Genomic DNA, 56513 nt, shown 5'->3' with positions numbered 1-56513 from the left:
GGATAAGCGCCAGAGCTGCTTTTCATGCGTCATCCAGGAACGAACGGCCTCGCTCAGCACGGCAGTCAGGTCCGATGGACAAGCTCTTAGAATCCCCCCACCACTGGGGATCTCCATGAAATACCTCCTGTGGCTGCTCAAGGCAGCCATTTTTTTTACACTGTTTGCGTTCGCACTCAACAACCAGCAAGACGCCACCGTGCATTTTTTCTTTGGCACGCAATGGCGCGCGCCCCTGGTGCTGGTGGTGCTGACCGCGTTTGCCGCAGGACTGGTGGTGGGTGTCCTGGGCATGGTGCCCCGCTGGTGGAAGCACCGCCGGGCCGCGCGCCGCGCCCATGTGCCGGCACCAGCCTCGCCGGCGCCAGCAGCTGTCGCGCCCACCCCACCACCGTCCGCCGAAATACTGCCCCCCCATGGAATTTGATATCAGCTGGATCCTGCTGGGCTTGCCCCTGGCCTTCGTGCTCGGCTGGCTGGCCTCGCGCTTTGATTTGCGCCAGTTGCGCGCGGAAAACCGGCGCGCCCCCAAGGCCTATTTCAAGGGATTGAACTTTCTGCTCAACGAGCAGCAGGACCAGGCCATTGATGCCTTCATCGAGGCGGTACAGAACGACCCCGACACCTCCGAACTGCACTTTGCCCTGGGCAACCTGTTTCGCCGCCGGGGTGAATACGACCGTGCGGTGCGGGTACACGAGCACCTGCTGTCGCGCGGTGACCTCTCGCGCGCCGACCGGGAGCGTGCCCAGCACGCGCTGGCGCTTGATTTCCTGAAGGCCGGCCTGCTCGACCGGGCCGAAGCGGCCCTGAACCAGCTGGAGGGCACGCCGTTCGAGGGCCAGGCGCGCCTGGCCTTGCTGGCCATCTACGAGCGTTCACGCGACTGGCCCCACGCCGCAAGCATTGCCCACAAGATGCACGGCGCCCGCCAGGGCGATTTCAGCACCCGCCAGGCGCACTACCTGTGCGAGCAGGCGCAAACCTGCATTGCACGCGACGACAGCGCCAGTGCCTTGGCCTTGCTGAACCAGGCCGTGGACACTGCGCCAGAAGCCGCACGCGCCCGCATCGACCTCGCCCGGCTGCAACAGCGCATGGGCGACAGTGGCGCGGCCCTGGGCACATTGCAGGCGCTGAGCCAGCACTCCCCCGCTGCAGTGCCTCTGGCCGCGCCCCTCATGGTGGAGACAGCCATCGCTGCGGGCAAGGTGCCTGAAATGCAGGCATTGCTGCAAGCGCATTACGCCCAGGCGCCATCGCTGGATGTTCTGGAAGGCCTGGTGGCCTTGCAGGCCCTCGATGCCACCGCTGCGGACACGGCACGGCAGTGGTATGTCCGGCATCTGGACCAAGAGCAATCGCTGGTGGCGGCCGCGAAGTGGCTGGCAGGAGAAAAACTGGAGCACGAAGCGTTTCATCCGCAGGTGCAGCGGGCGCTCGACCATGCCGCCCTGCCGCTCACCCGCTACCGCTGCGCTGCCTGCGGTTTCGAGGCCCGCCAGCATTTCTGGCAATGTCCCGGCTGCCAGACCTGGGACAGCTATCCCGCACGCCGGGTGGAAGAACTCTGAGCCAGCCGCGCCGGAGTGCCCCGCTATGATGGCGGGACGGCTTCATCGCGCCGCCTCATTCCACAGAGGAGTTCATCCATGCTGAAGAAACTGATGGTGATCGTTGCCATGCTGTATGCCGCTGCGTCGTTTGCAGCGGTCGATGTGAACCAAGCCACAGCCGCTGAGCTGGACGGTATCAAGGGCATCGGTCCCGGCCTCTCCGGAAAGATCCTCACAGAACGCAAACATGGTGCCTTCAAGGACTGGGAAGATTTCATCCAGCGTGTGCGCGGAGTGGGCGAGGTCACTGCCAGCAAGTTTTCCGCCGAAGGCCTGAGGGTGAACGGCCGGACTTTCAAGGCATCCGCGACAGCACCTGCAGCTGTCAGTGCTCCCCAAAAATAAGCACTCCACGCAAGTACAAGACCCGCGGCAGCGGGTTTTCTTTTGGAACGGGCACAGCAGAGGGCACAAGATGATCTATGCCCGAACCCGGATGGTCTTTGCCAAGACAGCAGCGAAGCGCCCCGTAAAATCATCGGCGCATGCCCTTGATCACCCTCATTCTTCTCCCCTTCATCGGCAGCTTCCTTGCGGCGGTATTGCCCGCGAATGCCCGCAATACCGAGTCCACCGTCGCGGGGCTGATTGCACTGTTCTGCACGGTGCAGGCCGCGCTCTACTTTCCCCAGATCGCAGACGGTGGCGTGCTGCGCCAGGAGATCGAATGGCTGCCCGCACTGGGCCTGAACCTGGTCATTCGCATGGATGGCTTTGCCTGGATGTTCTGCATGCTGGTGCTGGGCATCGGCACGCTGGTGGTGCTGTATGCACGCTACTACATGTCGCCCGCCGACCCGGTGCCGCGCTTCTTCTCGTTTTTTCTGGCCTTCATGGGAGCGATGGCGGGCGTGGTGCTGGCGGGCAATATCATCCAGCTGGCGTTCTTCTGGGAGCTGACCAGCCTGTTTTCGTTCCTGCTGATCGGCTACTGGCACCACCGGCGCGACGCACGGCGCGGGGCGCGCATGGCACTCACCGTGACCGGCACGGGCGGCCTGTGCATGCTGGGCGGCATGCTGGTCATCGGCCACATCGTGGGCAGCTACGACCTCGATCATGTGCTCGCCGCCGGCGAGCAGGTGCGCAACCATCCGCTGTACCTCACGGCCCTCGTGCTGGTGCTGCTGGGCGCATTCACCAAAAGCGCGCAGTTTCCGTTCCACTTCTGGCTGCCCAATGCCATGGCCGCGCCCACGCCCGTGTCGGCCTACCTGCACTCGGCCACCATGGTCAAGGCCGGCGTGTTTCTGCTGGCCCGCATGTGGCCCGTGATGGGCGGCACCGAGCCCTGGTTCTGGCTGGTGGGTGGCGCCGGCCTGGCCACGTTGCTGGTGGGCGGCTATGCCGCGATGTTCCAGAACGACCTCAAGGGCCTGCTCGCCTATTCGACCATTTCGCACCTGGGCCTCATCACCCTGCTGCTGGGCCTGAACAGCCCGCTGGCCGCCGTGGCCGCCGTCTTTCACATCATGAACCACGCCACCTTCAAGGCCTCGCTGTTCATGGCCGCCGGCATCGTGGACCATGAGAGCGGCACGCGCGACATCCGGCGCCTGTCGGGCCTGCGCTCGATGATGCCTGTCACCGCCACGCTGGCCATGGTGGCCAGCGCTGCGATGGCGGGTGTGCCACTGCTCAATGGCTTTCTGTCCAAGGAGATGTTCTTCGCCGAAACGGTGTTCCTGGACACGACACCGGTGGTTGGTGTCGTTCTGCCCATTGCCGCCACCCTGGCAGGCATGTTCAGCGTAGCCTATTCGCTGCGCTTCACGGTGGATGTGTTCTGTGGCCCGCCAGCCACCGATCTGCCCCACACACCGCACGAGCCACCGCACTGGATGCGCGTCCCGGTCGAGCTGCTGGTGCTGATGTGCCTCGTGGTGGGCATGCTGCCCGCATGGTCCATTGGCCGCTTTCTGGATGCGGCGGCCCGGCCGGTGGTGGGTGGAGAGCTTCCCGCCTTCAGCCTGGCGGTGTGGCATGGCTTCAATACCCCGTTCATCATGAGCCTGCTGGCCCTGGTGGGCGGAATGGTGCTGTACCTGGCGCTGCGGGCACTGCGCGCCGCTGGCCAGGTCGATGCACCTCCCCTCATCCACCACATCCCGGGGCGCCGCCTGTTTGACGGTGCACTGGCCCTCATCACACAGATGGGCCGCAGCGGTCGGCGCCTTTTGTCCACCCAGCGCCTGCAATGGCAAATGCTGTGGCTGGTCTGCGCGGCGCTGGCCGCGGGCACCATGCCGCTGTGGAGCCAGGGCATGCAACTGGGCCAGCGCAGCATGCTGCCGCTGTCGCCCGCGTTCGTGCTGCTCTGGGCCGTGGGCATGGTCTGCGCCGTGGCAGCCGCCTGGCAGGCCAAATACCACCGCCTGGCAGCGCTGACCCTGGCGGGTGGAGCTGGCCTTTGCACCTGCATCACGTTCCTGTGGTTCTCGGCACCCGACCTGGCACTGACACAGATCGTGGTCGAGATCGTGACCACGGTACTGATCCTGCTGGGCCTGCGCTGGCTGCCCAGGCGCGACGAGACCCTGCGCGTCACCCCCCTTGCCGAGCAGGCGACCACCCGATGGCGCCGCCTGCGCGACTTGGTGCTGGCACTGGCCGCCGGCGGCGGCATGGCCTGGCTGGCCTTTGCCATGATCAGCCGGCCATTTCCCGACAGCACCTCCACCTTCTTCCTGGAAAACGCCCTGACGCAGGGGGGTGGCACCAACGTGGTCAACGTGATGCTGGTGGATTTCCGCGGCTTCGACACCTTTGGCGAAATCGTGGTGCTGGGGGTGGTGGCCCTCACGGTGTATGCCCTGCTGCGGCGCTTTCGCCCCGCGCGCGAAACCATGGACCTGCCGGAACAGCAGCGCAACCTGACAGCCGACCTGCAGACCGACCTGCTCAACCCGCGCCACGCCACCGACACCGCCGTGGGCTACCTGCTGGTGCCCGCCGTGCTGGTGCGCCTCCTGCTGCCCTTTGCCACCGTGGTGGCGTTCTACCTGTTCATGCGCGGGCACAACGAGCCCGGCGGCGGATTCGTGGCAGGGCTGGTATTCTCGGTCGCCCTGCTGCTGCAGTACATCGTCTCGGGCACCGCGTGGGTCGAAGCCCACCTGCCCCTGTACCCGCGCCGCTGGATCGGCAACGGACTGCTGTTCGCCCTGGGTACGGGGCTCGGAGCGATCGTGGTGGGCTATCCATTTCTCACCAGCCACACCTTCCACCTGAACCTGCCACTGCTGGGCGACATCCATGTGGCCAGCGCCATGTTCTTTGACATGGGCGTGTTCACGCTCGTGGTGGGGTCCTCCCTGCTGATCCTCACGGCCATTGCCCACCAGTCGGTGCGTGGCCACCGCTACCACGCGCGCCTGGCCGAAGAAGCGGCGCTGCAGGAGGCCGGCCGGGAAACACCACAGGAGACCACCCGCTGATGGAAATCGTTCTGGTCATCGCCATCGGCGTGCTCACGGGCTCGGGCGTCTGGCTGCTGCTGCGCCCGCGCACCTTCCAGGTCATCATGGGGCTGTCGCTGCTGTCCTATGCCGTCAACCTGTTCATCTTCAGCATGGGCCGACTGGGCCTGGCGATCGACAAGGAGCCCGTGCTGCGCGCTGGCGTACCGCAGGATCTGGCCCACTACGCCGACCCCATGCCGCAGGCGCTGGTGCTGACGGCCATCGTGATCGGCTTTGCCATGACGGCCCTGTTCCTGGTGGTGCTGCTGGCATCGCGCGGCATGTCGGGCACCGACCATGTGGACGGCAGCAAGGCGCGCGACGTGCAGGAGATGCCATGAGCGCGCTGCACACCGGGGAGACCCAATGACCGAGGGGCTGATCACGCTGGTGGAGCAAGCGACCTCGGCACTGATGCCGCACCTGATACTCGCCCCCATCGCCCTGCCCCTGCTCACGGCTGCGCTCATGCTGCTGCTGCGCGAGGAGCAGCAGCGTCTGAAACTGGTTCTCAACATGCTGTCCACCGCGCTGGGGCTGCTGGTGGCCCTGGCCCTGCTGCTGTGGTCCAACCAGCCCGGCGCCGCCAGCGGCATGGGTGTGTACCTGGCGGCCAATTGGCAGGCACCGTTTGGCATCGTGCTGGCCCTGGACCGCCTCTCGGCCATGATGCTGGTGCTGACCGGCCTGGTCGCGCTGGCCTCCATCGTGTTTGCGGGGGCCCGTTGGCACCGCGCGGGGGTGCATTTCCACCCCTTGTTCCAGTTCCAGCTCATGGGACTGGCGGGCGCCTTTCTCACGGCCGACCTGTTCAACCTGTTCGTGTTCTTCGAGATCATGCTGGCCGCGTCCTACGGCCTGCTGCTGCACGGCTCGGGCCGGCCGCGCGTGCAGGCGGGGCTGCACTACATCGCCATCAACCTGGCTGCGTCCTCCCTGTTCCTGGTGGGCGTGTCGATGCTGTATGGCATCACCGGCACGCTGAACATGGCCGACCTGGCGCAGACCATTCCGCTGGTGGCCGCCGCCGACCGCGGCCTGCTGCATGCGGCGGCGGCCATCCTGGCCACGGCCTTTCTCATCAAGGCGGCGGTGTGGCCGCTCAACTTCTGGCTGGTGCCGGCCTACAGCGCCGCCACGGCCCCCGTGGGCGCCCTGTTTGCGCTGATGACCAAGGTGGGCATCTACACCATCCTGCGGCTGTGGACCTTGCTGTTCAGCAGCGAGGCGGGTGCCTCGGCGCTGTTCGGCAGCCTGTGGCTGATCATCGGCGGCCTGCTGACCATGGCCTTCGGCGCGGTGGGCATGCTGGGTTCGCAGCGGTTGTCGCACCTGGCCGGATTTGCCGCCATCCTGTCTTCCGGCACCCTGCTGGCGGCGGCAGGCTTTGGCCAGAACCTGCTCACTGCCGGGCTGCTGTATTACCTGCCCAGTTCCACGCTGGCCGTCGCCGCCCTGTTCCTCACCGCCGACCTCATCGACCGCTGGCGCAACGACGGCGCCAGCTACGCGCCATTCGAGCAGGCCGACAACGCGCCCTTCCTCAACGCCGAGCTGGTGCCCACCGAAGGCCTGAACCTCGACGAGGACGAAGAAGTGCTGATCGGCCGCGTGATCCCTGCTGCCGCCGCCCTGCTGGGCCTGGCGTTTCTGGTCTGCACACTGGTCATTGCCGGCCTGCCGCCGCTGTCAGGGTTTGTCGGCAAGGTCGCCATGCTCAGCGCCCTGCTCAATCCGCTAGGCCTGGGCTCTTCGGCCGGCACCCAGCCAGGCGGGCCGGGGTGGGCGCTGTTTGCCCTGATGGTCGCCACCGGCCTGCTGGCGCTGATGGCCCTCACGCGGGCCGGTATCCGCCATTTCTGGGCCACCCATGACCGCGTTGCACCGCAACTGCGCGTGCTGGAGGGCCTGCCCATCGCCGCCCTGCTGGCGCTGTGCATTGCCCTGACCGTGCTGGCCGGCCCCGTGATGCGTTTCACCCAGGCCACGGCCGATGCCCTGCATTCGCCGGGCACCTACATCCGCGCCGTGATGCAGGCACAGCCCATTCCCGGGCCAACCACGCCGGGCAACGCCGCTGCCCCCCAGGAGGCCCCATGAAACGCCTGCTGCCCGCCCCCCTGCTGTCCACCGCGCTGTTCCTGCTGTGGCTGCTGCTCAACCAGTCGCTCAGCCCTGGCAACCTGCTGCTGGCACTGCTGGTGGCGTGGCTGATACCCCTGCTCACGCGCGGACTGCGGCCACTGCCAGTGCGCATTCGCCGCCCCGGCACCGTGCTGCGGCTGGGCCTGACGGTGGTGGCCGACACGGTCGCATCCAACCTGTCCGTGGCGCGGCTGCTGCTTTCTCCCGGGCGACCACGCCATGGTGCCGACTTCGTGCTCATTCCCCTGGAATTGCGCGACCCCAATGCGCTGGCCGTGCTGGCCATGATCGTCTGCATCACGCCGGGTACCGCCTGGGCCGAGCTCTCGCTGGACCGCTCCATGCTCATGCTGCATGCCCTGGAGGTGGATGATCCCCAGACCCTGATCGACCACGTCAAGCAGTACTACGAGCGGCCGTTGATGGAGATTTTTGAATGACCCACCCTGTTCTTTCGTGGGCCCTGCCCATTGCCCTGTGCATGCTGGTGCTGGCCATGGTGTTCGCCCTGGTGCGGCTGCTCCAGGGTCCGTCGGCGCAAGACCGCGTGCTGGCGCTCGACTGCATGTACCTCAACGGCATGCTGCTGGCGCTGGTGCTGGGCGTTCTCTATGGCAGCAGCACCTATTTCGAGGGGGCGCTGCTGATCGCGCTGTTCAGCTTCGTGGGCACGACGGCCATGGCCAAATTTCTGCTGCGCGGCGAGGTGATCGAGTGACCGAAGCCGCGCTGCCGCTGTGGGCAGAAATCATCATCGCGGTGCTGGTGCTGGCGGGCTCGGCAATTGCACTGCTGGGCTCCTGGGGCTTGCTGCGCCTCAAGACCTATTTCGAGCGCGTGCATGCGCCGTCCATCATTGCCACCATGGGCTGCTGGTGCATCATGCATGGCACCATCGTGTATTTTTCGCTGCAGGGGCAAGGCCTGGCGCTGCACTCCCTGCTGATCGCGCTGTTCGTGGCCATCACAGTGCCCGTGACCAACATCTTCCTCATGCGCGCTGCCTTGTTCCGCGCACGGCGCGCGGGCAACGATGCTCCTCCCAGCCTGAGCCGCAGCACAGGTTCGCAGGAACGCGATTCGTGACGAGGCGGCATCACCCGCCGCCGGTCCAATGACGCATCAATGAATAGCTGCCAGCGCTTTACCCACAAGCGCAAGCGGCATATTTGGCCCTCTCAGGCAACGCCAAACCCGCCGCCGCCAGGGGTGTGGATCTCAAACACATCGCCCGGCTGCATCTCGGCCTGGCCGATGTGGTCGAGCAGTTCGACCCGCCCATTGGCGCGCACCACCTTGTTGACGCCAGACGCACCGGCCTTGCCACCGGCCATGCCAAACGCCCCCTGGTGGCGGCCGTTCGACAGGATGCTGGCCGTCATCGGCTCCAGGAAACGGATGCGCCGCACCCCGCCGTTGCCCCCCGCCCAGCGGCCACCGCCACCCGAGTTGGCACGGATGGCATAGCTTTCCAGCCGTACCGGAAAACGGAATTCGAGGATTTCCGGATCGGTCAGGCGCGAATTGGTCATGTGGGTCTGCACCACGCTCGTGCCGCCAAAGCCGCCCACCAGGGCACCCGCACCATCGAACACGCCGCCCGCACCACTGCCGCCGGAAATGGTTTCGTAGTACTGGTAGCGCGCATTGCCGAAGGTGAAGTTGTTCATGGTGCACTGGCTGGCCGCCATCACACCCAGCGCTCCCAGCAAGGCATTGGTGATGCAGGTGGACGTCTCCACGTTGCCCGCCACCACCGAGGCCGGCGGGTGGGGGTTGAGCATGCTGCCGGGCGGAATGATGACGTTGAGCGGCTTGAGGCAGCCCGCGTTCAGCGGAATGTCGTCGTCCACCAGCATGCGAAACACATACAGCACCGCCGCCATGCACACTGCCGTGGGCGCGTTGAAGTTATTGGTCTGCTGCGGGCTGGTGCCGGCGAAGTCGATGGTGGCGCTGCGGCTGGCGGCGTCGACCTTCACGGCCACGCTGATCTGCGCGCCATTGTCCAGCGGCAGAGTGAACGCACCGTCCTTCAGGCGCGTGATCACGCGGCGCACGGATTCCTCGGCGTTGTCCTGCACATGGCGCATATAGGCTTGCACCACATCGAGGCCGAACTCGCCCACCATGCGGCGCAGTTCCTGCTGGCCTTTTTCGTTGGCCGCGATCTGCGCACGCAAATCGGCCATGTTCTGCTGCGGGTTGCGGCTCGGGTACTCACCGCTTTGCAGCAGCGCAATCATCTCCGCCTCGCGCAGCACGCCGCGCTCCACCAGCTTCACATTATTGATCTGCACGCCCTCTTCCTCGATGCGCGTGGAAAACGGCGGCATGGAACCCGGGGTGGTGCCGCCCACATCGGCATGGTGCCCCCGGCTGCCCACATAGAACGTAGGCGTGGCTTCATCGGCAATATAGACCGGCGTGATGACCGTGATGTCCGGCAGGTGCGTGCCGCCGTGGTACGGGTCGTTGAGCACGAACACATCGCCAGGCTGCATCTTGCCCGCGTTCTCGCGGATGACCGTCTGGATGCTCTCGCCCATCGACCCGAGGTGCACCGGCATGTGCGGCGCATTGGCAATCAGGTGGCCCGCCGCGTCGAACAGCGCGCAGCTGAAATCGAGGCGCTCCTTGATGTTCACCGAGTACGCCGTGTTCTGCAGTTGCAGCCCCATCTGCTCGGCGATGTTCATGAACAGGTTGTTGAATACTTCGAGCAACACCGGGTCCACCGTGGTGCCCACGGCATGATGCGCGGCACGGGCCACGCGGCGCTGGAGCAGCAGGTGGTCCAGCGCGGTCAGCTCGGCCTCCCAACCGGGCTCCACGACCGTGGTGGCGTTCTTCTCGGCAATGATGGCCGGGCCGGGAATCACGTCGCCCGGGCGCAACTCCTCGCGCACCACCAGGGCCGCGTCGTGCCAGGCAGCGATGCCGTCCACGCCACCGGTATACATGCGCACAGTGCTGCGGCGCGGCACTTCGCGCCCGGGTTGCAGCGCGTGGCGCGGCTCCACGGGCGCATCGCCGGGCACCACGGCCTCGACCGAGACAGCCTCCACCACCAGGCCCTTGCCCTGCATCAAAAAGGCAAAGCGCTGCCGGTAGGCGGCCTCGAACGCGGCGGTGATCTCGGCCATGGAGCCAAACGGCACGATGAGCGCGGAATCGCTGCCCTCGTAGCGCACATGCACGCGCCGGTGCACCACGGCGGTGCCTGCACCCACCTGCTGGCGCATGAGCTCGGTGCGTGCGGTGGTGGCCAGTTGCTCCAGCGTGGCTTCGATGCCCGACAGCGTCTCGGGCACGAGCCTGCTTTCCACCGCCTGCTCGCGGATCACGTTCTGGTCAGCCAGGCCCATGCCGTAGGCGCTGAGCACACCGGCCAGCGGGTGCACCAGCACGCGCGCCATGCCCAGCGCATCGGCCACCAGGCAGGCATGCTGGCCGCCCGCACCGCCAAAGCACTGCAGGGTGTAGCGCGTCACGTCGTAGCCGCGCGCCACGCTGATCTTCTTGATGGCATTGGCCATCTGCTGCACGGCGATCTGGATGAAGCCGTGGGCCACATCCTCGGCACTACGGCCGGTCTGCTGCGCCAGCGCGCCAAACTTCTGCACCACGGTATCGCCATCCAGCGCCTCGTTGGCTGAGTGGCCAAAAACTTTCGGGAAATGCGCGGGCTGGATCTTGCCGACCATCACGTTCGCATCGGTCACGGCCAGCGGCCCGCCCCGGCGGTAGCTGGCGGGGCCGGGGTTGGCGCCCGCGCTCTCGGGGCCAACGCGAAAACGGGCGCCGTCAAAACCCAGGATGGAACCTCCGCCGGCCGCCACGGTATGGATGCTCATCATGGGGGCGCGCATGCGCACGCCGGCCACCTGCGTTTCGAACTCGCGCTCGAACGCGCCCGCGTAATGGCTCACATCGGTGCTGGTGCCACCCATGTCAAAGCCGATGACCTTGTCGTGGCCCGCCAAGCCTGCGGTGCGTGCCATGCCGACGATGCCACCCGCGGGGCCCGACAGGATCGCGTCCTTGCCATGGAAGCGGTGCGCATCCGTCAGCCCTCCCGACGACTGCATGAAAAACAGCGGCACACCCGGCATTTCTCCCGCTACCTGGTCCACATAGCGGCGCAGGATGGGCGAAAGGTAGGCATCGACCACGGTGGTGTCGCCCCGGCTCACGAACTTCATCATGGGGCTGGTGGCGTGCGATGTGCTGATCTGCGTGAACCCCGCCTGCTCGGCCAGGCGGGCGGCTGCCTGCTCGTGGGCGGTGTAGCGCCAGCCGTGCATGAACACGATGGCTACGCTGCGCAGGCCCGCGTCGTAGGCGGCCCACAGGCGCTCTTTCAGATGCGCCTCGTCCAGCGGCTCGATCATCTCGCCGTGTGCGCCCACACGCTCCTGCGCCTCGATCACGCGGCTGTACAGCAGTTCGGGCAGCACGATGCGGCGATCAAACAGGCGTGGTCGATTCTGGTAGGCAATGCGCAGCGCATCCTTGAAGCCCTTGGTGGTGATGAGCAGCGTGGGCTCGCCCTTGCGCTCCAGCAGTGCGTTGGTGGCCACCGTGGTGCCCATCTTCACGCACTCCACCAGTTCGGGCGTCACCGCCTCGCCGGACTTCAAACCCAGCAGGTGGCGAATGCCCCCCATGGCGGCGTCCTTGTACTGCTCGGGGCTCTCGGACAGCAGCTTGTGCGTGACCAGGCTGCCATCGGGGCGCTTGCCCACCACGTCGGTGAAGGTGCCACCCCGGTCAATCCAGAACTGCCAGCGGGGTGCAAAAGAGGGTTGGAGGGACATTTTTTACTACTCAATTTATAGCCACCAGCGATTTACAGGTGATGGCCAGAGCTGTTTTTCATCTGAAATTGACTACCGCAACGCCGCAGAGCGCGCAGTCTGGTCATGCATGCCCGAGAGCACACGCAGCAAACGGACCAGCTCGTCGATATCGCGGTTGGGCGCATCGCCGGCATTCAGCGCACCCATCAGGCCATTTTCGTGAATCTCGCGGCAGCGCTGTACTGGGGCGGTCCACATCGACAGCGGCAAAGCTGGCTTCTTCGCCTTTCTTTTGCGAGATTACAACACCGAGCCCCCATTTTTGAACGCTTCATTCACCAGCTGCGCAGACAAAACGAGAGGGCCCGACGCATTGCCTGCACCGCCCGCAGATTTCCCGGAAAGGGCCTTTCAGAAAACCTTCCATGGCACGGGATGTGCATGTGGATATTGTGGGCAAATCGAAGGAAATCTGGCGATATTCAGGCAAAACACCTACCCCCAAACGACCTGCATTCGATAGAGTGAATCCTCATATTTTTGACATCCAACCCTGCGGAGCTATTTCATGAAGCGTCGAATCTTCCCCGTCACCGCACTCGGATTGGCACTGGCTGCCGGCCTGTCTGTCACACCGGCTTTTGCCCAGACCAAGTGGGACCTGGCCGCCGCCTACCCCGCCACCAACTTCCACACGGAAAACATGGTGCAGCTGGCCAGCGACGTGGACAAGGCCACGGGCGGCAAGCTCAGGATCACGGTGCATGCCAACGCCGCGCTGTTCAAGGCCCCCGAAATCAAGCGCGCCGTGCAAGGCGGCCAGGCGCAGATGGGTGAGATCCTGCTGGCCAACTTCCAGAACGAATGGCAGCTGTTTGGCGTGGATGGCCTGCCCTTCCTGGCCGACAGCTACGTCGCCTCCAAGAAGCTCTACGCCGCCCAGAAGCCTTTCCTCGAAAAGAAGCTGGCGGAGCAGGGCATGATGCTGCTGTACGCCGTGGCCTGGCCACCCCAAGGCATCTACACCAAGAAGCCGCTGGCCTCCGCAGCCGATCTCAAGGGCATCAAGTGGCGCGCCTACAGCCCCGCCACCGCCCGCATTGCCGAACTGGTGGGCGCGCAGCCCGTGACGGTGCAGGCGGCCGAGTTCTCGCAGGCCCTGGCCACGGGCGTGGTCGAATCGACCATGACCTCGGGCGCCACGGGCGTGGACAGCAAGCTCTACGAGCACCTCAAGTATTACTACGACACCCAGGCCTGGTTGCCCAAGAATGCCGTGCTGGTGAACAAGAAGGCGTTTGATGCGCTGGACAAGCCCAGCCAGGACGCCCTGCTCAAGGCCGGCGCCGACGCCGAAGCACGTGGCTGGACCCACAGCACCAAGGTCAACACCGATACCGTGGCCAAGCTCAAGGCCAATGGCATGGACGTGGTGGCCCCGCCCGCCGCACTGAAGGCCGACATGGCCAAGGTGGGCGACACCATGCTCAAGGAATGGCTGGACAAGGCAGGCCCCGAAGGCAAGGCGCTCATCGACGCCTACCGCAAGTAAGCCCAGGCGCCCCCACCCATGCGTCGTCTGCTGGATTTTCTGTACGACAGCGCCGCCGCCCTGGCGGCGCTTTTCATGGTCGGCCTGCTGGGGATGGTGCTGCTGTCCATCGCCAGCCGGCAGTTCCACTTCCATGTGCCGGGCACGGATGCCTATGCGGGCTACCTGATGGCCGCATCGGGTTTCCTGGCGCTCGCCCATACCTTGAAGCGCGGCGAGCACATCCGCGTCACGCTGCTGCTCAACTTTTTGAAGGGCGGCGCCAAGAAGACGTTCGAGATCTGGGCCCTGGCCATTGCCACGCTGCTGGCGCTGCTGTTTGCCGTCTACAGCTGCAAGCTGGCCTGGCAGTCGCACGGGTTCCACGACATCTCCACCAGCAGCGACGCGACGCCGCTGTGGATTCCCCAAATCGCCATGGCCGTAGGCACAGTGATTCTGGCGATCGCATTCGTGGACGAACTGGTGCTGGAGCTGCTGGGCAAGCGCCTGGCTGCCCCATCCGGCGAAGCCTTGCGCAATGAATAAACCCGGCACAACCTACCATGAGTGATCTCGCCATCACCGGCCTGCTTGTACTGTCGCTGTTCCTGATCCTGGGCAGCGGTGTATGGATCGGTCTCACCCTCTCCGGCGTCGCCTGGATCGCCATGCAGCTGTTTTCCGCGCGCCCGGCGGGCGATGCGATGGCCGTGACCATCTGGGGCAGCGCCTCCAGCTGGACCCTCACGGCCCTGCCGCTGTTCATCTGGATGGGCGAAATCCTGTTTCGCACCCGGCTGTCGCAGGACATGTTCAAGGGCCTGGCCCCGTGGGTGCAGGCGCTGCCGGGCCGGCTGCTGCACACCAACGTGGTGGGCTGCACCATCTTCGCCGCCGTGTCGGGGTCCAGCGCCGCCACCTGCGCCACCATCGGCAAGATGACGCTGCCCGAACTGACGCGCCGGGGCTACCCCGAGCACATGGTGGTGGGCACACTGGCGGGCGCGAGCACGCTGGGCCTGCTGATCCCGCCGTCCATCATCATGATCGTGTATGGCGTGTCGGCCGAGGTGTCGATCTCGCAGCTGTTCATTGCGGGCGTGCTGCCCGGCATCTTGCTGGCGGCCTTGTTCTCGGGCTACATCATGGTCTGGGCGCTGCGCCACCCCGAGCAGGTGCCGGCCGCCGATGTGCGCATGGGCTTCATGCAGAAGCTGTCCGAATCGCGCAGCCTGATCCCCGTAGTGCTGCTGATTGCGGCCGTGCTGGGCTCCATCTACACCGGCTTTGCCACCGCCACCGAGGCGGCTGCCGTGGGCGTGGTGGGCGCGCTGGTGCTGTCGGCCGTGCAGGGCTCGATGAACTGGGGCACGTTCAAGGATTCGCTGATGGGCGCCACGCGCCTGTACTGCATGATCGCGCTGATCCTGGCAGGGGCTGCGTTCCTCACGCTGGCCATGGGCTACATCGGCCTGCCGCGCCACCTGGCCGAGTGGATCGCATCGCTGGGCCTGAACCAGGCCCAGCTCATCGTGGCACTGGCCATTTTCTTCATCATCCTCGGGTGTTTCCTGGACGGCATCTCGATGGTGGTACTGACCATGGGTGTGCTCATGCCCACGGTGCAGGCCGCAGGCATCGACCCCATCTGGTTCGGCATCTTCATCGTGCTGGTGGTGGAGATGGCGCAGATCACGCCGCCCGTGGGCTTCAACCTCTTCGTGCTGCAGGGCATGACGGGCCGCCAGTTGCCCTGGATCGCCAAGGTGACACTGCCCATGTTTTTGCTCATGTGCGGCGCGGTGGCGCTGATCTACGTCTTCCCTGGCATCGTGACCTGGCTGCCGCAGCAGATGGCGACGCGCTGAGCGCCGGGCGCAACCACCGGATGTGGACAATGGCGCCATGCTGAATGTTCTGTCCATTTGTATCGGCGCCAGCCTGGGGGCGCTGGCCCGCTGGCGTCTGGGCCTGTGGCTCAGCGGCACCGGTGCGCTGTTGCCATGGGGCACGCTGGTGGCCAATCTGGTGGGTGGCTACCTCATCGGTGTGTGCGTTGCGGCCTTCCAGGCGCTGCCCCACATCGACCCGGTGTGGCGGCTGGCGCTGGTCACGGGGTTTCTGGGGGCGCTGACCACGTTTTCCAGCTTCTCGGCCGAGGTGGTGACCATGCTGCAGCAGCAGCGCTACCTGATGGCTTCGGGCACCACCGTGCTGCACCTGGGGGGCTCGCTGCTCATGACCATACTCGGGCTGCAGACCGTGGCGCTGGCACTGCCTGCCCGCCCGTAGTGGCATGCCCTGCCGTTGCATGGCCGCCATGTATTACTATTATTTTTATAGCTTACAGTGCATGATGGTAAAGCGTCAAAGCCCTGTTTGACCTAAAATCCAACCAGGTTCGGCGCACCCATGCCTGGGCCACGCAACAACCCCGTCCCACAGTCCGGCCCCCACCGTGACCACTGCCATCCCCATGGAAGCCAACACCCAACTCAACGAACGCCGCCTGGCCGATGCCTGGGCCGAACTGCACGCCCACGCCAACAACGACAACCCCCTGCACGCCGATGCCTACCGGCTCGCTTTTGCCGACCCCGAGTTTCTGTTCCGCCGCGAGACACGCGGTATCCGCTTTCAGCTGGAAATGCTCAAGCCCGACCTGGGCCAGGCCGAGCAAGGCATCGAGAACACCGTGGTGGTGTATGGCAGCGCCCGCTTCGTGGCGCCCGACGAGGCAGCAGCCCAGCTGGGTGCAGCCCAGGCCAGTGGTGATGCCGCACAGCTGCAACGCGCCCACCAGGCCGTGCGCAATGCCCGCTACTACAACCTCGCCCGCCAGTTTGCCGGCCTGGTGGCCGAGTACAGCGAGCGCCAGCGACCGGCCGACCGCATCTACATCTGCACGGGCGGTGGCCCCGGCATCATGGAGGCCGCCAACCGGGGCGCCCACGAGGCGGGCGCGCTGAACGTGGGCCTGAACATCGGCCTGCCGCATGAGCAAAGCGGCAACCGCTTCATCTCGCCCTCCCTGAGCTTCAAGTTCCACTACTTCGCCCTGCGCAAGATGCACTTCATGATGCGTGCCAAGGCCCTGGTGGCGTTTCCCGGCGGGTTTGGCACGCTCGATGAACTGTTCGAAGTGCTGACCCTCGTGCAGACCGGCAAGGCCAAGCCGGTGCCCATCGTGCTGTGCGGCACCGACTACTGGAAGCGCCTGATCAACTTTGACGTGATGGTCGAAGAAGGCACGATTTCGGCCAAGGACCTGCAGCTGTTCCACTACACCGACGACCCGCAGGAAGCCTGGGACCTGATCAAGGCGTTCTACAAGCTCTGAAAGCACACGAAGCGCCGACCCGGCGCGCGGCGCACAGGGCCAGCCGCTTCCTCAGGTCTCGCGCCCCATCAGCCAGGCCTGCCGCGCGCCAAAACCCACGCCGGCCCCCACCAACCAGAACAGGCCGGCCACGCCGATCAGCGCCCCCGCCGAGCCGAACAGCACCGGCATGAGCACGCTGGAGGCATTGATGGTCATGAGCCGCAGGCCCAGCGCCTCGCCGTGGCGGGCGGGTGGCGTGATCTGGTGCAGCATGCTCATGATCATGGGTTGCACCGAGCCCAGCGCCAGACCCAGCAGCACCGAGCAGGCACCCATGGCCAGCGCCGTGGGCAAAAGCGGGTAGACACCGAACAGCAGCGCGGTGACCAGCATGGCGGTGGTGATCACCGCAGCCTCGCGCAGGCGCTCCGCCACCAGCGGCATCAGCACCCGCACCAGCGCCGCCGCAATGGCGAAGGCCCCGAGGATGGTGCCGATCACCGAGGCCGACAGGCCGCGTTCGTGCCCCAGAAGTGGCACCACAAAAGTGTGCACGTCCCAGCAGGACGACAGAAACCAGTTGACCAGCAGCAGGCGCCGAAAACGCACATCGTTCAGCAGATCCCACGCCCGCTGCGGGGTACCACCGGCGGCGGCAATCACCGGGGGCAGCTCCACGGTGCTCCGCACCCAGAACCAGGTGGCCAGCGGCAGCAGCGCCATCAGCGCAAACGCGGCACGGTAGCCCTCCAGGCTGCCGGCGGTGCTGCCGGCATGGTCGATCAACAAGCCCGCACAGAAAGGGCCAATGAAGTTGGAGACGGCGGGCCCGATGGCCAGCCAGCTGAAGACGCGCTTGAATTGCGTGGCATCGTGGGCGGCCCGGCCCACATGGCGCTGCAGCGCGATGATCGCGGCACCGCTGGCGCCTCCCGTCATCAACGCCGCCAGGCACAGCACCGGAAAGACCGGCCATACCAGCGCCAGCGCAGCCCCCGCCGACGCCACCGCCACCGCCAGACCCACGGGGCGCTTCAAGCCATGGCGGTCGGCGTAGCGCCCGGCAGGCAGGGCCAGGAACACCTGCGTGAGCGCAAACAACGCCAGCAGCACGCCCACGGCCGCTGCGCTGTAGCCCTCGCGCAGCGCCAGCAGCGGCGCGGCCATGCGCATGCCGGCCATGCAGGCATGCACGCAGATCTGGCCGGCAATCAACCGCGCCAGTGCCCAGTTCACAGCAGGTCGTCCTCGGGGTCCAGGCCTGGCAGTGCTGATGTGCTGGCGCCTGCCAGCGGCATGGCCGGAGCCGGCGCGGGCAGATCCTGCACATCGCGCAGCTTGCGCTGGATGGCGCGGGTGCGCACGCCCACCTCGTCGAACTTCTTGGCGGCGGCGTCGATGGACTTCTTGGTGGCCTCGACCACATCGCCGAATTTGGCGAACTCGGTCTTGACCATGCCCAAAAGGCTCCACACCTCGGACGAGCGCTTTTCAATCGCCAGCGTCTTGAAGCCCATCTGCAGGCTGTTGAGCATGGCCGCCAGGTTGGCCGGGCCGGTGATCATCACGCGGCAGTCGTTCTGCACGGCCTCGACCAGGCCGGGGCGGCGCATCACCTCGGCGAACAGGCCCTCGGTGGGCAGGTACAGCACGGCAAAGTCGGTGGTGTGCGGGGGCGATACGTATTTGGCAAAAATCTTCTTGGCTTCGAGCTTGATGGAGGTTTCAAACGCGTTGCCTGCGGACAGGATGGCCGCCTTGTCGGCCGCGTCCTGGGCGTCCAGGAGGCGCTGGTATTGCTCCACCGGGTACTTGGAGTCGATCGGCAGCCACACGGGGTGTTCATCGCTCTTGCCCGGCAGGCGGATGGCGAACTCGACCAGCTCGTCGCTGCCCGGCACGGTCTTGACGTTGCGCGCGAACTGCTCGGGCGTGAGCACATTGTCGATGATGGCGCCCAGCTGCATTTCGCCCCAGGTGCCGCGCGACTTCACATTGGTCATCACCCGTTTGAGGTCGCCCACGCTGCCGGCCAGAGTCTGCATCTCGCCCAGGCCCTTGTGCACCTGTTCGAGCCGGTCGCTCACCAGCTTGAACGACTCGCCCAGGCGCTGCTCCAGCGTGGCGTGCAGTTTTTCGTCCACCGTGCGGCGCATTTCTTCGAGCTTGGTGGCGTTGTCGGCCTGGATGGCGCCGAGGCGCTCGTTGAGCGCGGTGCGCAGCTGCTCGGCGTTGTGCTGGCTGCCCTGCACCAGGCCGGTCAGCTGCTGCGAAACAGCGTCCTGCAGCACCGAGAACTGGTTCTTGATCTGGTAGCTGTTGCCTTCGAGCTGGTCCTTGAGCGCATTCGACATGGTGCCCAACTGGGCCTGGATGTCGGTCTTGAGCGAGTCGAGCGTGAGGCGCGTGGCGGCGGTCAGCGCCTCGAAACGCTCCTGGATGCGCTTTTCAAACAGCGCCGCGCCCTCGCCCATGGCCTCGCGCGACTTGACGCTTTCGGCAGCCAGCGCGGCGGTGGTGGTGGTGAGCTCGGTGCGAAAACCCACCAGCGTGGCCGACAGCTCGGTGCGCGCCGTGGCCGCATCGGCCTGGCCCTGCGCCAGATGCGCCAGCAGCGCCTTGCTGCTTTCTTCCAGCCGTCCGGCCACAGCCTGCTGCAGGGCATCGAAGCGCTGGCCCAGCGCCACATCCAGCGCCGTCTGGCGCTGGCTCAGGGCTGCATCGAAAGCCGCCAGACGCTGCTCCAGCCGCCCCTCGAACACGCCAAACGCCGCCAGCAGTTCGGCGCGGCTGTTGCGCGATTCGCTCACGGCCTGGGCCAGGCGCTCGTCCACGGCGTGGCGCAGGGTCTCCAGCGTGGTCTGCGTGGTCTGGGTGAAACCCCGCAGCTGCTGGCCCATGCCGTCCAGGGCGCCATCGTTCTTGGCCACGGCAATCTGGGTCGCCATGGCGGTTTGCTCCAGGGCCTGCAGACGCGCCAGCCACTCGGGCGACAGATCGACACGGGGGCGGCGCAGCAACAGCAGCACCAGCAGGGCAAGCACCAGCGCCAGCGCGGCCAGCAGCACAAGGGTATCGGTAGTCAAGGCAGATTTACTATTTTTTTAAATAGCCCATAGCGCTTATTCCATGAGCGCCAGAGGCCAATTTCACTCACGACCTGGTATCACCTGGCGCGCACACCAGCCACCGGCTGGTTCACCGGCGTCAGCGGCCCGCGCCCCTCAAAGAAGGCGATCAGGTTGTCCGCAGCCAGGTTGGCCATGGCCAGGCGCGTGGGCACCGTGGCGCTGGCGATGTGGGGCGTGAGCACCACGTTGGGCACGGTGAGCAGGTCGGGGTGCACCGTGGGCTCGCCCTCGAACACATCGAGGCCCGCCGCCGCGATGCGCCGCTCGCGCAACGCTACTGCCAGTGCCGCGTCGTCCACGATGCCGCCGCGCGCGATGTTGATGAGCGTGGCCGTGGGCTTCATCAGCGCCAGCTCGGCCGCGCCAATGGTGTGGTGCGATGCCGGGGTGTAGGGCAGCACCAGCACCACATGGTCGGCCGTGCGCAGCAGTTCATCCTTTTCGACATAGCGGGCCTTGCATTCGGCCTCCAGCGCGGGCGACAGGCGCGAGCGGTTGTGATAGACCACGTTCATGCCAAAACCGTGTGCGCCGCGCTTGGCAATGCCCTGCCCGATGCGCCCCATGCCGATGATGCCCAGCGTGCTGCCATGGATGTCGCTGCCGGCAAACATGTCGTAGCGCCAGGTGGTCCACTTTCCGGCGCGCAGGTAATGCTCGCTCTCGGCCATGCGCCGGGCCGTGGCCATGAGCAGCGCAAAGCCGAAGTCGGCCGTGGTTTCGGTCAGCACGTCGGGCGTGTTGGTGCCCTGCACGCCGGCAGCCGTCATGGCATCGACGTCGAAGTTGTTGTAGCCCACGGCCATGTTGGCCACGATTTGGAGGCGCGGCGCGGCGGCCAGCAGGGCGGCATCGATGCGCTGGCTGCCCGTGGTGAACGCCCCGTCCTTGTCGGCCAGCCGCGCGGCCAGCTCCTGGGGCGACCAGATCACGTCATCGGGGTTGGATTCGACCTCGAAATGCTGCGCCAGGCGCGCCACCACCTCAGGAAAGATCGCGCGGGCGACCAGGATGCGGGGTTTGCTCATATCAGGAAGTCTCCAATCAACGGAACCAGATAAAGGTCATGACAATAAACAAGGGCACCAGAACGCCGCACGACCACAGCATGTAGCCAAAGAAGCTGGGCATCTTCACGCCGCGGTCTTCGGCAATGGCCTTGACCATCAGGTTGGGCGCATTGCCGATGTAGGTGTTGGCCCCCATGAACACGGCACCGGCCGAAATGGCCGCCAGTGTGGGGGCCAGCGTGGTCATGAGCACGGCGGGGTCGCCTCCGGCGGTGTTGAAGAACACCAGATAGGTGGGCGCATTGTCCAGAAACGACGACAGCACACCGGTGGCCCAGAAATACATGGCCGGGTCAGGCGATCCGTCGGACCGCGTCACGGCGGCCACAATGGCGCCAAAGGGACCGTTGACACCCGCCTTGAGCATGGCGATCACGGGGATGATGGTCAGAAAAATGCCGGCAAACAGCTTGGCCACTTCCTGCATGGGCCCCCAGCCGAACTGGTTGTCGGCATGGACCGTTTTGGGCGTGAGCCAGAGCGAGGCCAGCGTGACAAGGACCAGGCCCACATCGCGCACGATGCCTGGCAATCCCACCTCGGTGCCGGCAACGTTGAACACCACCGGCGATTTCCAGAAACCGCTGAGCAGCACCAGCGCCACCACCGCGCCCAGCAGGGCAAAGTTGACCTTGCCGTCAAAGCCGATGGCACGGGTGTCGGGGGTCGGGTCTTGCGCCCTCACCTCCTGGCCGCGGCGGTAATACCAGCTGTCGAGCACGTAAAACAGCACCAGCAGCACGCCCACCAGAAACAGGGTCTCCTGGAAGATATGGGCCACGGTCCAGAAAAAATCCACCCCCTTCAGGAAGCCCAGGAACAGCGGCGGATCCCCGAGCGGCGTGAGCGAGCCGCCCGCATTGGAGACGATGAAGATGAAGAACACCACCACATGGGCCACATGCTTGCGGTTGTCGTTGGCGCGGATCAGCGGGCGAATCAGCAGCATGGATGCGCCCGTGGTGCCCATGAAGCTGGCCAGCACGGCGCCAATGGCCAAAATGGCCGTGTTGAGCGCCGGGCTGCCATGCAGGTTGCCCCGGATGTAGATGCCACCCGACACCGCGAACAGTGCCGTGAGCAAAATGACGAACGGAATGTATTCGGCCAGCAGCGCATGCACGAAGCTGGCACCAGCCACCGCCGGGCCGAACACCACGGCAAACGGCAGCAGAAACGCCAATCCCCAGGCCGCCGCCACCTTGCCAAAGTGGTGGTGCCAGAAGACGGGTGCCAGCAAGGGCACGAGCGCAATCGACAGCAAAATCCCGGCAAACGGCACCCCCCACAACAGCGAAAGGCGGCTGCCATCGATATCGGCGGCACCTGCCAGGCCGGGCAGCACGCACAGGGCGGCAGCGGTCAGCCAGCGGAAAATCTTCATGGGGGTTCTCTTTCTTGTCGAAGGGTTGCTGGGGACGCCCGGAGCGGTCATTGCGCCGAGGGAATCTCGAACACCTGGCGCAGATAGGCCAGGTATTTCTCGTCATCGCACATGCCCTTGCCGGGCGTATCCGACACCTTGGCCACGGGCTGGCCGTTGCAGCGGGTCATCTTGATGACCACCTGCAGGGGCTCGTAACCCAGATCGTTGGTGAGGTTGGTGCCGATGCCAAACGCCAGCTGGCAGCGGCCTCGGAACTGCTGGTACAGCTCGATCGTGCGCGGGAAGGTGAGCGCGTCGCTGAAGATCAGCGTCTTGGTGAGCGGATCGACACGGTTCTTGCGGTAGTGGTCGAGCAGGCGCTCACCCCAGGCAAACGGGTCGCCGCTGTCGTGCCTGGCACCATCGAACAGTTTGCAGAAATACAGGTCGAAGTCGCGCAGGAAGGCACTCATGCCGTAGACATCGGACAGGGCGATGCCCAGGTCGCCGCGGTATTCCTTGGCCCACATTTCAAAGCCGAACACCTGGCTGTCGCGCAGGCGCGGGCCCAGCGCCTGGCAGGCCTGCAAATATTCATGCGCCATGGTTCCGAGCGGCGTCACACCGAGCTTCATGGCATAGAGCACATTGCTGGTGCCCGCAAACTGGCCCGGGCCGGGCGGAGCCCCCGGGCGGCGGTCGCCCGTGCCCAGGCGGGCCACCAGCACGCGCAGCAGCTCTTCATGCCATGCACGGCTGAAACGCCGACGCGTACCGTAATCGGCAATCTTGAGCTCGGCCAGACCCTCGGCCTGCAGCAGCGCAACCTTATCGTCCAGGCGCCGGCGGCCCTCCGGGAAATCAGGCACCTTCTGCGTGTTGCGAAAGTAGACCTCGTTCACGATGGCCAGCACCGGAATCTCGAACAGGATGGTGTGCAGCCAGGGCCCGCGGATGGTGATGTCGATCTCGCCCGAGGGCAGTGGTGTGACGGTGATGTATTTCTCGTTCAGCCGGAACAGGCCGAGAAAATCCACGAAGTCGCTCTTGATGAAGCGCAGCGAGCGCAGGTAGGCCAGCTCATCGTCCTGGAATTGCAGACTGCACAGCGAACGGATTTCCGCCTTGATCTCGGCCACATGGGGCGCCAGCTGCACGCCGGGATTGCGGCACTTGAAGCGGTATTCGACCTGCGCCCCGGGAAACTGGTGCAGCACCACCTGCATCATGGTGAACTTGTACAGATCGGTGTCGAGCAGGCTGGTGATGATCATGGTGAGGCGGGGCCACGGCAGGGCGGCCCGGGGGAGCAGGAACCATCGCTGGCGCGGCCAGGGGCCCCAAAGTGTAGGCCATCAGACGGCTGCAGGCTCCGTCTGAAAGCCCCCTATTGCCCCGGTTGCAAGATATGTGTCAAAAATGGTTCCAGCGCTTTTGGGAAAAGCGCCAGCAGCTACATTTTATATAGCAAAATTCTCAAGCCAGCACCACCAGTACCTGCAACACGGCACGCAGTGCCTCTGGCACCGGCACGGGCCGGCGCGTGGCGCGGTCCACATACACATGGATGAAATGCCCGGCGGCGGCGCACAGTGGCTCGCCCTGGGCAAACAGCCCCACCTCATAGCGCACGCTGGAACCACCCAGCCGCGCCACGCGGATGCCCGCCTCCACCGTCTGTGGAAACGCCAGCGGGGCAAAGTAGTTGCACTGGGTCTCGATCACCAGGCCGATGGTTTCGCCGGCGTGGATATCGAGCACGCCCTGCTCGATCAGGTGGGCGTTCACGGCGGTGTCGAACCAGCTGTAGTAAACGACGTTGTTCACATGTCCATAGACATCGTTGTCCATCCAGCGGGTGCTGATGGAGCGGAAGGCACGATAGGCGCTGCGCGGCTGTGGCACCGGGCGCGCGGGCTGTGCGACCGGGGAAAGGGGAGCAGTGGTCATGGCCGGACATTCTGCCAGCGCGCGTGGTATTGCTGCGCCACCCGCCAGGTATTCATCTGCGCCTGAAGAGTGTCTGCCAGGTCGCGACCATAGCCACCGGCCATCGTGAAGGCCAATGGCAAGCGACGCTGCCAGGCCCAGTCGAACACCCGGCGGTCGCGGGCCTCCAGGCCGTCGTGGCTCAGGGCCAGGCGGCCCAGCCGGTCGCCCACATGGGGATCGGCACCCGCCAGATACAGCACCAGCCCGGGCGCAAAGCGCTGCTCCAGCGTGTCCAGAGCCTGCTCCAGCGCTTGCAGGTATTCGTCGTCCGCGCAGCCGTCGGGAAGCTCCACATCCAGGTCACCGACCTCCTTAAGGAACGGATAATTGCGCGCCCCGTGCAGGGACAGCGTGAACACGCTGGCATCGCAGCGAAAGATGTGCGCCGTGCCGTTGCCCTGGTGCACATCCAGGTCGATCACCGCCACCCGAAGTGGCGGCACCACGCCCGCGCTGCACCCACGCTGCCACTCGGCCTGCATCAGGCGCGCAGCCACGGCGATGTCGTTGAACACGCAAAACCCGCTGCCCTTGTCGGCATAGGCGTGATGCGTGCCACCCGCCAAGCTGCCCGCCAACCCTTGCGCCAAGGCCGCGCGACATGCTGCAATGGTGGCGCCCACCGAGCGCCGGGCGCGTTCGGCCATCACCTCGGTCCACGGAAACCCGATCTCCCGCTGCGCGGCTGCAGGCAAAGTGCCCCCAGCAATCGCCTGGACATAGCCCGGCGTGTGAACCAGGGCCAATTCATCATCAGAGGCCGGCGGGGCCACCTGAAGCTGCACTTGAGGCAACTGCTGCGCCAAGCGGTCACGCAACAGGCGGTATTTCGCCATGGGAAAGCGATGCCCCTCCGGCAGGGGCAACACAAAATGGTCTGCGTAATAGGCATGCATGACAAGATTGTGGCAATCCCGTCACCTCTGGGGAGTCGCCCCTAATATGTTGCATTGCAGCAAAAATCGCTTGCAATTGAACTGCAAGCGCCTAGAATTCTTCCCATGCTGCACTGCAACATGACTTTACCGAGTCAAGGTCAGCGCAGATGTCCGTGAACCACCTTGACCCATCCGGGTTTCATTTTTAGGAGATATGACATGTCGCTGACCGCAGAACAAATCCTGGCATCCCACAAGGCCAACATCGAAACCCTGTTTGGTCTGACCACCAAGGCCTTCGAAGGCGTGGAAAAGCTGGTTGAACTGAACGTGACCGCCTCGCGTGCCGCCCTGTCGGAAGCCGCTCAACACACCCAGGCCCTCCTGGGCGTGAAGGACGCACAGGAGCTGCTGGCACTGCAAGCCGGCCTGTTCCAGCCCCTGGCTGAAAAGACCGCCGCCTACAGCCGTCACCTGTATGACATCGCTTCGGGCACCGGCGCAGAATTCGGCAAGACCTTCGAAACCCAGACCGCCGATGCGCAAAAGGCATTCGCCAATCTGGTGGACAGCGCTGCCAAGAACGCCCCTGCTGGTTCCGAAACCGCCGTCGCCGTGATGAAGAGCGCAGTGGCCGCTGCCAACAACGCTTTCGAATCGGTGCAAAAGGCCGTCAAGCAAGCCTCTGACGTGGCCGAAGCCAACTTCAACGCTGTCGCCAGCACCGCTGCCGACGCCGCCAAGTCGGCCGCTCCTCGCAAGCGCTGAACCAGGCGCGGCGCTGCGCACTGGAGTGCAGTCTCCAGCCAGCGCCCAGGAAATGCCCTGACCATTGAGCCCATCGCCCCGAATTCGGGGCCTCCAGTTGTCTCCTTGGATCCTCTCGAAACCCCCGTTTCAGGGATCCTTTTAAAGCCCGATCTCAGGATCGGGCTTTTTTTTATCTCTGCCCCGTCCTGCCCCGCGTTGGCCCATTTGCCGCCAAGAAAAGACCGGTGGAATGGATACGCATGCCGCGCAACTACACGATGGTTTTAAGCCGCTCGACCCGAAGCAGCAGCCATCAAGCTCAAGCACCTGCGCACCGCTGGCAATCTGATGCATTGACCCAGCTTCTGAAAAATGAAGCCCCTGCCGCGAACCAAGCAATGCCGGGAAAATAAGGCAGCAGCCAACAGTCCAGATCGGGTGTCGCTCGCAGATGGCCAGTGGACTTCAACTCTTGCCCCTGGCGTGCCCCTGAAACGAAACAAGGACCCGAAGGTCCTTGTTTGTACTGGCATTTTTTGGGGTGGCTGATGGGGCTCGAACCCACGACAACAGGAATCACAATCCTGGACTCTACCAACTGAGCTACAGCCACCGTAGATTTGAATTATAGCCCGAGAAAACCGGGCTTCGCGCCAATATCCGTCAAATTTCCGATCAATCGGCTGTGGACTGTGGGCGGGGGGCCTTGATCTGAACCTTGAAGCGGTCTTTCAGCAATTCATAGTAGGCCAGCCCTTCGGCATTGCTCCACCACTGCAGGTATTGCTGGCGCTCCTGGCGGGCGACTTGCTCGTTGGGGGTCTCGCGCGGAACCAGGCGATTGACTTTGGCCACGGCGTATCCCTGCGCCCCCAGATCCACGCCGATCCAAGCTGGCAAGGTGGCTGTACTGGCACCCAATACCGCATCCACCAGACGCCGTGGCTGGTTCTGGGGTTGATCACGCGAGATCACGATGGCTGATTGCAAACCCGCGGCATTGCCGGGCGTGGCTTTCCATGCAGCCAGCTTGGCTTCGCCGTCCTTGCGCGCCAGCTCGGCGGATTTCTCGGCGATATACAGGCTGCGCACCTGCGCACGCACCTCCTCCAGTGGCAGGGTGCGTGCAGCGGTGTAGGCGCTGACGCGGGCAGCAGCCATCTGGCTGGGTCCGATTTCCACGGCTTCGGTATTGCGTTTGTTCTCGATCGAATCCGTTGAGAACAGCGCCTCCAGCAGCTTGCCGTTTGCCAACGGGCCCGTCGCTCCAGGCGCCGGTGTACGGGTGACACCTGACGCCGTCAGCACTTTGAGCCCGAGCTTTTCGGCCACGGGCTTGAGACTGTCGGATTGCTCATAGACGCCATTGGCAAACGATTCGGCCACCTCGGCAAACTTGCGCTGGGCTTGCTGTTGCTTGAGTTCGGCTTCCATGGAAGGACGCAACTCTTCAAAGCTTGGCTGACGGGGTGTCTTGATGTCCGTCAGCAAAATGATGTGATAACCGAAATCGGTTTCCACCACGTCGCTGATATCGCCTTTTTTCATCGCAAAAGCCGCGTCTTCGAACGGCTTGACCATGGCACCCAGCCCAAAGAAGTTCAGGTCTCCGCCCGACACGGCAGACCCCGCATCTTCGGAGGACTTCTTGGCAACCTCCGCAAAAGTGGCGGGCGCCTTGCGCACCTGTTCCAGCAATTGCACGGCACGCGCCTTGGCCTTTTCCCGGTCTGCCGCGGGCGCATCCTTGGGCGCATTGATCAGGATATGACTGGCCCGGCGCTCCTCCTTGCCTGCCAGGCGGGCCACGTTTTCCTTGTAATAGGTGCGCAAGTCATCTTCGTTCAGCGTGATGCCCGCACGCACGCTGTCAAGATCCAGCACCACATACTCCACGGCGGCCTGTTCGGCCTGCTGGAATGCGGAGGTGTGGGCCTTGTAGTAGCCCTCCAGATCCGCGTCGGTGGGCGCCACCTTGCCAGAAAAATCTGCAGGGTTGAAACGGGCAATCTGCACTTCGCGGCGCTGGTACAAGGCGTCCAGCGACAGCTTGACCTGCGCATCGGTGCCGAAGGCGGATCCCATCACCCCACCCATCACCTGGTTCACCGAGATGTCCCGGCGCACACTGGCCTCGAAGCCTTCAGGCGTCAGCCCTTGGGCGCCCACCAATGCGCGGTAGGCCTCGGCATCCAGCGAACCATCAGGGCGTTTCAGGGCGGCGATGGCCGGAATTTCCTGCAGGCTGCGGGCCAGGCGGCTGTCGCTGGTGACAAGGTGCATTTTCTGGGCTGCGGCCTGAAGCACCCGGTCACGAACCAGGCGTTCCAGCGTTGCATAGCGGGCCTCGGGAGAGTCGAGCAGTTTTGCATCCACCGTGGGCGACTGGGCCCGAATTCTGTCCGTCTCCATCTTGTGGGCGTTGTCCCAGTCGGTCTGCTTGATGTCATGACCATCAACGCGAGCAACCACAGCGCTCTTTTCGGAGAAATAGTTGCTGTCGATGCCCACCAGCACAAACGATGGAATGATCAACAAGAACAACAAGAACATCACGATCTTGGAGTGCTTGCGGATGGATTCAAACATGGTCGATCTTTCAGAGACAAAAAACAAAAGGCGAACTTTCGTTCGCCTTTGTTCGGTGGTGGTGGGTCCTGACGGTCTCGAACCGCCGACCTACTCCGTGTAAAGGAGCCGCTCTACCAACTGAGCTAAGGACCCCAACCTAACTGGCCATCAATTCAAGGCGTCTTTCAATGCCTTGCCTGGACGAAACTTTGGAACTTTAGCAGCTTTGATTTTAATCGCAGCGCCGGTACGGGGATTGCGACCCGTGCGGGCTGCACGCTTGCCCACTGCAAAGGTGCCGAAACCGACGAGCGAAACAGTGCCGCCCTTCTTCAGGGTCTTCTTGACGGCCTCAATCGTGGATTCCAGGGCACGCGCAGCTGCGGCCTTGGAGATGTCGGCGTTGGTAGCGATGTGCTCAATCAGTTCGGTTTTGTTCACAAGAAGCCTCTCGGAAAAGAGTTGATGGAATGTCTCGCGGGTATCTGGTCTTCACACGTCCGAAAGCACAGCCCTGGGGGCTGGACGGCATCAGACGGGGGAATGACTGGCATATGCAGCAGGCGCTGCTGCATCAGATTAAAGCCATCGAGTTTCCGGGTGTCAATACAACGCGCTGATTTGCAGCAGCGTTGCTTTGAATTCTAGTCGTATTTCACGGCGCGACGGGGCTTGCCGGGCGGTTTTGTCTCAAAGCCGCCGCATGGGCAACATTCCTGATTGACACCACGCTGATGTTGCGGGTCACAAGGCAGACGCAATGGCGCGCCCCACATCCTGGGTACTGGCTTTGCCACCCAGGTCCGGTGTGCGCGGGCCGCCGCCCTGGGGGGCAAGCACGGCCTCGATGGCAGCCAGCACGGCGTCGTGCGCGGCGCGGTAACCGAGAAAATCGAGCATCATCGCGCCGCACCAGATCTGGCCGATGGGGTTGGCAATGCCCTGCCCTGCAATGTCGGGCGCCGAGCCATGCACGGGCTCGAACAGCGAGGGCATGGTGCGCGTGGGGTTCAGGTTGGCGCTGGGTGCAATGCCGATGGTGCCGGTGCAGGCCGGGCCCAGGTCCGAAAGGATGTCGCCAAACAGGTTGCTGGCCACCACCACATCAAAGAAGTCAGGGCGCTGCACGAAGTGGGCCGTCAGGATGTCGATGTGGAATTTGTCCACCTTCACATCGGGATAGGCCTTGGCCATCTCGGCCACGCGCTCGTCCCAGTAGGGCATGGTGATGGCGATGCCGTTGGACTTGGTGGCGCTGGTCAGGTGCTTGTGGGGGCGCGACTGGGCCAGGTCGAAGGCGAACTTCAGCACGCGGTCCACGCCGTGGCGCGACATCACCGTCTCCTGCATCACGATCTCGCGCGGCGAGCCTTCGTACATGCGGCCACCGATGCTGGAGTATTCGCCTTCGGTGTTCTCGCGCACGATCAGCATGTCGATCTCACCGGGCAGGCGCGGGCTGCCGTCGCGGCGCACCACGGGCGCGATCACGCCCGGCATCAGGCGCGCGGGGCGCAGGTTGATGTACTGGTCGAACTCGCGGCGAAACAGCAGCAGCGAGCCCCACAGCGACACATGGTCGGCAATCTTCTCGGGCCAGCCTACGGCGCCAAAGTAAATCGCCTCGTGGCCGCCGATCTGGTCCTTCCAGTTGTCGGGCAGCATCTTGCCGTGCTTCTCGTAGTAGTCCCAGCTCGAAAAGTCGAAGTGGTCGAATTGCAGATCGATACCAAACTTTCGCGCGGCCTCGTCCAGCACACGCAGCCCCTCGGGCATGACCTCTTTGCCAATGCCGTCACCGGCAATGACTGCAATGCGATGCTTTGCCATTCAAATGCTCCTGAAAATATAGCTGCCCGCGCTTATCGGTCCAGCGCCAGAGGCATCAAAGACTTGAAAATTATTTGACGCGCGCCCGGATCTCGGGGAGCGCCTTCTGCAGGTAGTACACCATGGACCAGACCGTGAGCACGGCCGAGGCCCAGATGAGCCAGGTGCCCCATACGCCCGTATCGATCACGCCGAACAGGCGCCCGTCGTACAGCAGGAAGGGGATGGCCAGCATCTGCACCGTGGTCTTGACCTTGCCGATCATGTGCACGGCCACGCTCTTGCTGGCACCGATCTGCGCCATCCATTCGCGCAGGGCCGAGATCGCGATCTCGCGGCCGATGATGATGAGGGCCACGAACACGTCGGCACGCTGCAGGTGCACCAGCACCAGCAGCGAGGCGCACACCAGGAACTTGTCGGCCACCGGATCCAGGAACGCGCCAAAGGACGAGGTCTGGTTGAGCTTGCGGGCCAGGTAGCCGTCCAGCCAGTCGGTGGCGGCAAACACCACGAACATCACGGTGGCAATCAGGTTGCGCGTGGCCGGGTCCAGCGGCGCGTAGAACACCCCCACGATCAAAGGTATCGCGACGATGCGCGTCCAGGTCATCAAGGTGGGGATAGTCCAGAACATGGCGACGATTGTGTCACGGCGCGGCCGTGGAACCTTGGAGGGTGCTTATCTCAACGCCCTGTAAATTTCTTCTGCCAGCTCGCGCGAGATGCCATCCACGGTGGCCAGGTCTTCCACACTCGCAGACGCCACCCCGCGCACGCCGCCAAACCGCTGCAGCAGCCGGGCACGCTTCTTGGGGCCCACCCCCGCAATTTCTTCGAGCTGGCCGCCGCCCACACGCACCTTGGCCCGTGCGGCGCGCATGCCGGTGATGGCAAAGCGGTGGGCCTCGTCGCGGATCTGCGCCACCAGCATGAGCGCGGCCGAATCCTTGCCCAGATACACCTTCTCGCGCCCATCGGCAAACACCAGCTCTTCGAGGCCGACCTTGCGGCCCTCGCCCTTTTCAACGCCAACGATGCGCGTGAGGTCCAGGCCCAGCGCGGTGAACACTTCGCGGGCCACAGCCACCTGGCCTTTGCCGCCGTCGATCAGCACCAGGTCGGGCAGGCGCGCCACGCCCTTGGGCTTGACGGCGCCGTCGGCCTGCGTGGCATCGGACGGCGGGGGCGCCGCAAAGTCGATGCCGCCCGCCTCGCGCGCAGCCTCGGCCACCTTGCTGTAGCGGCGCGTGAGCACCTGGCGCATGGCGGCGTAGTCATCGCCGCCGGTGACGCCTTCGATCTTGTAGCGGCGGTATTCGCTGCTCTGCATCTTATGGTGGTGGAACACGACGCACGATGCCTGGGTGGATTCGCCCGCCGTGTGCGAGATGTCGAAGCACTCGATGGTGAGCTGGTCCAGGTCTTCGGGCGGCAGATCCAGTGCCTCGGCCAGGGCACGGGTACGGGCCTGCTGCGAGCCCTCTTCCGCCAGCAGCCGCGCCAGTTGCAGGTCGGCGTTCTTCTGCGCCATGTCCAGCCAGGCGCGGCGCTGCTCGCGCGGCTGGTGGATCGCATTCACGCGCAGGCCACCTTGTTCGGTCAGTGCATCCAGCAGCGCCTTGTCCACCGGCACGCTGGTCACCAGCAGCGGAGGCACGGGCACGCCGATGTAGTGCTGGGCGATGAAGGCTTCCAGCACCAGGGCCTCCACCGGGCGCACGGGGCGAGACGGGGCAACCACTGTCTCCTCCGCGCCATCGCCGCCCTCTTCTTCAAACACCGCGGCCGCATCTTCGACATGCACCGGAAAGTACGGCCGGTCGCCCAAATGTCGGCCGCCGCGCACCATGGCCAGGTTGACGCAGGCGCGGCCACCCTGCACCCGCACGGCCAGGATGTCCACGTCCTTGTCGTCCGCTGTTTCGATGGCCTGCTGGTGCAGCACGCGCGACAGGGCCTGGATCTGGTTGCGCACCTCGGCCGCCTGCTCGAACTCGAGCTTGTCGGAGTGCGCCATCATGCGCGCCTCCAGCGCCTGCAGCAGCTCCTGCGTTTCGCCGCGCAGCAGGGCCTCGGCATGCAGCACATCGGCCGCATAGGCCTCGGGCGAAATCAGGTTGACGCAGGGCCCGGTGCAACGCTTGATCTGGTACAGCAGGCAGGGCCGCGTGCGGTTGGCAAACACCGTGTCTTCGCAGGTGCGCAGCCGGAACACCTTTTGCAGCAGCTGGATGGTTTCCTTGACCGCCCAGGCGCTGGGGTACGGGCCGAAGTAGCGGTGCTTTTTATCGACCGCGCCCCGGTAGTAGGCCATGCGCGGAAACACCTGACCCGGTGCGTCGCTGCGGCTGCCCGATCCGGGTACGCCGGTGATCTTGAGGTAGGGATAGCTCTTGTCGTCGCGGAACAGGATGTTGAACTTGGGGTTCAGCGTCTTGATGAGGTTGTTTTCCAGCAGCAGCGCCTCGGCCTCGGAGCGCACCACCGTGGTCTCCATGCGCACGATCTTGCTGACCATGTGGCCGATGCGCGTGCCGCCATGGTTCTTCTGGAAGTAGCTGGAGACGCGCCGCTTGAGGTTGAGCGCCTTGCCCACGTAGAGCAGCGCATCCTGCGCGTCGAAATAGCGGTAGACACCCGGCAGCGCCGGCAGCGCAGCCACCTGCGCCAGGAGTTCTTCGGAATGCACATCAGACATGGCGCATATTGTGGCCGCGCGCCAGGCCCCCTTGAGAAACCAGCTCTCGAACGCTATTATTTACATAGCTACCAGCGCAATAAAACATGCGCTAGCAGCCTATTGGAGCATTATTCTGCTTCGATCTTGGCGCTCTTCACCACGCTGGCCCAGCTGGCCAGATCGGTCTTGACCTTCTCGCCCAGCTGCGCGGGGCTTTGGTAGTCGGCCGTCGCGCCCTGCTCCTGCGCCTTTTGCTTGAAGGCCGCGCTCTGCACCACGGTACGGATGTCGGCGGTGAGCTTGTCCACCACCGGTTTGGGCACACCAGCCGGCGCAAACAGCGCAAACCACGACGTGGCGTTCACACCGGGGTAGCCCGCCTCGGCCGTGGTGGGCGCATCGGGCAGGCTGGGCAGGCGCTCCTTGCCGGTCACGGCCAGGACGCGCAGCTTGCCGCTGGCGATATGGGGCATGAAAGGCGGCGCGGTGCCAAACGTCAGGTCGACCTGGCCGCCCAGCAGGTCCTGCAGCGCGGGGCCCGTGCCTTTGTAGGGCACATGGACCATCTTGATGCCGCCCTGCTGCTCCAGCATGGCACCGGTCACATGCTGCAGCGAACCGTTGCCCGAAGAGGCGTAGTTGAGCTTGCCCGGGTTGGCCTTGGCGTAGGCCATCAGCTCAGGCAAGGACTTCACCGGCAGGTCATTGCGCACCACGATGATCTGCGGCGCCGAAATCACGTTGGCAACCGGCTGAAAGTCGCTCTGCGCCCACTGGGCCACCTTGGTCAGGTGGGGCGAGATCACGTGGTAGCCCGAGTACTGCATGAACAGCGTGTAACCATCGGCCTCGGCGCGCTTGACGATGCTGGCCGCAATGTTGCCATTGCCACCGCCCTTGTTGTCCACCACCACCGACTGACCCAGCACCGGGCCGAGCGCCTGCGCCACCATGCGCGCCGACAGGTCGGTGGTGCCGCCAGCAGCGGTGGGCACCACCATGGTCACGGGTTTGGTGGGATAGGCGCCTTGCGCCCAGGCGGCACTGCCCAGGCCTAGACCCAGCACGGTGATGGCCAGGGTGGTGAATGGCTTGCGATGGATTTTCATGCGGTGTCTCCGTTTGCACTGTGGTTGAATATTGTCCGGCGGGGCGGCGAGCTTGCAGCCACCGCCCATCCCATCAATCGACCGTGGCGCCGGTGTCCTTGACGACCCGGCTCCACTTGGGCAGGTCGGACTGAACCAGCGCCGCCAGCTGCGCCGCCGTGCCCTTGAAGGGCTCGCAGCCCACGGTGGCCAGTTTCTCGACCACGTCCTTATGCTCCAGCGCGCGGGCCACCTCGGCCTGCAGCTGCGCAACGATGGGCGCGGGCGTACCAGCCGGGGCAAACAGCGCATACCAGGGAGCCTGGCCAAAGCCCTTGATGGTTTCGCCAATGGTGGGTGCATCGGGCAGCGCGGCCACGCGCTTTTCGTTGACCACGCCGAGCACCTTGAGCTTGCCCGCCTTGATGAAGGCAATGGCCGAGGGCAGGCTTTGCACCGACAGGGGCACCTGCCCGCCCACCACATCGGTAGCGGCCGCCGCCGAGCCCTTGTAGGGAATGTGCTGCAGCTGGATGCCTGCGGCCTTTTGCAGCATCTCGCCGATCAGGTGGTTCAGCGTGCCATTGCCTGCTGAAGCGATCGAATACTTGCCGGGGCTGGCCTTGGCCAGCGCAACCATCTCCGCCACGGTGTTGGCGGGAAAGGATGGGTGCGCCACCAGCACATAGCCTGCCGTGGCCACGGGCGCCACGGGCGTGAAGTCCTTCACCGGATCAAAGCCGGGGTTCTTGTACAGCGCGGGGCCAATGACGTGGGCGCTGTCGGCGGTGAGCATCAGCGTGTAGCCATCGTTGCGCGCGCGGGCCGTGGCTGCAGTTGCCAACGTGCCGCCCGCGCCGGGGCGGTTGTCCACGATCACGCTCTGGCCCAGCTGCTCGGTGAGTTTTTGCGCCAGCACGCGGGCGATGGCATCGTTGGCGCCGCCAGCGGCCTGGGGCACCACCACGGTGATGGATTTGGACGGGTACTTGTCCTGCGCGCCCGCCGCCAGTGCGGCAGAACACAGCACGGCGGCGGTGAAGAGGCGGCGGGACAGCGCGGTGGGATGGAAGGTCATGGCTTTTGTCTCCTGGTGTTATGGGGAATGCGGGGCGCGCAGTATTCAACGGGAAAGCGCTCTTTCGCGAATGGCTTCGAAATCGGCAGGTACCGGGTGCAGCGCCAGGCGCGGCCCCGCCTTGGCGATCTGGCTGGGAATGTCGTGACCGATGAGCGCGGGCAGGCGCTGCGCGGCGCCAATGAGCTGCGCCAGATCCACACCCGTGTCATAGCCCATGAGCTGCAGCGCATGCACGATCTCCTCGCTGCACGCATTGCCGCTGGCACCCGGCGCATAGGGGCAGCCGCCCAGCCCGCCCAGCGAGGCATCGAACCGGTCGGCGCCCGCGTCGACGGCTGCCAGCACATTGGCCAGGCCCATGCCGCGCGTATTGTGGAAATGCAGCGTGAAATCCACGCCCGGCCAGCGCGCACGGGCAGCGGCCGTGAGCTGGTGCACCTGCGTGGGGTAAGCCATGCCCGTGGTATCGCACAGCGTGACGCCGCGCACGCCCAGATCGGCAAAACGCTGCACCCAGCCCAGCACCTCGGCCGGTGCCACATCGCCCTCCATGGGGCAGCCGAACACGCAGGACAGCGAGACATTCACCGCCACGCCCGCCGACTGTGCCATGGCCACCACCTGCGCCAGCGCAGCAAACGACTGGGCCTGGGTCATGCGCAGGTTGGCCAGGTTGTGCGTGGCACTCACCGACATCACGAGGTTGAGCTCATCGGTGCGCGCCTCGATGGCGCGCTCGGCACCGCGCAGATTGGGCACCAGCGCGGTGTAGACGGTGCCGGGGCGACGCGTGATCTCGCGCATGACGATCTCGGCATCTTTCAGCGCCGGGATGGCTGCGGGCGAGGTGAACGAGGTGACCTCGATCTTGGACAGGCCCGCATTCGACAGCGCATTCACCAGCGCGATCTTGTCCTCGGTGGGCACAAAGGCCTGCTCCATCTGCAGGCCGTCGCGCGTGCCCACTTCCTGGATGTGGATGCGGCGGCCCGCGCCCTCCCACACGGTGTTGGATGCACTCATTGAATCACTCCCTTGCTGCGCAGCAGCGCAATCTGTTCGAGCGTCAGGCCCGCCTCTGCCAGCACGGCATCGGTGTCGTCGCCCAGGTGCGGCGCACTGCTGCGGATGGTGCCGGGCGTGGCCGAGAGCTTGGGCACGATACCGGGCACCTCCACCGTGTAGCCATCGCGCGTGGTCTGCGAGAGCAGCATGTCGCGGGCGCGGTAGTGCGGGTCTTCGGCGATGTCCTTGGCGGTGTAGACCTTGCCGGCGGGCACGCGGGCAGCGCCCAGGGCATCCAGCACCTGCTGCACTGTGCGCTGCGCGCTCCACGCTTGAATAGCGGCGTCGAGCTCCTGTACGCGGGCCACGCGGCCCGCGTTGTCGGCCAGGTCTGGCGCGGCGGCCAGATCGGGACGGCCAATGGTATCCATCAGCCGCTTGAAGATGCTGTCGCCGTTGCCCGCCACCAGCACCCAGCCGTCCTGGCAGGGGTAGGCGTTGGACGGGGCGATGCCCGGCAGCGCGCTGCCTGCTGCCTCGCGCACGGCGCCAAAGGCGCTGTATTCGGGGATCAGGCTTTCCATTACGTTGAACACGGCCTCGTGCAGCGCCACGTCGATCACCTGGCCCTGGCCGCCGTTGACCTTGCGGTGGTACAGCGCCATAAGCACGCCGATGGTGCCGTGCAGCGCCGCCAGCGTGTCGCCAATCGACACGCCCACGCGCACCGGCACGCGGCCGGGCTCGCCGGTGAGGTGGCGCAACCCGCCCATGGCCTCACCAATCACGCCAAAGCCCGGCAGGTCGCGGTAGGGGCCGGTCTGGCCATAGCCCGAGATGCGCAGCATCACCAGGCCGGGGTTGAGCGCCTGCAGCTCCTGCGGCGACATGCCCCAGCCTTCCAGCGTGCCGGGGCGGAAGTTCTCGATCAGCACATCGGCCTCGGCAATCAGCTGGCGGGCAATATCCTGGCCCTCCTTCTGGCGCAGGTCCAGCGCCACCGAGCGCTTGTTGCGCGACTGCACCTGCCACCAGACCGAAGTGCCGTCCTTGATGAGGCGCCAGTTGCGCAGCGGGTCACCGGTCTCGGGGGCTTCGATCTTGATCACATCGGCGCCAAACTCGCCCAGCGTCTTGCCGCAAAACGGCCCGGCGATGAGCTGGCCCATTTCGACCACGCGCACGCCAGCGAGGGCGGCAGGGCTGAGGTCCTGAAGTGATTGCGGCGAATTCATGCAGTGTCATCTCCGCAGGCATGCAGCCTGTGTGGGTCTGGCCCGCATCATGCGCAGGCCCGCGCCAGCCGTAAAACGCTGATGCACGAAGCTGCCATCGCAAACCGGCATGGCGACAAGGTACGATCAACGCACCCCATGAAACTCGACCCCGTCTCCCTGCGCCTGTTCGTTGCCGTGATGGAAGAAAACACCATCGCCGCCGCCGCCGCGCGCGAACACCTGGCAGCATCGGCCGTGAGCCGACGCCTGGCCGACCTGGAGGCCGCACTGCAGGTGGCACTGTTCACCCGCAGCAACCGCGGCACCGAGCCCACCGCGGCGGCGTTTACCCTGCTGAACCTGGCGCGCGGCGTGCTCAACGACCTCGATGGCATTGCCAGCCAGATGCGCGAATACGGCAGTGGCGTGCGCGGCCATGTGCGCGTGGTGGCCAACATCTCGGCCATCACGCAGTTCCTGCCGGGCGAGCTGCAGAGCTTTCTGGCGCTGCACCCACAGGTCGATGTGCGCCTGCAGGAACAGATCAGCACGGCGATTGCGCAGTCGGTGGCCGAGAACGCCGCCGATGTGGGCATCCTCAACCATGGCAACTATGGCGAGCGCATCACGCTGCTGCCCTACCGCAGCGACGAACTGGTGCTGATCGTGCCCACGGGCCACCTGCTGGCCCGGCGCAAGGCGGTGCGCCTGGCCGAAGCCCTGCCCTTTGCCTTTGTCGGCATGCACCCGGGCAGCGCCGTCAACAACCAGCTCATGCGCGCCGCCGCCGAGGTGGACCTGCCCCTGCGGCTGCGCATCCAGGTCACCAGCTACGACGCGCTGTGCCTGATGGTGGCCGCCGGCCTGGGCATTGGCGTGATGCCGCGCGGCAGCGCCTCGCTCTACCGCGGCACGCTGGCCATCCGGGCCATCACGCTGAACGAACCCTGGGCGCAGCGGCGGCTGATGCTGTGCGTGCGCGCCGAAGAATCCCTCTCCAGCGTCGCGCGGCTGCTGGTGGACCACCTGCGCAATCCGCCACAAGCGGCCGCCACGCCATGACCGCGCCCTTCGCCCCCCTGCAATGGGATGTTTTCTGCCGTGTGATCGACAACTTTGGCGACATCGGCGTGTGCTGGCGCCTGGCCACACAATTGGCCGGGCAAGGCCAGCGGGTGCGCCTGTGGGTGGACGACGCCTCGGCACTGCAATGGATGGCGCCCCACGGCTGCCCGGGCGTACAGGTGCGCGCCTGGGACGCGCCCGTGCCAGCCGCCCACGAGGCCCCACCCGACGTGATGCTGGAAGCGTTCGGTTGCGAAATTGCTCCCGATTTCATAGCTTACAGCATACAGCAGGCAATCACCAGGGGCCAAAAACCTGTCTGGATCAACCTCGAATACCTGTCGGCAGAGGCGTACGTGGAGCGCAACCACCGGCTGCCCTCCCCTCTGCTCACCGGCCCCGCCGCCGGCTGGACCCGCTGGTTTTTCTACCCTGGCTTCACCCCCGCCACCGGTGGCCTGCTGCGCGAGCCCGACCTGATGGCCAGGCGCGAGGCGTTCGACCACTGCGGCTGGCGCGCCGCGCACGCCGCGGCCTTCGGCCTGGGCGATATCGGGCCAGAGCACCGCTGGATGTCGCTGTTCTGCTACGAGCCCGCCGCCCTGCCCGCTCTGCTGGGGCAATGCCAAGCGCAGCCCACGCAGTTGCTGGTCACCCCCGGCCGCCCCACGGCGGCTGTGCAGGCAGCCTTGACAGAAGATAGGGGCGAAATCGCCCCCAAGCGCTTATCAGACAAGCGCGAGCAGCTAACTGTTTCATACCTTCCGCACCGCCCGCAGGCGGCATTCGACGAGATGCTCTGGGCCTGCGACTTCAACGCCGTGCGCGGCGAGGATTCGCTGGTGCGGGCGCTGTGGGCCGGGCAGGCGCTGGTCTGGCACATCTACCCGCAGCACGACAACGCCCACCACGACAAGCTGTGGGCCTTTCTCGACTGGCTGCAGGCCCCCGCATCGCTGCGGCAATTCCACGCCACCTGGAACGGGCTGGACAACGCACCGCTGCAATGGCCCGACGACAACACCCTGTCGGAGTGGACCGCCTGCATTGCCGCCGCCCGCGCACGCCTTCTGACGCAGGACAATCTGGTGGCACAACTTTTGGGCTTTGTCGCCGAAAAACGGTAAAATTCAAGGCTTTGCGCAAAACGGGTGCGGCACATCGGTGCAAGCCCCGAGCGCATTCCCGCCGCGGAACATGCATTGGCACGGCGCGCCTTCAGCCCCTGAAGGTCACCCGCCCCTGCGTTGAGCGGCCCCAACCCAAGCAACCTGCTATGAAAATCGCTCAAGAAATCCGCGCCGGCAACGTCATCATGCACGGCAAGGACCCCATGGTCGTCCTCAAGACCGAATACGCCCGCGGCGGCCGCGGCGCCGCCACCGTGCGCATGAAGCTCAAGAGCCTCATCGCCAACTTCGGCACAGAAATCGTGTTCAAGGCCGACGACAAGATCGACAACGTCATCCTCGACAAAAAGGAGTGCACCTACTCCTACTTCGCCGATCCGTTGTATGTGTGCATGGACGCCGACTACAACCAGTACGAAGTCGAAGCCGAAAATATGGGCGATGCCCTGAACTACCTCGAAGATGGCATGGCCCTGGAAGTGGTGTTCTACGACGGCAAGGCCATCTCGGTCGAGCTGCCCACCAGCGTAGAGCGCGAAATCACCTGGACCGAACCCGCCGTCAAGGGCGACACCTCCGGCAAGGTTCTCAAGCCCGCCAAGATCGCCACCGGCTTCGAAGTGCCCGTGCCGCTGTTCGTCAGCCAGGGCGACAAGATCGAAATCGACACCCGCACCGGCGAATACCGCAAGCGCGTCTGAGGCTTGCGCCTCCGCCCAACAAAAAGGCTTCCCGAGGGAAGCCTTTTTTACTGGTCATATTTGGTTCTAGCGTTTGATGGAAAATCGCCAGCAACCATTCAAACCATAGCAACCGCAGCGACCAACAGGATCACACCGGCACGGCCACCAGGTCATGCCCCTGCGTGCCCACGATGCGCGCACGCGTGAATTCACCCACCTTGAGCTGCTTGCTGATCTTCTCCGGTGGCAGCAGATGCACCACGCCATCAATCTCGGGTGCGTCGGCATAGCTGCGGCCCCGGCCGCCCTTCTTGCCCAAAGCGGGGGCATGGTCCACCAGCACCTGCATGGTGGCGCCCACGCGGCGCTGCAGCTTGGCAATCGACACCTCTTCGGCCACGGCCATGAAGCGGGCGCGGCGCTCTTCGCGCACTTCCAGGGGCAGCATGCCGGGCAGCTCGTTGGCGGCAGCGCCATTCACGTCGCTGTAGGCAAAGCAGCCTGCACGGTCGATCTGCGCCTCGCGCACGAAGTCGAGCAGGTGCTGGAACTCTTCTTCCGTCTCGCCCGGAAAGCCCGCGATGAAGGTGCTGCGGATGACCAGCTCGGGACAGGCCTCGCGCCAGCGCTGGATACGCTCGAGGTTGCGCTCGCCGCTGGCAGGGCGCTTCATGCGCTTCAAGACATCGGGGTGGCTGTGCTGGAACGGCACGTCCAGGTACGGCAGCACCTTGCCCGTGGCCATGAGCGGGATGATCTCGTCCACGCTGGGGTACGGGTACACATAGTGCAAACGCACCCAGGCGCCATAGGGCTCGGCGATCTCGCCCAGCGTCTGCACCAGCTCCAGCATGCGCGTCTTGACAGGCTTGCCATCCCAGAAACCGGTGCGGTATTTCACGTCCACGCCATAGGCCGACGTGTCCTGGCTGATCACCAGCAACTCCTTCACGCCGCCTTCGAACAGCGCCTTGGCCTCGCTGAGCACATCCCCCACCGGGCGCGACACCAGGTCGCCGCGCATCGACGGGATGATGCAGAAGGTGCAGCGGTGGTTGCAGCCCTCGCTGATCTTCAGATACGCATAGTGCCTAGGCGTGAGCTTGATGCCCGCCACGCCGAAACTGCCCGGCACCAGGTCCAGAAATGGATCGTGCGGCTTGGGCAGGTTCAGGTGCACGGCATCCATCACCTCCTGCGTGGCGTGCGGGCCGGTGACGGCGAGCACGCTGGGGTGCATCTCGCGCACCATGTTGCCGCCACCCTCGCCCGCGCGCGCGCCCAGGCAACCGGTGACGATGACCTTGCCGTTCTCGGCCAGCGCCTCGCCGATGGTGTCCAGGCTTTCCTTGACGGCATCGTCAATGAAGCCGCAGGTGTTGACGATGACGAGATCGGCACCGTCGAAGGTTTTGGAGGTTTCGTAACCCTCTGCGCTCAGTTGCGTCAGGATCAGCTCGGAATCGGTCAGCGCCTTGGGGCAGCCGAGACTGACGAATCCGACCTTGGGGATTTTTGGGGGGGAGAGTGCTTCGCTCATATCCCTGTATTGTCCCAGTTCCAGCACCGGGCAGGTTGGCAAGGGCTGATCCAACCCTTTTTCAGCGCTTCAAACCAAAGGCGCCGAGCATCTGCTCGGTCTGCTTTTGCATCTGCTCCTGCATCTGGGTCAGCATGGACTGCGACTGCTCGACATAGTTGCCCATCATGCCCTTGAGCATGGGCGACTGCAGGTTCATGAACTGCGCCCACATCTCGGGCGTCACGCTTTGCGACTGCTCGGCCAGCTTGGCCTGCACTTCGGTGAAGGCCTGCACGTTCTTCTCCAGATAGGCGCCCATGAAGCCCTGCATCGCGTGGCCGTAGAAGCGGATGATGTTGGCCAGCACCGCCTCGGTGAACATGGGCGCGCCGCCCGCCTCTTCCTCCAGAATGATCTGCAGCAGGATGCTGCGCGTGAGGTCTTCGCCCGTCTTGGCATCGCGCACCACCACATTCTGGTGTTCCATGACAAGCTGGCGCACTTCGGCCAGGGTGATGTAGGTGGATGTATCCGTGTCGTACAGGCGGCGATTGGGGTACTTCTTGATCACGCGCTGCGCTATCTTGGCGGCGGGGGCGCTTTTCTTGTCGGGCACTACGGACTCCTCGGGCCTGATGCCCATTTATTGCAGTGCAACAGATTCTAGAGAGTGAGGGGCACTGTGCCGGCGAAGGATTACCCTGATGGCCCGGCGCGGATCAGGCCGAACGGCCTTGCCCCCATGGCGTCCGTTGCGCACGGAGAATGCCCTACCCCTTGAACGAGTGCAGTGGGCCAGACGGCAGCGCTGCGCCCCCATAACCTCAGCCAACTGCCGATACCAATAAAAAAACCTTCCAGACCATTGATCTGGAAGGTTTTGTACCAATGGTGAGTTGGTAGGCGCGATTGGACTCGAACCAACGACCCCCACCATGTCAAGGTGGGGAATTGAGTTTTAACGAGGTTTCGTGAAGTCTAATTTCTCTCTGTAGCTATAGAAATAAGGCTTCACTAGCTACCAAAACTGACCTACACTATTTCCGTACTCTCTACGTGCGGAAAAATGACAGCCATCTCCAAAGTTTCAGACCGGGAAAAGCTCAAGCCACGGCGCGAACCATACTGGCACCGCGTCAGTGCTGGCTGCTACCTTGGCATTCGTGTGCTGACCGCATCAAGCCCCGGCTCCTGGGTGGCGCGGTATCGAGACACCGACACCGAGAAACAACATTACAAAGCGCTGGGCACGCTAGACCACCTGCCCGACAACGAGCGCTTCGACGCGGCGGTCAAGGCGGCGCGGGAATGGTTCAACCACCTTGGCATGGGCGGCAGCACCGAGACATTCACCGTCAAGGACGCCTGCGACCGCTACGTCAAACACCTGACGCGCACCAAAGGCGACAAGGCCGCACACGATGTAAAGCGCCGTTTCGACCAGTACGTTCTGGACAACACGCGGTTTGCAAACACCGAGCTTGCCAAGCTCAAACCCGTATCTGTCGAATCCTGGCGCAACCGCCTTCAAGACCGCGCCACTAAGGACGGCGGCGTTCGGACTGCCTCAACGTTGAACCGCGACATGACAAGTTTCAGGGCGGCGCTGAACCTGGCGCACGCTGATGGCCTTGTCGCCAGCACCCTACCCTGGCGCGGCAAGCTGACCCCCATCAAGGGCGCGGACGGACGGCGTGACGTGTATCTCGACCGCACCCAGCGAAAGAAGCTGATCGAGGCCGCAGCGCCTGACCTGGGCCTTTTCCTTCGGGCACTTTGTCTGCTGCCACTTCGACCTGGTGCGCTGGCTGCACTGACCGCTGGCAGCTACGACAAGCGCCTGCTGACCCTGACGATCGGCAAGGACAAGGCCGGGAAAGACCGCAAGATCAAGCTCCCACCAGCTACTGCGGCGGCATTCGAGGCGGCGGCGAAGGACAAGCTGCCCACCGCACCATTGTTCGCCAGGGCAGACGGCAAAGCCTGGAACAAGGACGCATGGAAACACACATTCCGCGATGCGGCAGACGCTGCAAAACTCCCCTCTGACGCGACGATGTACACGCTCAGGCATTCCACCATTACCGACCTGGTGCACGGCGGCCTGGACTTGCTGACTGTGGCGCAAATCTCGGGCACCAGTGTGAGGATGGTTGAGGCGCACTACGGACATCTGCGCAGCGAAGTCGCTGCAACCGCACTTGAAAGGCTCGCACTGTGACGAATTTCCAAATCATCATGCTGCGCCGCCTGAGCGCTGAATTTGACGTTGACACGACGCCTGCGCAGGGCCTCGAGGGCGCGGCCTTGGATGCCTGGATCGAACGCGCAGAGGATGCGCTGTTCGAGGAACTGATCGCAACACAATAACCGGCAAGCCCTGCGCCGGATCATGCAGGGCAACAAGGCGACAGCCAGGGCGAAGGAACCGCCCCGACTGTCTAACCACAACGAAAGAAGGACTTTCACCATGGCTATTCACGAGCATAACGAAAAAGACACCGAAGCCCGCATGGAGCTGTCACGACTGGCGAATCTGGAAATCAGCAAGCTGGCAGAGGCCGCAGCGGACATATGCAAGGACGACGACCGCCCGATATTCCACGGCATCATGGCCCGCATCAAAACGCTGTCAGAGATCATCTTCTACGCCCAAAAGCTGCACGGACGCGACGAAGGCGACGAACCCAGCACGCGAGACCTGGAGAGGATTTACTCAGGCCTGCTGGCCTAGCCACATTCGATCGCTGCAAATGCCTGGAGGTGGATGAATGACTTCTGCGCCAAAACGCCAAACGCTGGAGTCCCTGGGGGTCACATGCCTGACATCCGAGGCCGAAAAGCTCGCTGCAAGGCTGTCATTCGCTGCGGACGTGCCGCGCTGGAAAGCAGAGTGGGACGCGCTACAGACCACACCAGAATGGCGCGCCATGAAAAAGCTGGAAGCAGGCATTGCAGCCTTGCAGGCGGATCCAGAAATCACCGCCAACGAAATGTGCAAAGACTTGCTGGAACTGCTCCAACAACTGCTGGAACGCGCGTGGCCGCACCATGACGTGAAAAAGATCGTTGCCCCCATGCAAGCCCACTTCGACGGCGAAAGGAGCAAGAAGGCGCTCGACAAGAAGCAGGAGAAGAAGGACAACGAACGCCACATCTACAGCAACTTTCTAGACGAACAGAAAGACATTTTCGACACCCCACGACTAGCCACAAGACTTAGAAAAGCCTTTGGAATCAACAGTGTTAGGGGGGCAGAGGATGAGGTGAGGCGCTGGAAAAAGTTACGCGATGCCGGGAAAACGGAAGGAACGGGCGGCGAGGCGTCAAAAAAAACCGGAAGTGCCAAATAGACTTCATACCGTGGAAAAGAAAAAGCCGGGCTCCTACACCCGGCAATTTCCCCCACACAAAAGAGCTTGAGGCCCGTTGTGCAGTTCTCCTTCAGACAGAGACTTGCATTACACCACTTTGAAAAGTGGGGCCGCAAGCGTTTTCCGTACAAACGCGAAAGGCTTTCAATATGCAAGCTGCATCCACCCAAGTCACCCTACTGCGCAAGCCGCAGGTTCTCGCCCGCACCGGCATCCCCAAAAGCTCCTGGGATCGCGGCGTCCGTCAAGGCCGCTACCCCAAGCCAGTCAAGATCGGCGTCCGCGCCATCGCCTGGACTTCTACGTCCATTGACGCGCTGATTTTCGACCTGATCGAAAAGTCGCTCGAAGCCGAGTAAGGGGCAGCAATGACCACTACTCCACATGGCATCACGCCAGCCCCCGGCGTACCCGACGACAAGACATTTCACACCATCGCGGCACGCTTCGCCCTGAAAGGCCATGCGCTTAACCGCACCGTGCGCGCCGACGATGGCCGCGTCACCTACGTGGTGAGCCGCTGGGCTCAATCCCGCGTGTTCACCCATTGGCACGATGTGCAGGCTTTCCTGGTGATGGTGGGAGGTGCAGCATGACCACTCACGAAACAACCGCGCTCGAAATCCTCGACGCTGGCCAGCCCACTGCACTAGAGCTTGCCGAGCGCATCAGTATGCGCGTGCGAATGGCCGAAACCCACGCGAAGAAGGCATTGGAGTACGCGCTCGAAATAGGCGCGCTTTTGAACGAGGCAAAGCCCCTGGTGAAGCATGGCGACTGGGATAAGTGGTTGACCGAGCATTGCAACCTTGCTTCCCGCACCGCCAGGGCTTACATGAAATTGGCGAAGGACTTCCCCAGTCTGCCGGAACCAGAACGGCAACGCGTTGCCAGTTTGCCCGTGCGCGAAGCTGTGAAGGCCATCGCCACCGACCCGACCCCGCCCACCACCGAAAAGGTTTTACCGGCGGCTGCGCCGCGTAGGCGTGAAGAACGTGAACGAGTGTCTGCGAAGTTCAGCTCCACCGCCAAAAGCATCCGGGATGCTGCCAAGCGTATCGGCCAGTTCATGGACATCAAGCCCGCCCAAGTGACTGCGCTGCGCACCAAGTTGCAGGACATGCTGATCGAGCTGGATCAATTGCAGCAAGGGGGTGCCGAGTGACCTTCGAGCCAGACACCATCAAGACCGTGGCCGCCCTGCTGCTGGGTGAGCCGAACTCGCAACTGTCCAAAGAAAACGATATTCGTTACGGCACAAACGGCAGTCTTTCAATCGACCCCGACAAGAACAGGTTCTTCGACCATGAGGCCAACGAGGGCGGCGGCATCCTCGACCTGATCCGTCGCAATAACGGATTGCAGACCCGTTCGCAGGCTCTGGATTGGCTCAAGGAGCATGGCATTGCCACACCTGCGCCGCACCCCGTGACAGCCCGCATGGCGCAGCGGCGCAAAGAAGCCACGTCTGCCAGTGCCACAGAAAAGCCCGTCACAGACCGCGTGGAAAGCACCGTCACAGCACCTGCAGAAAAGCCCGTCAAGGCCCGCGTTATCGCAACCTATGACTACCGCGCCGAGGATGGCAGTTTGCTGTTTCAGGTTCAGCGCTTCGAGCCGAAGAAGTTCGTTCAGCGCCGCCCCAACGGCGACGGCTGGGAATACAAGGTGCAAGGCACGCGCCAGGTGCCCTACCGTCTGCCCGAGCTGGTGGCCGCGCCCCTGGGTTCGGCCATCTACATCGTGGAGGGCGAGAAAGACGCGGATCGTCTGGCAGCGCTGGGCCTGGTGGCTACCTGCAATGCGGGCGGCGCTGGCAAGTGGAAATCCTGCCATTCTGAGCACCTGAAAGACCGCACCGTCATCCTGATCCCTGACAACGACGACGCTGGCCGCGATCATGTGCAGAAAGTCGCAAAGAGCCTCAAGGGCATAGCGGCGCATGTTCGCATCATGGAATTGGCTGGACTGCCAGAAAAGGGTGATGTGTCGGACTGGATGGACGCGGGCGGCACCGTGGAGGAACTGATCGCCGCGCCCACGGTATCGCCAGCCAAGGCACCAGACGCTGGTGGCGACGACGACGACGAAGAAGAAAAAAAGCGCAGCCAGACGGACATGCTTGTCGAATTCGCAAGCTCTCACTTCGAGCTGCTGCACGACAAAAACGGCGATGTGTTTGCACGCGACGCCCACACGGGCGAGGTTCGCCGCCTGGGTGGCCGTCAGTTCAAAGACCGTTTGATCGCTGGGTTCTACAAGCAAAAAGAAGTCGCTGTTCGTGACCAGTCTTTGCGCGAGGCGCTGGGCACGCTGCAAGCCCTGGGCCGCTACAACGGCGAGCCGCAGGCCGTGCACGTTCGCTGTGCTGCGCACGGCGGCAAATACTACTTGGACTTGTGCGAGCCCGGTAACAGTCGTGCAATCGAGCTGGCCGCAGGGCACTGGCGCATCGTGGAGAACCCGCCTGTTTTGTTCGTGCGAGGCGAGGCCATGCAGCCATTGCCAACGCCAGTGAAGGGTGGAAGTCTGGCCAGGCTGTGGGACACCGCCAACGTGCCCGAAAACCTGCGCATCCTTGTCGTGACGTGGCTGATCGACTCTATCCGGCCGGACACGCCTTACCCCGGCCTGGAGCTGGTGGGCGAACAAGGCTCTGGAAAATCCACCGCAGCCGAGGCCCTGCGCCGCGTCATTGATCCCAGCTCCTGCAACCTGCGTGGCGCACCGAAAACCGTGGAGGACATATTCGTCGCAGCAGGTCAAAACCATGTTGTCGCTTATGAGAACGTGTCCCATCTGCCAGGCCCCATGCAAGATGCGCTGTGCATTCTTTCCACGGGCGGCGGTTACAGCAAGCGAATGCTCTACAGCAACGACGACGAGCACGTCATCAACGTGCGCCGCCCCTGGATGCTCAATGGAATTTCCATTGCTGTGACCCAGCAAGACGCGGTGGATCGCGTCATCAGCGTGGAGTGCCCGGTGATCGAAGAACGCCAATCTTCCAGCCTTCAGTGGGACGAGTTCGATAAGGCGCTCCCCGGCATCCTGGGTGGCTTACTCGACACGGCGGCAAAGGCTCTTGGAGTTCTGCCATCCATGAAGCTGCCCCCGGCTGACCGCCCGCGCCTGGTGGAGTTCGCCTTGCTGGGCATGGCAGTGGCTAGTTCAGCAGGACGCAACCCGTCCGAGTTCATGGACAAGTTCAAGGAACTGCGTTCTGAGACTGTGGCGCGGACGTTGGATGCATCGCCAGTGGCTGCTGCCGTGGTGGACATGATCGAAGCAGAACCTGCTGGCATAACCGCCCCCGTCAAAGCCATCCTGACCCGCCTGGAGCGCTACAAGCCAACCGGCGCAGACGCATGGCCGCGCTCCCCCAAGGGCCTGGGCGATGCCCTGCGCCGCGCAGCACCCGCACTGCGCCAAATGGGAATCGAATGCAAGTGCCTGGGCAAAGGTTCGGGCGGCGTGGTGCGCTGGACTGTTCAAAAGAAAGTTCAGGACACAAAGTCCCAAATGTCCCAAGTCCCTGATTTTGACGACCTGGACAAGCTGGAAAACGTGGGACATGGGACTTATGGGACTTGGCAAGGACAAGTTTCTTCGGGCGTGGAGGTGGAAATATGAGCACGGACACCATCATTCGCGCCGCAATGGATGCGGGCGTCGCACTCAAGTTCGTGGACGGCAAGCTCAAGGCCGTGGGGCATGTGGATGCTGTGGCGGCCTGGGCCCCCCGGCTGCGTCAGCACCGTGCTGCGCTGATCGAAGCCCTTGCACCCGCCGCGCCAGAGCCCCCAATCAACCCGGACGCATGGCGCGAACTGGATCGCGCCTACCTGGCGCACCACGTCAATTGCGTTGTCTGCCAGGCCGCAGGACGTGGAAGCCGCTACGCGCGGCGCTGTGGGGCAGGTGCTTCCCTGTGGTCGGCTTACCGCGCAGCGTCATCAACAAACTGAAAGCATCACCATGACCAACTTTGAACACATCACGCAAGTTCTCGAACAAACCATCGACGGCGAGCCCATCCCAACGTTCCGAAGCCCGGCATTTGCGGCGCTGATTGCGGCAGCGAGCGCCATCTCGGCAAGTCCGCAGGACTGCGAAAAATTGGGCCGGTCGTGCTGCCTGATGTTGCTGGATCGCCTTAGCGCATCCATGCACGGCGAGCGCGAAATTCAACTTTTGAAAGACAGTTCCCGTCCTTTGTGCTAGACTTTGCGGCATCGGTCGCAAGAAAAAGTCCCACGGGCTATTTCAAGCACCGCACGATCCGGCATCCCTTCGGGAAGCGCGTATCAAGCCGACTCATTAGTAACGGCTTGGGCGCGCTTTTTTTTCGCCCCAAGCGAACCACCGAAAGAAACACCATGTCGAACTTCGAACAAGACGCCACGCAGTACCCCCGCCAGCAGTGGGAAATCCTTTGCGCCAAACACGGCCTGCCAGACGCCGCCAACATCAAGGGCAGTGGCCTTAACTACGCCACCAACGAGGCCCACGAAGCACGCAAGACGATGCGGCGCGCGGTCAATGCCATCACCGCCAAGCTGCATCCGAACGAGTTCTCAAACGAAGTAACTGCAGGCCTGTCGCACGCAGCGCGCGTAGTTGCGGAAATCAACTCCGGACTCGACCACTTCGAGCAAAAGAGCGAAAACGCACACGGCCTTAAAACCATGCGCAACAGTGCCGACTTTGCGAAGCACTACAAAACAGACGGACACGGCGAGGGCGAGTTCGGCATTCACGACTTCCTGCGCGGCGTGGCGAACCTTCGCTCTACGGGCGCTGTGCAGAACGCGCTGAGCGTGGGCACCGACGCCAGCGGCGGTTACACCGTCCCATCCGTGCTGATGCCCGGCGTGCTGTCCGCGCTGGTTCCTGCATCGAGTCTGCTGACGGCGGGCGCTGGCATCCTGGCGTTGGAGCCGGGCAAGACGTTCACCACCGCAGCCGTGAGCACCATCCCCACCGCCGCCTGGCGCTCTGAGGGTGGCACGCTGGCGACGTCCGACCCGGCGTTCCGCGCAGTCGTCGCAACCCCGCGCTCGCTGGCATTCACGTTCAAGGTTAGCCGCGAACTGCTGGCCGATGGTCAAGGGCTCGAACAGGCTCTTAACCTGGCAATTGCGCAAGCCTTTGCCAAAGAGCTTGATCGCGCTGGACTGCGCGGCACCGGAACGGCACCCGAGCCGCGCGGCATCCTGAACACGGTCGGAATTCAGGCTGTGACCAACGGCGCGAACGGCGCAGCCCTTGCAGGCTTTGCCAACATCTTCAGCGCAACGCAGGCAATCCTGCAGGCTGATGCACCGATGCCCACCGCCGCAATCATGTCCCCCCGCAGCCTGGTCAAACTGGGTGGATTGGCAGACACCACCGGCCAGCCCATCCGAGTCCCCGAGATGCTCAAGGACGTGAAGATGATCGCTACCAGTCAGATACCCAACAACCTGACCGTGGGCACCAGCAGCGACTGCAGCGAAATCTACGTTGGCGACTTCAGCACCTTGCTGTTCGCCATGCGAGAGAACGTGTCGGTTCAACTGCTGCCCGACTTGTACGCCGCAACGGGCGAGATCGGGTTCGCCTGCCACGTCCGCGCCGATGTAATCGTGCAGTACCCGGCAGCGCTGGCAGTTGTTACCGGCGTCAAGGCTTAACGGAAAACACCACGCGGGCGAGAGAGCAAGCCCATACCCCGCGTGGTGAACCCCGGCCCGGATGCTGTCTGGACTGGGAGCTCGCGCAGAGCTTTATGGGAAGGCATGGCGCTGTACGAGAAGCATCAGCGTGAGGTGGATCACCGCAGGCGAAAACGGCTGCGCGGAACTCCACACTATCTAGCAGCAAGACACCGCGCCCACTGGCTAAGGGGTGGGGGCACGGTCAAAACGTACACCCTGCCAATATGTAAACCGGCATGTTCATGTTGATTTAACGCTAACGCACAACTTCCCGCGCATACACCCGCACGCACGCGAGAGAGGCGACACCATGCACCAGACACACCCACCGAGGCCACTAGCCGGGCCGCTGCGGGCTCGAATTAATCGGCTGGCACATTCACACGCCATGCACCATGAGGCACGCCTAAAGGCTTCGCTACTGGAGCAGATACAGACCGCCCGCGATGGTGGCGCATCGTTCGATGAGCTGGCAGCGATGGTGACCGCGATGGAAGCCCGCCTTGATGGGTAGGGGCCGGGTCAAACTCTGCAACCCTCAAACCGGCGACACCCCATTGCTTCCCATTCGCAGAAAAAATCGGGTATGGAAAAACAATCAAGTTCGACCGGCTGGGGAGGCCGCCGCAAAGGCGCTGGAAGGCCCCCAGGCTCGCGTAACAAGCCCCGCCTGATACACGGCCTGCCTGAGACTAGCGACCCCGCTGCATGGCTGCTGGCGCTGGTGAACCATACCGCCGCACCGCTGCGCCTGCGTGTGAATGCTGCAAAGGCTCTGCTGCCCTACACGCAAAGTCAGATTTGAAATCTGATAAAGATTGCATCGCGCCCGCGCCCGCGCCTGCAACTGCAGACCGTCAGAGCATTTTGGCGCAGACGGGTGCAATCTCACGTTGCACCCTTCCGCGTTTGAAATGCGGAAGCGTGAAGCCCCGCGGCGGGGGACTTTTCTTTTGTCTGGCGCTGGGCAGGTTTACGAAGTGCTTTTCCGCACGTTTTCCGTACCCGGAAACAAAAATGCCCACTTGTTAGTGGGCACTTCGCTGCAAGCCCTGGTAAATGCTTGCAATTTTGGTAGGCGCGATTGGACTCGAACCAACGACCCCCACCATGTCAAGGTGGTGCTCTAACCAGCTGAGCTACGCGCCTGTCGTTGTTTAGACAGCGATTATAGCCATAAAAATCAGCCTGTTTGCCGGGTCCTTCAACAAATCATGAACAGAGTTCCACCGGAATTCGCGGATACCGGCACGCAACTCAGCGCCGCCGTGCAGCGCGCACCCCGGCAACGCTGGCCACAATGCCCAGCACCTTGTTCAGCCGCCCGGAATCGGCAACCTCGACGGTGAAGGTCATCCAGGCCGTGCCCTTGACCGACTGGGTCTGCACGCCGATGACGTTGGTCTTTTCCCGGGCAAACACTTCAGAGATGTCGCGCAGCAGCCCCTGGCGATCGGTCGCCTCCACCGCCACGTCCACGGGATACATCGCAGCACCCACCGTGGCTTTGGGCGCACCCCATGCAACCTCGATCACCCGTTCGCTGCTGCGCGCCGCCATCTCCCGGAAATTGCTGCAGTCTGCCCGGTGCACGCTCACGCCCTTGCCCCGGGTGACAAAGCCGCGGATATCGTCGGGTGGCGCAGGCTTGCAGCACTTGGCCAGCTGGGTCATGAGGGAGTCGATCCCCACCACCAGCACGCCGCCCTTGGGGGCGGCATCGTTGGTGCGGGTCTTTTTCAGCAACAGGTAATCGTCGGGTTGCAGTACCGGCTCTGGCGGGCGCAAAAGGGTTTCGATGCTGCGCAGTGAAAACTCGTCCTTGCCCACCACTTCGAACAGCGCGTCGGCCGACTTGAACCCCAGCTGCACCGCCAGGTCGTCCAGCTTCATGGCGGTCTTGCCTTCGCGCTGCAGCAGCTTTTCAACCGCCTCGCGTCCCCGGGCCACCGTTTCGTGGGTGGCCTGGGCATTGAACCAGGCACGCACCTTGGCCTTGGCCCGGTTGCTGGTGAGGTAGCCCAGCTCGGCATTGAGCCAGTCGCGCGAGGGGCGGCCTTCCTTGACGGTGGTGATTTCCACGGTCTGGCCGTTCTGCAGCGGCGTGTTGAGCGGCACCATGGCACCGTCCACCTTGGCGCCGCGGCACCGATGGCCGAGGCTCGTGTGCACGGCATAGGCGAAGTCCACGGGTGTGGCCCCCTGGGGCAAATCCACCACGGCGGCTTCGGGGGTCAGCACGTAGATGCGGTCGTCAAACAGGCCCCGGTTTTGCACCGCTCCGGCAAGGTCGCGCTCCCAGGCCAGCAACTGGCGCAGCACCGCGATCTTGGCGTCGTATTCGCCACTGGCCGATACGCCCGCATAGCCCTTGCTGCCCGCCTCCTTGTAGGCCCAGTGCGCCGCCACGCCGTGCTCGGCGTGGTCGTGCATGGCCTGGGTGCGGATCTGGATCTCGATCGGTTTGCCGGCAGCGTCGCGCACGATGGTGTGCAGCGACTGGTAGCCATTGGGTTTGGGGCGCGCGATGTAGTCGTCGAACTCTTCCACGATGGGCGTGAACTGCTCGTGCACCCAGCTCAGGGCGGCATAGCAGTCCTTGACCGATGGCACCACCACGCGCAGCGCCCGGATGTCCAGCACCTGGTCGAAATTGAGCGACTTGCCGCGCATCTTCTTGACGATGCTGTAGATATGCTTGGGTCGCCCCTGCACGCTGGCACTGATGCTGCGCGCGCGCAGGTCGGACTCCAGCCGCGTACGCAGCTGTTCCATGTAGACCTCGCGCTCCCCACGCTTTTCGTCCAGCAGGCGGGCTACTTCCTTGTAGGTATCGGGCTCGAGAAACCGGAACGACAGGTCCTCGAGCTCCCATTTCACTTGCCAGATGCCCAGCCGGTTGGCCAGCGGTGCAAACACCTGCAGCGATTCGCGCGCCAGGCTGGGCGACACGGGGCGCTTGCTGGCGGCATGGAACCGCAGTGTCTGCAGTCGGGATGCCAGGCGCAGCATGACCACGCGCAGGTCGCGCGAGAACGCCAGCAGCATCTTGCGCACGTTCTCGGTCTGCACCGCCGGGTCGTCCAGTTGCTGGGCCCCACGCGCCTGGCGCTGCACACGCATGAGCTTGGTGGTTTCCACCGCCAGGGCCGCAAAGTTGTCGCCAAAGGCCTTGGCGATCACCTCCTGGGGCTTGTTCAGGTGTCCGCAGGCATACACCAGGTAGCTGGCCGCCTGCATGGCCTCTGATCCGCCAATGACCTTGAGGATGGCGGCCACGGCGTCCGCATGGGCCAGCGTGTTTTCACCGGAGTCGAGCGTCTCGCCCGCCATGAGGGGCTCGGCAAAGGCGCGCGCCCGCGCCAGGGCATTGACCTGCTCAGGCAATGTATGGGCCGTTGCGGCAATGAGCTGCGGCAAGGTGTCGGCGGTGGAGGCCTGCACAGCGGCGACAGGCGGGTGCGTTTTCATGCGGCCACCACCTCTTCCGGTGCCAGGAGAAAGTCGGTGACGGCCGTCACCTGGTCTCGCGCCATCAAGGTGGGGGCGTGCCCCACGCCCTCGAACTCCACCAGCTTCGCCTTCGGCCCGCGCCGCGCCATGGCCTGTGCGGTTTCTGGCGCCAGCAGGTCGGACTGTGCGCCGCGCAGCAGCAACGTACGCGCCTGGATGCGGTCATACAGCTGCCACAGCTGCCGTGCCCCGGCGGCAGAGGCCTCGGGCGTCATGGCTCCAAAGGACTGCGCGATGGCGGGATCGTAATGCAGCGCCAGGCCACCGGTCGGCAAGGCACGCACCATGGGCCGCGACAGCTCCAGCCATTGCGCAGCGGTGTGCGGGCCAAAGCTCGACGAAATCGCCCACATGGCATCGGCCGCCTGCTGCAGCGAATCAAAACGGACGGGAGCCCCCAGGTACTGGCCGATGCGCTGCAAGGCATCCCATTCGATGGCAGGGCCGACATCATTGAGCACCAGCCGGCGCACCGGCACGGCCAGCGGCCACAGGCTCCCCACACCGGTGGCGGGTCTGTCTGCGCAGGTGGGCTCATCGGCCACGCCCAGCCCGGGCTGGCCGCACAGGGCCATGCCGATCAGGCCGCCCATGCTCGTGCCCACCCAGTCCAGCGTCTGCACCGGGGCCTGCCGCTGCAAGTGGCCCAGCAAGGCCAGCATGTCGGCGGCGTACTGGGGAATCTGGTAGCCAGCGGGATCGTCCAGCCAGTCGCTCTGGCCGCGGCCGACCACGTCTGGGCAAATGACCCGGGCGTGGCGGCTGAGCGCGCGCGCCAGGGTGTCGAAATCCCGCCCCTGGCGCGTGAGGCCATGCACGCACACCACCACATGCGGATGGGCCGGATGGCCGGTGCTGTTCCACTCCCAGTACGCCATGCGATGCTGCGCTTGCGGGCTGGCCAGCGCACGCCCATGAGGGCCCGCCTCGGAGGCAGCGCCAGGGCACAGTACGTAGTTCAGCGTAGGTTCAATCATGGGTGCGGGATCTGGCGACAGCGTTCGATAATTGCTGCGTTGCATCGTAATTCATTCGGAGAGACTCCCATGCTCAAAGGCAAAACCGCACTCGTTACCGGCTCCACCAGTGGCATCGGCCTGGGCATCGCCAAAGCCCTGGCCCGCCAGGGCGCCAACATCGTGCTCAATGGTTTTGGCGACGTGGACGGCCCGCGTGCCGAGGTGCTGGCGGCCGGTCAGGCGACAGGTGCCCAGGTGGCCTACCACGGCGCCGACATGAGTCGTGCGGCCGATATCGAAGACATGATGAAGTACAGCGCCGCGCAGTTCGGGCGCGTGGACATCCTCGTGAACAATGCCGGCATCCAGCATGTGGCCAGCATCCAGGATTTTCCGGTGGAGCGCTGGGACGCCATCATCGCCATCAACCTGACCAGCGCCTTTCATACCTCCCGCCTGGCCCTGCCCGCCATGCAGGCGGCCAACTGGGGCCGTATCATCAACGTGGCCTCGGTGCACGGGCTGGTGGGCTCGGCGCAAAAATCGGCCTATGTCGCGGCCAAGCATGGCATCGTGGGACTGACCAAGGTGACGGCGCTCGAAAATGCCGCTTCCGGCATCACCTGCAACGCCATCTGCCCCGGCTGGGTGCTGACGCCGCTGGTGCAAAAGCAGGTGGACGCCAAGGCCACAGAACGCGGCATCTCGAACGACGAAGCCAAGCGGCTGCTGCTGGGCGAAAAAGAGCCGTCCATGCAGTTCACCACACCCGAGGAACTGGGCGAGCTGGCCGTTTTCTTCTGCTCCCCCGCCGCCAACAACGTGCGCGGCGTGGCCTGGAACATGGACGGCGGCTGGGCGGCACAGTAAGAGCCTTATATGGACGCCCCGAATAAGCCAAGCCCTCACTCACTGAAGTCAAGACAGTAAAGATTGCACCCGTATATCCGGACTTTCTGTGGCGCCAGCCACGGTCCCTGATGGGAGTCGCTGGTGAATGTCCTATCGGTTCAGCGCACTCGAAGT

General features: G+C 64.2%; 51 protein-coding genes, 3 tRNA genes and 1 pseudogene. 31 read left to right on the top strand and 24 right to left on the bottom strand.

Annotated features, from left to right (window positions below; genetic code table 11):
- Positions 1-115: 115 nt before the first annotated feature.
- The 9 genes from K225_RS0113560 to K225_RS0113520 all read left to right on the top strand — a co-directional run bounded on the left by K225_RS0113560 (position 116) and on the right by K225_RS0113520 (position 8308).
- A complete protein-coding gene (locus K225_RS0113560) occupies positions 116-427 on the top strand; it encodes a lipopolysaccharide assembly LapA domain-containing protein (RefSeq protein WP_026436926.1) in 312 nt (103 codons plus the stop codon).
- The gene (lapB, locus tag K225_RS0113555) at positions 417-1574 is read left to right on the top strand and encodes a lipopolysaccharide assembly protein LapB (RefSeq protein WP_026436925.1); all 1158 of its coding nucleotides are present in this window, start codon (positions 417-419) and stop codon (positions 1572-1574) included. Before K225_RS0113560 ends, lapB begins: the two co-directional genes overlap by 11 nt.
- Before the next feature lie 78 nt (positions 1575-1652).
- Positions 1653-1961, top strand: a complete 309-nt coding sequence (locus K225_RS20800; RefSeq protein ID WP_051248937.1) for a helix-hairpin-helix domain-containing protein — start codon at positions 1653-1655, stop codon at positions 1959-1961.
- 140 nt (positions 1962-2101) lie between these two features.
- Positions 2102-5053: a monovalent cation/H+ antiporter subunit A gene (locus tag K225_RS0113545; RefSeq protein WP_026436924.1), complete on the top strand. Its 2952-nt coding sequence runs from the start codon at positions 2102-2104 to the stop codon at positions 5051-5053.
- The gene (locus K225_RS0113540) at positions 5053-5418 is read left to right on the top strand and encodes a Na+/H+ antiporter subunit C (RefSeq protein ID WP_026436923.1); all 366 of its coding nucleotides are present in this window, start codon (positions 5053-5055) and stop codon (positions 5416-5418) included. The genes K225_RS0113545 and K225_RS0113540 overlap by 1 nt, the downstream gene beginning before the upstream one ends.
- 25 nt (positions 5419-5443) lie before the next feature.
- Positions 5444-7177, top strand: a complete 1734-nt coding sequence (locus K225_RS0113535) for a monovalent cation/H+ antiporter subunit D (RefSeq protein WP_202900048.1) — start codon at positions 5444-5446, stop codon at positions 7175-7177.
- The gene (locus K225_RS0113530; protein WP_026436921.1) at positions 7174-7662 is read left to right on the top strand and encodes a Na+/H+ antiporter subunit E; all 489 of its coding nucleotides are present in this window, start codon (positions 7174-7176) and stop codon (positions 7660-7662) included. The genes K225_RS0113535 and K225_RS0113530 overlap by 4 nt, the downstream gene beginning before the upstream one ends.
- A complete protein-coding gene (locus tag K225_RS0113525; RefSeq protein ID WP_026436920.1) occupies positions 7659-7940 on the top strand; it encodes a K+/H+ antiporter subunit F in 282 nt (93 codons plus the stop codon). The genes K225_RS0113530 and K225_RS0113525 overlap by 4 nt, the downstream gene beginning before the upstream one ends.
- On the top strand, positions 7937-8308 hold the full coding sequence (locus K225_RS0113520; RefSeq protein ID WP_026436919.1) for a monovalent cation/H(+) antiporter subunit G: 372 nt from the start codon (positions 7937-7939) through the stop codon (positions 8306-8308). Before K225_RS0113525 ends, K225_RS0113520 begins: the two co-directional genes overlap by 4 nt.
- A gap of 92 nt (positions 8309-8400) precedes the next feature.
- Here K225_RS0113520 and K225_RS0113515 read toward each other — a convergent pair whose 3' ends face one another.
- Positions 8401-12042 (bottom strand): hydantoinase B/oxoprolinase family protein, encoded by a 3642-nt coding sequence (locus K225_RS0113515; protein WP_026436918.1) that lies wholly within the window; start codon positions 12040-12042, stop codon positions 8401-8403.
- 550 nt (positions 12043-12592) lie between these two features.
- Between K225_RS0113515 and K225_RS0113505 the strand changes: the two genes are divergently transcribed.
- From K225_RS0113505 to K225_RS0113485, 5 genes are all read left to right on the top strand, one after another.
- Positions 12593-13576 carry a TRAP transporter substrate-binding protein gene (locus tag K225_RS0113505; protein WP_026436917.1) on the top strand — a complete coding sequence of 328 codons (984 nt, stop codon included), beginning with the start codon at positions 12593-12595 and terminating at the stop codon, positions 13574-13576.
- A gap of 18 nt (positions 13577-13594) precedes the next feature.
- Positions 13595-14104, top strand: coding sequence for a TRAP transporter small permease (locus K225_RS0113500; RefSeq protein WP_026436916.1), 510 nt, complete (start codon positions 13595-13597; stop codon positions 14102-14104).
- Positions 14105-14121: 17 nt separating this feature from the next.
- Positions 14122-15426, top strand: a complete 1305-nt coding sequence (locus K225_RS0113495; protein WP_026436915.1) for a TRAP transporter large permease — start codon at positions 14122-14124, stop codon at positions 15424-15426.
- Positions 15427-15463: 37 nt separating this feature from the next.
- Positions 15464-15850, top strand: coding sequence for a fluoride efflux transporter CrcB (gene crcB / locus K225_RS0113490; RefSeq protein ID WP_034712701.1), 387 nt, complete (start codon positions 15464-15466; stop codon positions 15848-15850).
- Positions 15851-16034: 184 nt separating this feature from the next.
- Positions 16035-16898 carry a TIGR00730 family Rossman fold protein gene (locus K225_RS0113485; protein WP_026436913.1) on the top strand — a complete coding sequence of 288 codons (864 nt, stop codon included), beginning with the start codon at positions 16035-16037 and terminating at the stop codon, positions 16896-16898.
- 51 nt (positions 16899-16949) lie between these two features.
- On the opposite strand, the gene K225_RS0113480 is transcribed toward K225_RS0113485, so the two are convergent.
- The 7 genes from K225_RS0113480 to K225_RS0113450 form a co-directional block, all read right to left on the bottom strand.
- Positions 16950-18116, bottom strand: coding sequence for an MFS transporter (locus K225_RS0113480; protein WP_026436912.1), 1167 nt, complete (start codon positions 18114-18116; stop codon positions 16950-16952).
- Positions 18113-19966, bottom strand: a complete 1854-nt coding sequence (rmuC, locus tag K225_RS0113475; protein ID WP_026436911.1) for a DNA recombination protein RmuC — start codon at positions 19964-19966, stop codon at positions 18113-18115. Before rmuC ends, K225_RS0113480 begins: the two co-directional genes overlap by 4 nt.
- 80 nt (positions 19967-20046) lie before the next feature.
- The gene (locus K225_RS0113470; protein WP_026436910.1) at positions 20047-21039 is read right to left on the bottom strand and encodes a D-glycerate dehydrogenase; all 993 of its coding nucleotides are present in this window, start codon (positions 21037-21039) and stop codon (positions 20047-20049) included.
- 16 nt (positions 21040-21055) lie between these two features.
- Positions 21056-22465 (bottom strand): sodium:proton antiporter, encoded by a 1410-nt coding sequence (locus tag K225_RS0113465; protein ID WP_026436909.1) that lies wholly within the window; start codon positions 22463-22465, stop codon positions 21056-21058.
- Positions 22466-22512: 47 nt separating this feature from the next.
- Entirely contained in the window at positions 22513-23721 is a 1209-nt protein-coding gene (pncB, locus tag K225_RS0113460) for a nicotinate phosphoribosyltransferase (protein WP_026436908.1), read from the bottom strand.
- Between the two features lie 202 nt (positions 23722-23923).
- Positions 23924-24397: a thioesterase family protein gene (locus K225_RS0113455; RefSeq protein ID WP_026436907.1), complete on the bottom strand. Its 474-nt coding sequence runs from the start codon at positions 24395-24397 to the stop codon at positions 23924-23926.
- Positions 24394-25335, bottom strand: a complete 942-nt coding sequence (locus K225_RS0113450; RefSeq protein ID WP_026436906.1) for a histone deacetylase — start codon at positions 25333-25335, stop codon at positions 24394-24396. Before K225_RS0113450 ends, K225_RS0113455 begins: the two co-directional genes overlap by 4 nt.
- A 201-nt stretch (positions 25336-25536) precedes the next feature.
- On the opposite strand from K225_RS0113450, the gene K225_RS0113445 reads away from it, so the two are divergent.
- Both K225_RS0113445 and K225_RS22220 read left to right on the top strand, forming a co-directional pair.
- Complete coding sequence (locus tag K225_RS0113445) at positions 25537-26085, top strand: phasin family protein (protein ID WP_026436905.1); 549 nt, start codon at positions 25537-25539, stop codon at positions 26083-26085.
- Positions 26086-26327: 242 nt separating this feature from the next.
- A complete protein-coding gene (locus tag K225_RS22220) occupies positions 26328-26480 on the top strand; it encodes a hypothetical protein (protein ID WP_155885274.1) in 153 nt (50 codons plus the stop codon).
- A gap of 124 nt (positions 26481-26604) precedes the next feature.
- Here the strand turns inward: K225_RS22220 and K225_RS0113440 are convergent.
- The 11 genes and pseudogenes from K225_RS0113440 to K225_RS0113390 all read right to left on the bottom strand — a co-directional run bounded on the left by K225_RS0113440 (position 26605) and on the right by K225_RS0113390 (position 37560).
- Positions 26605-26680 (bottom strand) — tRNA-His (locus K225_RS0113440).
- Positions 26681-26742: 62 nt separating this feature from the next.
- Positions 26743-28656 carry a SurA N-terminal domain-containing protein gene (locus tag K225_RS0113435; RefSeq protein WP_026436904.1) on the bottom strand — a complete coding sequence of 638 codons (1914 nt, stop codon included), beginning with the start codon at positions 28654-28656 and terminating at the stop codon, positions 26743-26745.
- A 59-nt stretch (positions 28657-28715) separates the two neighbouring features.
- Positions 28716-28791, bottom strand: a tRNA-Val gene (locus K225_RS0113430).
- A gap of 15 nt (positions 28792-28806) precedes the next feature.
- A pseudogene (locus tag K225_RS0113425) lies at positions 28807-29109 on the bottom strand (HU family DNA-binding protein); the annotation flags it as partial.
- Positions 29110-29382: 273 nt separating this feature from the next.
- Positions 29383-30468 carry a tartrate dehydrogenase gene (locus K225_RS0113420; protein ID WP_026436903.1) on the bottom strand — a complete coding sequence of 362 codons (1086 nt, stop codon included), beginning with the start codon at positions 30466-30468 and terminating at the stop codon, positions 29383-29385.
- A gap of 70 nt (positions 30469-30538) precedes the next feature.
- Positions 30539-31105 carry a CDP-diacylglycerol--glycerol-3-phosphate 3-phosphatidyltransferase gene (gene pgsA, locus K225_RS0113415; protein WP_026436902.1) on the bottom strand — a complete coding sequence of 189 codons (567 nt, stop codon included), beginning with the start codon at positions 31103-31105 and terminating at the stop codon, positions 30539-30541.
- Between the two features lie 45 nt (positions 31106-31150).
- On the bottom strand, positions 31151-33169 hold the full coding sequence (gene uvrC / locus K225_RS0113410; protein ID WP_026436901.1) for an excinuclease ABC subunit UvrC: 2019 nt from the start codon (positions 33167-33169) through the stop codon (positions 31151-31153).
- A 110-nt stretch (positions 33170-33279) separates the two neighbouring features.
- Positions 33280-34260 (bottom strand): tripartite tricarboxylate transporter substrate binding protein, encoded by a 981-nt coding sequence (locus K225_RS0113405; RefSeq protein WP_026436900.1) that lies wholly within the window; start codon positions 34258-34260, stop codon positions 33280-33282.
- A gap of 73 nt (positions 34261-34333) precedes the next feature.
- Positions 34334-35317 (bottom strand): tripartite tricarboxylate transporter substrate binding protein, encoded by a 984-nt coding sequence (locus tag K225_RS0113400; protein WP_026436899.1) that lies wholly within the window; start codon positions 35315-35317, stop codon positions 34334-34336.
- 45 nt (positions 35318-35362) lie between these two features.
- Positions 35363-36343 carry a hydroxymethylglutaryl-CoA lyase gene (locus K225_RS0113395; protein WP_026436898.1) on the bottom strand — a complete coding sequence of 327 codons (981 nt, stop codon included), beginning with the start codon at positions 36341-36343 and terminating at the stop codon, positions 35363-35365.
- Complete coding sequence (locus tag K225_RS0113390) at positions 36340-37560, bottom strand: CaiB/BaiF CoA-transferase family protein (protein ID WP_026436897.1); 1221 nt, start codon at positions 37558-37560, stop codon at positions 36340-36342. Before K225_RS0113390 ends, K225_RS0113395 begins: the two co-directional genes overlap by 4 nt.
- A gap of 138 nt (positions 37561-37698) precedes the next feature.
- Between K225_RS0113390 and K225_RS0113385 the strand changes: the two genes are divergently transcribed.
- The 3 genes from K225_RS0113385 (at position 37699) to efp (ending at position 40438) form a co-directional block, all read left to right on the top strand.
- Positions 37699-38604, top strand: coding sequence for a LysR family transcriptional regulator (locus K225_RS0113385; protein WP_026436896.1), 906 nt, complete (start codon positions 37699-37701; stop codon positions 38602-38604).
- Entirely contained in the window at positions 38601-39734 is a 1134-nt protein-coding gene (earP, locus tag K225_RS0113380; RefSeq protein WP_026436895.1) for an elongation factor P maturation arginine rhamnosyltransferase EarP, read from the top strand. Before K225_RS0113385 ends, earP begins: the two co-directional genes overlap by 4 nt.
- Positions 39735-39883: 149 nt before the next feature.
- Positions 39884-40438: an elongation factor P gene (gene efp / locus K225_RS0113375; RefSeq protein WP_026436894.1), complete on the top strand. Its 555-nt coding sequence runs from the start codon at positions 39884-39886 to the stop codon at positions 40436-40438.
- A gap of 130 nt (positions 40439-40568) precedes the next feature.
- On the opposite strand, the gene rimO is transcribed toward efp, so the two are convergent.
- Positions 40569-41960, bottom strand: coding sequence for a 30S ribosomal protein S12 methylthiotransferase RimO (gene rimO, locus K225_RS0113370; protein ID WP_026436893.1), 1392 nt, complete (start codon positions 41958-41960; stop codon positions 40569-40571).
- 61 nt (positions 41961-42021) lie between these two features.
- The gene (gene phaR / locus K225_RS0113365) at positions 42022-42585 is read right to left on the bottom strand and encodes a polyhydroxyalkanoate synthesis repressor PhaR (protein ID WP_051248934.1); all 564 of its coding nucleotides are present in this window, start codon (positions 42583-42585) and stop codon (positions 42022-42024) included.
- Positions 42586-43008: 423 nt separating this feature from the next.
- Here phaR and K225_RS0113360 point away from each other — a divergent pair, with 423 nt between their 5' ends.
- From K225_RS0113360 to K225_RS0113315, 11 genes are all read left to right on the top strand, one after another.
- Complete coding sequence (locus K225_RS0113360; RefSeq protein WP_026436891.1) at positions 43009-44163, top strand: tyrosine-type recombinase/integrase; 1155 nt, start codon at positions 43009-43011, stop codon at positions 44161-44163.
- A complete protein-coding gene (locus K225_RS22215) occupies positions 44160-44312 on the top strand; it encodes a hypothetical protein (RefSeq protein WP_155885273.1) in 153 nt (50 codons plus the stop codon). Before K225_RS0113360 ends, K225_RS22215 begins: the two co-directional genes overlap by 4 nt.
- A 100-nt stretch (positions 44313-44412) precedes the next feature.
- Entirely contained in the window at positions 44413-44676 is a 264-nt protein-coding gene (locus tag K225_RS0113350; protein WP_026436890.1) for a hypothetical protein, read from the top strand.
- 37 nt (positions 44677-44713) lie between these two features.
- Positions 44714-45295, top strand: coding sequence for a hypothetical protein (locus K225_RS0113345; RefSeq protein WP_026436889.1), 582 nt, complete (start codon positions 44714-44716; stop codon positions 45293-45295).
- A gap of 170 nt (positions 45296-45465) precedes the next feature.
- Positions 45466-45675 carry an AlpA family transcriptional regulator gene (locus K225_RS0113340; protein WP_026436888.1) on the top strand — a complete coding sequence of 70 codons (210 nt, stop codon included), beginning with the start codon at positions 45466-45468 and terminating at the stop codon, positions 45673-45675.
- A gap of 9 nt (positions 45676-45684) precedes the next feature.
- A complete protein-coding gene (locus tag K225_RS0113335) occupies positions 45685-45912 on the top strand; it encodes a hypothetical protein (RefSeq protein WP_026436887.1) in 228 nt (75 codons plus the stop codon).
- On the top strand, positions 45909-46481 hold the full coding sequence (locus K225_RS0113330) for a DUF3102 domain-containing protein (protein ID WP_026436886.1): 573 nt from the start codon (positions 45909-45911) through the stop codon (positions 46479-46481). The genes K225_RS0113335 and K225_RS0113330 overlap by 4 nt, the downstream gene beginning before the upstream one ends.
- Positions 46478-48949, top strand: coding sequence for a toprim domain-containing protein (locus K225_RS20790; RefSeq protein WP_051248931.1), 2472 nt, complete (start codon positions 46478-46480; stop codon positions 48947-48949). The genes K225_RS0113330 and K225_RS20790 overlap by 4 nt, the downstream gene beginning before the upstream one ends.
- Positions 48946-49284: a hypothetical protein gene (locus K225_RS0113320; protein ID WP_026436885.1), complete on the top strand. Its 339-nt coding sequence runs from the start codon at positions 48946-48948 to the stop codon at positions 49282-49284. The genes K225_RS20790 and K225_RS0113320 overlap by 4 nt, the downstream gene beginning before the upstream one ends.
- A gap of 10 nt (positions 49285-49294) precedes the next feature.
- Positions 49295-49540 (top strand): hypothetical protein, encoded by a 246-nt coding sequence (locus K225_RS22210; RefSeq protein ID WP_155885272.1) that lies wholly within the window; start codon positions 49295-49297, stop codon positions 49538-49540.
- 155 nt (positions 49541-49695) lie between these two features.
- Entirely contained in the window at positions 49696-50991 is a 1296-nt protein-coding gene (locus tag K225_RS0113315) for a phage major capsid protein (protein WP_026436884.1), read from the top strand.
- Between the two features lie 1096 nt (positions 50992-52087).
- Here the strand turns inward: K225_RS0113315 and K225_RS0113305 are convergent.
- The 3 genes from K225_RS0113305 to K225_RS0113295 form a co-directional block, all read right to left on the bottom strand.
- A tRNA-Val gene (locus tag K225_RS0113305) sits at positions 52088-52164 on the bottom strand.
- A gap of 108 nt (positions 52165-52272) precedes the next feature.
- Positions 52273-54486: a bifunctional (p)ppGpp synthetase/guanosine-3',5'-bis(diphosphate) 3'-pyrophosphohydrolase gene (locus tag K225_RS0113300; RefSeq protein WP_026436883.1), complete on the bottom strand. Its 2214-nt coding sequence runs from the start codon at positions 54484-54486 to the stop codon at positions 52273-52275.
- The gene (locus K225_RS0113295) at positions 54483-55505 is read right to left on the bottom strand and encodes an alpha/beta fold hydrolase (protein ID WP_026436882.1); all 1023 of its coding nucleotides are present in this window, start codon (positions 55503-55505) and stop codon (positions 54483-54485) included. Before K225_RS0113295 ends, K225_RS0113300 begins: the two co-directional genes overlap by 4 nt.
- A gap of 69 nt (positions 55506-55574) precedes the next feature.
- Here K225_RS0113295 and K225_RS0113290 point away from each other — a divergent pair, with 69 nt between their 5' ends.
- A complete protein-coding gene (locus K225_RS0113290; RefSeq protein WP_026436881.1) occupies positions 55575-56357 on the top strand; it encodes a 3-hydroxybutyrate dehydrogenase in 783 nt (260 codons plus the stop codon).
- Positions 56358-56513 lie beyond the last annotated feature (156 nt).

It is taken from the genome of Acidovorax sp. JHL-9 (assembly GCF_000426205.1).
In the GTDB taxonomy this organism is placed as follows: domain Bacteria; phylum Pseudomonadota; class Gammaproteobacteria; order Burkholderiales; family Burkholderiaceae_C; genus Acidovorax; species Acidovorax soli.
Note: the sequence above shows the minus strand (reverse complement) of the source record. Positions and strands in the feature narration are given on the sequence as shown.

Excerpts from the sequence above, each read along its gene's own strand:
- K225_RS0113560 (WP_026436926.1), top strand. The coding sequence starts at position 116 with ATGAAATACCTCCTGTGGCTGCTCAAGGCAGCCATTTTTTTTACACTG.
- lapB (WP_026436925.1), top strand. The coding sequence starts at position 417 with ATGGAATTTGATATCAGCTGGATCCTGCTGGGCTTGCCCCTGGCCTTC.
- K225_RS20800 (WP_051248937.1), top strand. The coding sequence starts at position 1,653 with ATGCTGAAGAAACTGATGGTGATCGTTGCCATGCTGTATGCCGCTGCG.
- K225_RS0113545 (WP_026436924.1), top strand. The coding sequence starts at position 2,102 with ATGCCCTTGATCACCCTCATTCTTCTCCCCTTCATCGGCAGCTTCCTT.
- K225_RS0113540 (WP_026436923.1), top strand. The coding sequence starts at position 5,053 with ATGGAAATCGTTCTGGTCATCGCCATCGGCGTGCTCACGGGCTCGGGC.
- K225_RS0113535 (WP_202900048.1), top strand. The coding sequence starts at position 5,444 with ATGACCGAGGGGCTGATCACGCTGGTGGAGCAAGCGACCTCGGCACTG.
- K225_RS0113530 (WP_026436921.1), top strand. The coding sequence starts at position 7,174 with ATGAAACGCCTGCTGCCCGCCCCCCTGCTGTCCACCGCGCTGTTCCTG.
- K225_RS0113525 (WP_026436920.1), top strand. The coding sequence starts at position 7,659 with ATGACCCACCCTGTTCTTTCGTGGGCCCTGCCCATTGCCCTGTGCATG.
- K225_RS0113515 (WP_026436918.1), bottom strand. The coding sequence starts at position 12,042 with ATGTCCCTCCAACCCTCTTTTGCACCCCGCTGGCAGTTCTGGATTGAC.
- K225_RS0113505 (WP_026436917.1), top strand. The coding sequence starts at position 12,593 with ATGAAGCGTCGAATCTTCCCCGTCACCGCACTCGGATTGGCACTGGCT.
- K225_RS0113500 (WP_026436916.1), top strand. The coding sequence starts at position 13,595 with ATGCGTCGTCTGCTGGATTTTCTGTACGACAGCGCCGCCGCCCTGGCG.
- K225_RS0113495 (WP_026436915.1), top strand. The coding sequence starts at position 14,122 with ATGAGTGATCTCGCCATCACCGGCCTGCTTGTACTGTCGCTGTTCCTG.
- crcB (WP_034712701.1), top strand. The coding sequence starts at position 15,464 with ATGCTGAATGTTCTGTCCATTTGTATCGGCGCCAGCCTGGGGGCGCTG.
- K225_RS0113485 (WP_026436913.1), top strand. The coding sequence starts at position 16,035 with ATGGAAGCCAACACCCAACTCAACGAACGCCGCCTGGCCGATGCCTGG.
- K225_RS0113470 (WP_026436910.1), bottom strand. The coding sequence starts at position 21,039 with ATGAGCAAACCCCGCATCCTGGTCGCCCGCGCGATCTTTCCTGAGGTG.
- K225_RS0113465 (WP_026436909.1), bottom strand. The coding sequence starts at position 22,465 with ATGAAGATTTTCCGCTGGCTGACCGCTGCCGCCCTGTGCGTGCTGCCC.
- pncB (WP_026436908.1), bottom strand. The coding sequence starts at position 23,721 with ATGATCATCACCAGCCTGCTCGACACCGATCTGTACAAGTTCACCATG.
- K225_RS0113455 (WP_026436907.1), bottom strand. The coding sequence starts at position 24,397 with ATGACCACTGCTCCCCTTTCCCCGGTCGCACAGCCCGCGCGCCCGGTG.
- K225_RS0113450 (WP_026436906.1), bottom strand. The coding sequence starts at position 25,335 with ATGCATGCCTATTACGCAGACCATTTTGTGTTGCCCCTGCCGGAGGGG.
- K225_RS0113445 (WP_026436905.1), top strand. The coding sequence starts at position 25,537 with ATGTCGCTGACCGCAGAACAAATCCTGGCATCCCACAAGGCCAACATC.
- K225_RS22220 (WP_155885274.1), top strand. The coding sequence starts at position 26,328 with ATGCCGCGCAACTACACGATGGTTTTAAGCCGCTCGACCCGAAGCAGC.
- K225_RS0113435 (WP_026436904.1), bottom strand. The coding sequence starts at position 28,656 with ATGTTTGAATCCATCCGCAAGCACTCCAAGATCGTGATGTTCTTGTTG.
- K225_RS0113420 (WP_026436903.1), bottom strand. The coding sequence starts at position 30,468 with ATGGCAAAGCATCGCATTGCAGTCATTGCCGGTGACGGCATTGGCAAA.
- pgsA (WP_026436902.1), bottom strand. The coding sequence starts at position 31,105 with ATGTTCTGGACTATCCCCACCTTGATGACCTGGACGCGCATCGTCGCG.
- uvrC (WP_026436901.1), bottom strand. The coding sequence starts at position 33,169 with ATGTCTGATGTGCATTCCGAAGAACTCCTGGCGCAGGTGGCTGCGCTG.
- K225_RS0113405 (WP_026436900.1), bottom strand. The coding sequence starts at position 34,260 with ATGAAAATCCATCGCAAGCCATTCACCACCCTGGCCATCACCGTGCTG.
- K225_RS0113400 (WP_026436899.1), bottom strand. The coding sequence starts at position 35,317 with ATGACCTTCCATCCCACCGCGCTGTCCCGCCGCCTCTTCACCGCCGCC.
- K225_RS0113395 (WP_026436898.1), bottom strand. The coding sequence starts at position 36,343 with ATGAGTGCATCCAACACCGTGTGGGAGGGCGCGGGCCGCCGCATCCAC.
- K225_RS0113390 (WP_026436897.1), bottom strand. The coding sequence starts at position 37,560 with ATGAATTCGCCGCAATCACTTCAGGACCTCAGCCCTGCCGCCCTCGCT.
- K225_RS0113385 (WP_026436896.1), top strand. The coding sequence starts at position 37,699 with ATGAAACTCGACCCCGTCTCCCTGCGCCTGTTCGTTGCCGTGATGGAA.
- earP (WP_026436895.1), top strand. The coding sequence starts at position 38,601 with ATGACCGCGCCCTTCGCCCCCCTGCAATGGGATGTTTTCTGCCGTGTG.
- efp (WP_026436894.1), top strand. The coding sequence starts at position 39,884 with ATGAAAATCGCTCAAGAAATCCGCGCCGGCAACGTCATCATGCACGGC.
- rimO (WP_026436893.1), bottom strand. The coding sequence starts at position 41,960 with ATGAGCGAAGCACTCTCCCCCCCAAAAATCCCCAAGGTCGGATTCGTC.
- phaR (WP_051248934.1), bottom strand. The coding sequence starts at position 42,585 with ATGGGCATCAGGCCCGAGGAGTCCGTAGTGCCCGACAAGAAAAGCGCC.
- K225_RS0113360 (WP_026436891.1), top strand. The coding sequence starts at position 43,009 with ATGACAGCCATCTCCAAAGTTTCAGACCGGGAAAAGCTCAAGCCACGG.
- K225_RS0113350 (WP_026436890.1), top strand. The coding sequence starts at position 44,413 with ATGGCTATTCACGAGCATAACGAAAAAGACACCGAAGCCCGCATGGAG.
- K225_RS0113345 (WP_026436889.1), top strand. The coding sequence starts at position 44,714 with ATGACTTCTGCGCCAAAACGCCAAACGCTGGAGTCCCTGGGGGTCACA.
- K225_RS0113340 (WP_026436888.1), top strand. The coding sequence starts at position 45,466 with ATGCAAGCTGCATCCACCCAAGTCACCCTACTGCGCAAGCCGCAGGTT.
- K225_RS0113335 (WP_026436887.1), top strand. The coding sequence starts at position 45,685 with ATGACCACTACTCCACATGGCATCACGCCAGCCCCCGGCGTACCCGAC.
- K225_RS0113330 (WP_026436886.1), top strand. The coding sequence starts at position 45,909 with ATGACCACTCACGAAACAACCGCGCTCGAAATCCTCGACGCTGGCCAG.
- K225_RS0113320 (WP_026436885.1), top strand. The coding sequence starts at position 48,946 with ATGAGCACGGACACCATCATTCGCGCCGCAATGGATGCGGGCGTCGCA.
- K225_RS22210 (WP_155885272.1), top strand. The coding sequence starts at position 49,295 with ATGACCAACTTTGAACACATCACGCAAGTTCTCGAACAAACCATCGAC.
- K225_RS0113315 (WP_026436884.1), top strand. The coding sequence starts at position 49,696 with ATGTCGAACTTCGAACAAGACGCCACGCAGTACCCCCGCCAGCAGTGG.
- K225_RS0113300 (WP_026436883.1), bottom strand. The coding sequence starts at position 54,486 with ATGAAAACGCACCCGCCTGTCGCCGCTGTGCAGGCCTCCACCGCCGAC.
- K225_RS0113295 (WP_026436882.1), bottom strand. The coding sequence starts at position 55,505 with ATGATTGAACCTACGCTGAACTACGTACTGTGCCCTGGCGCTGCCTCC.
- K225_RS0113290 (WP_026436881.1), top strand. The coding sequence starts at position 55,575 with ATGCTCAAAGGCAAAACCGCACTCGTTACCGGCTCCACCAGTGGCATC.